Here is a 42031-nt window from a genome sequence, read left to right as displayed (position 1 = left end):
GCCGGTACCGCAGTGACCAAATGCCGTTTTCGGGGTAAAAATAGGTTCAAAAATGAGCATTATTTTTCCCACTTATTCAGAAAAAAAGGCACTATCCAAATCTAAACAGAAAAAGTTCTGTATTTGGTAAATAGTGATAAATTGTGAAAGGAAAAGAATAAGAAAATTAGCACTTAGTGACGAAATATTGCTCAGTGTTGACAATCTCTTTTTTCATTGTTGCGGCTGTAACAGCCATTTCTTTTGATTCTTTTCTCATTCTTTTTTCCTTTCTGCCATCATTGGCTAAGCATTTAACTATATTTCAGTTATATATTGTCCGATTTTCGCTCAGAATCCGATCTTTTATGAAAATTTTTGATAAAATTTCAAATAAATGACATATTAATCCTGTAAGGTGGATGTCCATACAAAGAAATATATTTATAGAATACTTACACATTTAATATGTAATATTTTTAAGAATGGTTATTTAAGAAAGGTTTTTCCAAGAAAGCAGATAACCACAAAGAAACAAGTACCCCGACATTTTTTGACAGAAACAAAAAAATATGACATATTAGTATTGAAAAAAAGAATCCTGTAAAAAAAGGAGGGACAGCAGACAATTTTCACCATTTCCACAAAAGCACACGATTTCTCTTGAATTTCTGAAATGACCTGTATTATAATAGGATAATTAACGGTATATACCACTGCCGGTACCGCAGTGACCAAATGCCGTTTTCGGGGTAAAAATAGGTTCAAAAATGAGCATTATTTTTCCCACTTATTCAGAAAAAAAGTCACTATCCAAATCTAAACAGAAGAAGTTCTGTATTTGGCAAATAGTGACAAATCGTGAAAGGAAAAGAATGAGAAAATTAGCACTTAGTGACGAAATATTACTCAGTGTTGACAAAGCAGCCCGCTACATCGGCGGGGAGGTCAACTCTGTGATGAAAAATTTAGACGGGATAGATGTCCGTGTGGCGTTTTGTTTTCCGGATGTCTACGAGATCGGCATGTCCAACCTTGGTATGATGCTTCTTTATAATATGTTCAATAAACGCCCTGATGTCTGGTGTGAGCGAGTTTATTCCCCATGGCTTGATCTTGATAAGCTTATGAGAGAACAGAATATCCCGTTATTTGCCCTGGAGTCCCAGGATCCTGTCAGGGATTTTGATTTTCTGTGCATCACACTTGGATATGAAATGTGTTATACTAACGTACTCCAGACACTGGATCTTTCCCAGATTCCACTGAAAGCAGCTGACCGTGACGAATCATGTCCTATTGTAATCGGAGGCGGTGCGTGTGCATATAATCCAGAGCCATTAGCAGCCTTTTTTGACCTGTTTTATATTGGCGAAGGAGAAACTGTGTATGATGCGCTTTTTGATGCATACAAGGCCAATAAGGAAGCCGGAGGCAGCAGGGAGGAGTTCCTTCTGAAGGCAGCTCAGATTCCGGGAATTTATGTTCCGGCATTTTATGATGTCACATACAAAGAAGACGGTACAATTGCATCCTTTGCACCAAATCGTCCGGGAGTTCCCGAGAAAGTCCAAAAGCAGCTGATCGTAGATATGGATAAAGGATATTGCCCGATTGAAAAACCGGTTGTTCCTTTTATTAAAGCTACACAGGATCGTGTCACTTTGGAAATTCAGCGTGGATGTATCCGTGGCTGTCGTTTCTGCCAGGCTGGTATGATCTACAGACCTCTCCGTGAACGTGATGTAGAAGAACTGAAGGAATCTGCAAGAGCTATGCTGAAGAATTCCGGTCATGAGGAAATTTCCCTCAGTTCCTTAAGTTCCAGTGATTACACCCATCTGGAAGAGCTGGTAAACTTCCTGATCGACGAATTTAAATCTGCAGGTGTTAATATTTCCCTGCCGTCACTTCGTATTGATGCTTTTGCCCTGGATGTTATGAGCAAGGTTCAGGATATTAAGAAAAGCAGCCTTACTTTTGCCCCGGAAGCTGGTTCCCAGAGACTTCGTGATGTAATTAACAAAGGACTTACCGAAGAAGTGATCCTTCACGGTGCGCATGAGGCATTTGTTGGAGGATGGAACCGTGTGAAGCTTTATTTCATGCTTGGGCTTCCTACTGAAACAGAAAAAGACATGAAGGGAATTGCTCATCTTGCAGAGCGTATTGCAGAAGAATATTACGATACCGTTCCAAAGGAAAAACGCCATGGAAAGGTTCAGATCGTAGTCAGCACATCCTTCTTTGTGCCAAAGCCATTTACCCCATTCCAGTGGGCTCCAATGTATACAGAACAGGATTTTATTGACAAGGCAAAAGTAGTAAAAGAAGAAATCCGTGCACAGCTGAACCAGAAGAGTATTAAATACAACTGGCATGAACCGGATGTAACCACACTGGAAGGCTTCCTTGCAAGAGGTGACCGCCGTGCTTCTGAAGTTATCTTAAAAGCCTATGAAAAAGGTGCCCTTTACGATGCCTGGTCAGAAAGCTTCCGCTACGACATCTGGAAAGAGGCTTTTGCAGAAACAGGAATTGACATTGAATTCTACACACTCCGAGAGAGAAGCACAGATGAAATCCTCCCATGGGATTTCATAGATGCAGGTGTTACCAAGGAGTTTCTGATCCGTGAGTGGAAACAGGCAAAAGGCGAAGTGGTTACACCAAACTGCCGTCAGAAATGTGCAGGCTGCGGAGCAAGACGTTATGAAGGAGGCGTATGTTATGAAGGTAAGAATTAAATTTACGAAAGAAGGGCCTATGAAATTTGTAGGACATCTTGACACCATGCGCTACTTCCAGAAAGCCATCCGCCGCGCAGAGCTTCCAATTGCTTTTTCGGGAGGTTACAGCCCTCATATGATCATGTCCTTTGCTGCCCCTCTTGGAGTTGGCGTTACCAGTACAGGGGAATATTTCGATATGGAGCTTACCGCTACGATTCCTACTGATGAAATCTGTCAACGTCTTAACAGCCAGATGGTAGATGGTATTCATGTTTTAAGTGCCCGCCAGGTGGAAGATGGAAAAGCGAGCAAGGCAATGTCCCTGGTGGCAGCAGCTGATTATCTGGTGGAATTTCGTCCTGGAAAAGCACCGGCAGATGGATGGCAGACAAGAATTACGGAATTTTTAAAGCAGCCTGAGATCCTTGTTACAAAAGAAACCAAAAAAGGCGAAAAACAGGTAGATATCCGACCTTTTATTTACAAAATGAATTTACAGAATGACAACCGCATTTTCTTAAGTCTTGCTTCTGCAAGTGCCAACTATACCAAACCAGATGCTGTAATGGATGCATTTACCAGCTGGCTTGGACAGGAGCTTCCGGAATTTGCCTGCATGATTCATCGTCTGGAAGTATATGCAGATCTTGGAAATGAGAAAAAACATAAATTTGTATCGTTGGAATCCCTTGGCGTGGAAGTTCAATAAACTTAAAACAGGTGAATCAAGTGACGAAATTAATTCTAACAACCATGGAACTTTGCGGTAACAAATGTCATGCCTGTGCAATCGAGGAAGAAGGTCAGATTATGGAGCTTCGCCTGGAGGCAGCCGCCCGACAGTCCATTCTCGGAAATATTTATGTAGGACAGGTGGAAAATATTGCTTCTAATATCCAGGCAGCATTTGTTCTTATTGCACCTGGAGTACGCGGTTATTTTCCTCTTCAGGAAGCAGAGCAGGTTATCTATGCCTCCGGGAAAGCACCTGGCAGTCCCTTGCGTCCGGGTGACCAGATTCTGGTGCAGGTAAGCCGTGATGCCATGAAGGGCAAGCTGCCCGCACTGACTGCAAACTTAAATTTTACCGGTAAGTATCTGGTGCTCACCACAGGAGAAAAAAAGTTCGGACTATCCGGTAAGCTCTCTGGTTCAGAACGCCACACTTTATCCGGCTGGCTGGAAGCAGAGGCTGCACGTCCGGATAAGGAATATGGCCTGATTGTCCGCACCAACGCAGCCCAGGCTGAAAAGGCTGAAATCCTTCAGGAACTTTCTTATCTGAAATCACTGTATGAAAAAGTTGCTGTCAACGGCAAAAGCCGCACCTGTTTCAGCCTTCTCTACGAAACAGAACCGGTTTACCTTACCACTCTCCGTGATATTTACAGCGAAAATCTCACAGACATTGTAACAGATGATCCTGAAATTTTTCAGCAGATCACTTCTTATTTGAAAGAAACAAGTCCGGAGGAAGAAAGCAAAGCCCGTTTTTATCAGGACAAGCTTCTTCCGTTATACAAGCTTTCCCGCATGGAAAACGCGCTGGATGAGGTTCAAAAGGAAAAAATCTGGCTGAACAGCGGCGGGTTTATTGTGATCCAGCAGACAGAAGCCTTTGTCTCCATCGATGTAAACAGCGGGAAATTTACCGGAAAGAAAAAAGCCGAAGAAACCTATCGCAAAATCAATCTGGAAGCAGCTAAGGAAATTTCACGACAACTGCGGCTTCGCAACCTGTCCGGAATTATTCTTATTGATTTTATCAATATGACAAACCCAGATCATAACAACGAGCTTTTTCATGTATTGCAGAAATATCTGAGGAAGGATCCGGTGAAATGTAAAGCCATAGATATTACACCGCTTCACATTCTGGAGATGACACGAAAGAAAGTCAGAAAACCGGTAATAGAGGAGATCAGGCAGATAAAGTCAGGAGATTTTTCGAACACGCTCTAAATAAAACTATAAGAAATTCCTTTTTCGTATTTTCGAAATTATTACAAGCAGCAAACCAGAAACATGGGTTTTTGTTTTTATTTTTTTACAAATTTTTTTACAATTTTTTTTACAAAACCTCTTGACGAAACCAAATCTCCCTGTTATTATAATCGAGTATGCCGCACAAAGAGGTTTAAGAGTCGAGAGACCACCATATTTGGCGAGTAAAGTCTATAGGAGGTGCCACAAATGTACGCAATTATTGCAACAGGTGGTAAACAGTACAAAGTTGCTGAAGGCGACGTAATCAGAGTTGAGAAGCTCGGAGTTGAAGCTGGTGAAACCGTTACTTTTGATTCTGTAATTGCAGTTAGCAATGACGGATTAAAGGTTGGAGAAGACGTTAAGGATGCCAGTGTTACCGCTTCTGTAGTTGAGAACGGAAAGGCTAAAAAAGTCATCGTTTACAAGTACAAGAGAAAAACTGGATATCACAAGAAAAACGGTCACAGACAGCAGTACACCAAAGTTAAAATCGAAAAGATCAACGCTTAATCAGGTGCTGTTATGATCAATATTACAGTTAAGAAGAGAAAAGGCTCTTATCTGGATTTTCTGTCCAAAGGACATGCAGGCTATGCCGAAGAGGGACAGGATATTGTATGTGCTGCCGTATCAGCCTTGATCATTACTACTGTGAATTCTCTTGAGAAATTTACGGAAGAGCAGATTGAAGCGGAAGCGGATGAGGGATATGTATCCATCCATTTTAAAACAAATCCGAATACTGAGCGCGGGAAACTGCTTATGGATTCCCTGATTCTTGGATTAACAGAAATTGAGCATAGTTATAACAATCGATATTTGACAGTAAGAGTCAAGGAGGTGTAACAACAATGATGAAGATGAACCTTCAGTTATTCGCACATAAAAAAGGAGTTGGTTCCACAAAGAACGGTCGTGATTCCGAGTCCAAGAGATTAGGTGCGAAGAGAGCAGACGGACAGTTTGTTAAAGCCGGCAACATCCTTTACAGACAGCGCGGAACTAAGATCCATGCAGGCGAGAACGTAGGATGCGGAAAAGACTATACATTATTTGCACTGACCGATGGTGTTGTAAGATTCACCAGAAAAGGCCGCGATAAGAAACAGGTTTCTATCGTACCAGTAGAGGCAGAGTAATTCGTAGAGCAGGAGGCTTCAAATCTATAAAGGTTTGGAGCCTTTTCTTATAAAGGAGATTTAATGTTCGCAGACAGAGCTACCATATATATCCGTTCCGGTAAGGGCGGCGACGGCCATGTAAGCTTCCGCAGGGAAAAATATGTACCTGACGGCGGTCCGGATGGCGGCGACGGCGGCAAGGGCGGAGACGTCATTTTTGAAGTTGACGAGGGACAGAATACCCTCGGTGATTACCGTCATAAAAGAAAATATAAGGCAGAAGACGGTCAGGAGGGCGGCAAAAAGCGCTGCCACGGTGCCGACGGTGCCGACATTATATTAAAGGTACCGGAAGGTACTGTTATCATGGAGGCTGAATCCCGTAAGGTAATTGCAGACATGTCCGGTGACAATCGTCGTCAGATCGTTCTGCGCGGTGGACGCGGCGGTAAGGGAAATCAGCATTATGCAACCCCTACCATGCAGGTTCCCAAATATGCCCAGCCTGGACAGCCTTTTCAGGAGCTTGAAGTGCTTCTGGAGCTAAAGGTGATCGCAGATGTAGGACTGGTAGGTTTTCCTAATGTTGGTAAATCTACATTTCTCTCACGTGTTACAAATGCGAAACCGAAAATTGCCAACTATCATTTCACAACCTTAAGCCCGAACCTTGGTGTTGTAGATACTGAGAATGGCGGTTTTATCATCGCAGATATCCCTGGACTGATCGAAGGTGCTTCTGAAGGAGTCGGTCTTGGTCATGAGTTCCTTCGCCATATTGAGCGTACCAGAGTTCTGGTGCACATTGTGGATGCAGCTTCCACAGAGGGACGAGATCCTATTGATGATATTTATAAGATTACCAAAGAACTGGAGAAATACAATCCGGAAATTGCAAAGCGTCCTCAGGTAATTGCAGCCAATAAAGTGGACTGTATTTTTGCCGACGGTCAGGAGAATCCTGTAGACAGACTTCGCAAAGAATTTGAACCAAAAGGTATCAAAGTATATCCCATTTCTGCAGTTACCGGACAGGGTGTACGCGAGCTTCTTTTCCATATCAAGGAACTTCTGGACAGTTGTCCGAAGAAAGCAATCGTATTCGAGCAGGAATTCTTCCCAGAAGATATGCTGATCAATGAGAGCCTTCCATTTACCGTACAGGTTGATGAGGAAGATCCCTCTGTATTTATCGTAGAAGGACCACGTATCGAGAAAATGCTTGGTTATACCAATCTGGATTCTGAGAAAGGCTTCGCCTTTTTCCAGCGTTTCCTGAAAGAGGGCGGCATTCTGGATGAACTGGAAAACGCCGGTATTCAGGAGGGTGATACGGTTCGTATGTATGGATTTGAATTTGATTATTATAAATAAATAGCAGCTATTCAGCAGGTATTCAGGAGATAAATTATGACAAGTAAGCAAAGAGCATATTTAAAAAGTCTGGCAATGAAAATGGATGCCATTATCCAGCTTGGCAAGGGCGGTCTTACACCAGAAAACACCAAGGCTGTTGACGAAGCACTTGCAGCGAGAGAGCTGATTAAAATCAGTGTGCTTCAGAACTGTCTGGAGGATCCTAAGGAAATGGCACAGGTTCTTGCAGAGCGCACCCATTCCCAGGTTGTACAGGTGATCGGTAAGAAGATCGTATTATACCGCGAAGGTAAAAAAGAGAAAAAGAAAATTGAACTGCCAAAATAATCGAAAAAAAATCGGGATCATGGGCGGTACCTTTGATCCCATCCATATGGGACATCTGATCCTGGGTGAGCAGAGCTATGAGCAATTCCAGCTGGATAAGGTTCTGTTTATGCCTTCCGGCAACCCGCCTCATAAACGGGACCGTGCTGGCAGAGCCTCTGATAACCAGCGTGTGGATATGGTCCGGCTTGCAATTGAAGATAATCCCCATTTTGAGTTGTCTCTTGCAGAAATGCACGAGACCGGGTATACCTATACCTATCGCACTCTGGAAGAGCTAAAAGAATACAATCCGGACACAGACTATTATTTTATCATTGGTGCAGATTCTCTTTTTGCTTTTGACGAATGGATGGAACCAGAGCGGATCTGTCGGGCCTGTACTCTTGTGGTGGCTGTCCGGGATCATGCGTCCTACGCTGAACTGAATCGGGAAATCCAGCGTCTTTCTGCAAGGTACAACGGAAATTTTGCCCTTTTGGATACTATGAATATTGATGTGTCCAGTCATCAGATCCGTCAGTGGATTTCAGAAGAAAAAAGTCTGAAATATTACGTCCCGGATAAGGTGATTTCTTACATGAAAGAGAATGGAATTTACAGAAAGAAGGAAGTCTGACCATGGCAGATTACGATTTTGCAAAAATTGAAAAAAAACTTTCCAAATACCTGGATGAGGATCGTTTCCAGCACACCATGGGCGTTATGTACACCAGCGCATGTCTGGCTATGGTCCATGGATATGATATCAAAGATGCACAGGTGTCCGGTCTTCTTCACGATTGCGCCAAATGCATTCCCAATAAGAAAAAACTGAAGATGTGCAGCGAACACAATATTCCGGTTTCCGATTTTGAGAGAAGTCACCCGTTTCTTCTCCACTCCCGTCTTGGAGCTTATATTGCTCACGAGAAATATGGGATTGACGATCAGGAGATTCTTTCTGCCATCAATTATCACACAACTGGCAGACGTGAAATGAGTTTTCTTGAAAAGATTATTTATATTGCAGATTATATTGAGCCCATGCGTTATAAAGCAAGCCGTTTACCGGAAATTCGCAAACTTGCGTTTGAAGACCTGGATGAGTGTATGTATGAGATCCTAAAAGATACCCTGGAGTATCTGGAAGAAGATTCTGCCGATGATATTGAGCCAACTTCCAAGGAGGCTTATATTTATTATAAAGAATTGCATAATAAGCGTAATAACGTATCTGATAATTAATACTCCGCATATACTGGCGAATATTTTTACTATTTACAATTAACATTCTACGAGATGCGAGATATTTCGCACGAGCGAAGGCCAGGTACCACCTGACAGAGGATATTATTTCACTTTTAAAGCCTTTTGTTCTCGCAGGAATTTAAAATAATATTAGGTCAGTATAAGCATTATTAAGAAAGGAGCAGATCAGAATGAGTACAGTAAGTACAGAGAAAATGATGGCACAGATTGCCTGCAAGGCAATTGATGATAAAAAGGGACAGGATATTAAGATAATTGATATTCATAATGTTTCTGTAATTGCAGATTATTTCGTAATCGCAAGCGGTACAAACTCCAATCAGGTTCAGGCGATCGTCGATAATGTGGAGGAGCAGCTTGGACGCGCTGGCTTTGAGGCGAAGCAGATTGAGGGAAACCGCAATTCCAGCTGGATTCTCATGGATTACGGCGATGTGATCGTGCATGTGTTTGATGAGGAAAACCGACTTTTCTATGATCTGGAGAGAATCTGGAGAGATGGAAAGGTTCTGGAGATGGATGCGTTTTTAGAGAAATAAAAAAGTCCCCTTTAGTAAACAATTGTCTGGAAACAGCAATTGTTTGCTAAAGGGGAAATTTTTTATGACTATTGGTAAAAACGCATGACACCAAATACTTTACCCAGAATCTGGATTTCTCCTGTAATGATAATGGGATCCATAGTGTCATTCTCTGGCTGAAGGCGGTAGTAGCCCTTCTCCTTATAGAAGGTCTTCACTGTGGCAGAGTCCTCTACCAAGGCAACTACAATGTCGCCGTTATCTGCAGTGGGCTGCTGCTTTACCAGAACCTGATCCCCATCGAAGATTCCTGCATTGATCATGCTGTCGCCTTTTACCTTCAGCATGAAGCTCTGTTCATTGGGCATAAATTCTGCCGGGATGGGGAAGTAGCCATCTACATTCTCTACAGCCAGAATAGGCTGTCCGGCGGCTACGGTACCTACAAGCGGAACATTGACCACTTCACGGCGGACAAGATTGAAATTGTCATCAATGATCTCTATGGCTCTTGGCTTCGTGGCATCGCGGCGGATGTATCCGTTCTTCTCAAGAGCTTCCAGATGGGCATGAACAGATGATGTAGACTTCAGATTTACAGCTTCACAAATCTCACGAACTGCTGGCGGGAATCCGCGGTTCAGAATCTCACTTTTAATATATTCTAAAATTTCCTGCTGTTTTTTGCTGATTTTACCATATGTCATAAGAGTTTTCCTCCGAAATTCATTCAACTTTTTCTTATCATACCATATTTTTCTTAATTAAGCAAACAGATATTCTGAAAATATGTTCGTTTTTTGATATGCAGGCTGTTCACAGCTTCCAGCTTTGTTCACACACTTTTCGTTTTCTTTTCCTTGTGTTCACCGGCAAAAAATGGTACAATTGTTTGGTATGAAAATTCAGAGCCCGACTCAAAAACAAAGGGGGAATCCGCTTGTCCGAGAAGAAATCTAACAAGCCTGGCAAAATGGCAGGACTTTTTGTCCAGTTAAAGAACATATTCGGACTGAATATTGCCACCGTTGCTTTTGGTGTATTGTTATTATATATGATTTTTACTGCATTTTTACTTGTAACCTCCACACACATCGAATCTTACCAGGTTACCACAGGTCCTTTATCACGAAACGAGACCTACACTGGTATTTCTCTTCGGGAAGAGAGTGTTTTTAAGGCAGAATCCTCCGGTTATGTGAATTATTATGCCCGGGAGGGAAGTAAGATCAATGCCAACGGTGCTGTTTACGGATTAAGTTCCGGAAAAATTGCAGAAACCAAGTCTGCATTGACTGCGGACGAACTGGAGAAAATCCGCAGTTCTATGCTCAGCTTTTCCAAGGGATTTTCCGGAAGTAAATTTAACAACACCTACAGTTTTAAGAACCAGCTGGAGGGAAGCATCCTTCAGTATGAGGGAATTTCCACTGACGGGAATGCAGATTCACAAGTAGTGACCATCGGTGGACAGAATATCTGTAAAGCCCAGGAAGACGGCATTATCCTCTATTCTATGGACGGTTATGAGAATAAGACTGTGGAGAACATTACAGCAGCAGATTTTGACCAGACTTCTTACCATGAAACGGATCTGAAGACATCCGAAAAGGTGCAGGCCGGAGATAACATTTATACAAATATTACCAGCGAATTATGGAGCCTGATCATTCCATTAAGCGACAAACAGGCCGCCAAGCTGGAGGGACGTTCCACCATTCGTGTGAAATTTCTCAAGGATGATATGACACAGAGCGGCGATTTTTCCATCATAAAAATCGATGGTAACAAATATGGAAAAATTGACTTCAGCCGCGGTCTGATCCGCTATGCATCTGACCGTTTTCTGGATATTGAGCTGGTTACCAATACAGTAACCGGTCTTAAGATTCCCCTTTCCGCTATTGAATCCAAGGATTTTTACGTAATTCCGGCAGAATATGCCACGACTGATCCTGACAGCGGAAGTGTAGGCTTTAACAAGATTTCCAAAGATTCCAGCGGAAATAACGTAAGAACCTTTATCAATGCTACAATCTACGGTAAAGTTAAAATTGAGTTAGATGATGATTCTGCCGATGAAGCTTACAATTATTACGTGGATAGAAGCGCTTTTAAGGAAGGAGATGCTATTGTAAAAGATGACTCCAACCAGCGCTTTATTGTAGGCGAAACAGATTCTCTGGAAGGCGTTTACTGCATCAATCAAGGGTATGCGGTATTCCGTCAGGTAGATATACTGGATCAGAATGAAGAATATGCCATTATTTCCAGTAATACATCCTACGGACTTTCCCGCTATGACCGCATTGCCAGAGACTCCTCCCAGGTAAAAGAGCAGGATATTCTCTACTAAGTTTAACATATACTATTTTTAAGGAGGCTTATAAATGTTAGCTGAAAATTTACAGCAGGTAAATGCAAATATTGAAAAAGCCTGTGCTGCTGTTTCCCGTGACCCAGGTGAAGTCACATTGGTGGCAGTAAGTAAGACCAAACCGGTCTCCATGCTTCAGGAGGCGTATGATGCCGGTGCGCGTGTTTTTGGAGAAAATAAAGTGCAGGAGATCATGGATAAATATGACCAGCTGCCATCAGATATCCAGTGGCACATGATCGGTCATCTGCAGCGCAATAAAGTAAAATATATTATTGACAAGGTTGCCATGATTCACTCGGTAGATTCCCTTCGCCTTGCCCAGACCATTGAGCAGGAAGCTGCAAAGAAAGATCTTGTTATGCCGATTCTGCTGGAAGTTAATGTAGCAGAGGAAGAAAGCAAATTCGGATTAGCGACGAATGAGGTGCTTCCTCTTCTTGAGAAAATCAGCATATTTTCCCATATAAAAGTGATGGGACTTATGACCATTGCCCCATTTGTGAAAAATCCAGAAGAAAATCGTGAAGTTTTTCGCACATTGAAGAAATTAAGTGTTGACATTAATGCAAAAAACATTAATAATGTTAACATGAGTGTTCTGAGTATGGGTATGACCGGAGATTATCAGGTTGCTGTCCAGGAAGGCTCAACCATGGTACGTGTGGGAACCGGTATTTTTGGTGAACGAAATTATGCCACACGGCAAGAAGATTAAGATTGGAGATTGAAAATGAGCGTTTTTGATAAATTATTAGATTCTATTAAACTGAATGATGACGATTATGATGAAGATAATTATTTAGATGAGGATCTGATGGATGACGAAGAGGGGGATTTCTTTGATGACGATCCCATGGATGACAAGCCTAAGAAGAAATTCTTCGAGAAATTCGGTCGTAAGAAAGAGGATGATTTGGCTGACGCAGATACTTCCTTTGACGAAGAACCTGTACATACAGCAACACCAAAGACTGCTGCCAAGGCTCCTGCGAAACAGCCAGCTGAGAAGCAGCGCCCTGTAGCTTCTTCCAAAATCACTCCGATGAGAAGCAGCCGTCGTGCGAATCAGGCTTCTTCTATGGAGGTTTGTGTGATCAAACCTGCTTCCATGGAGGACACCCGGGAAATTGCAGACACACTTCTTGACAATGCAACTGTAATTCTGAATCTGGAGGGTATTGATGTAGAACTTGCACAGCGTATTATTGATTTTGCATCTGGCGCATGTTATTCCCTGAATGGTTCCCTTCAGAAGATTTCCAGCTACATCTTCGTACTTGGTCCCTCTTCTGTAGATATCACTGGTGATCTTCAGAATATTCTTGGCGGCGCTACACCTTCTGTAAGAGCTGGTTATTGATTTTTATGGATAAGGATGAATTTTTACTTAAGAGAATCCGGGAGCTGGCAAATCTCTCTTACCAGAGAGATATTGTCACCTTTACGGATTTTCTTAACTTAAACGAACAAAATATGCTTGTTTCCCTTAAGCTTCATCAGATAGGCGTAGAGGTAAAGCTTTTCGGAGGCTATGAGCATGCAGAACGGCAGATGGCAGCTTTTTTCCCCGGAGGCCTTGGTTTTTCCTGGGATTATCCTATTGACTGCCTGAAAATAGAGCCCAAGGCTCTTCGTTTTTCTGAGGAGCTTGGACATAGAGATTATCTTGGAGCGCTCCTGAATCTTGGAGTTGACCGCAGTGTAGTTGGTGATATCCTCATCAAGGATAAAGAAGCCTGGTTTTTCTGCCTTCATAAAATGTCTGACTTTTTTATTGAAAATCTTATTCGGGTAAAACATACTACCGTTCTGGTTTCCAGAGTAGAGCAGGCAGAAGAGATTCCGGAACCTGAATTTGAAATGATAAATGGTACCTGCGCTTCTGTAAGGCTGGATGCTCTCATCGGGCTGGCTTTTCAGACGTCCAGAAGCAGCATGGTTTCTTTTATTGAAAGCGGTCTTGTGTTTGTAAACGGCAAACTGATCACCTCCAATGGATATGAGCCAAAAGAAGGCGATATTATTTCCGTTCGCGGCAAAGGACGCTTTATCTATGATGGTGTATCCAGACAGACAAAGAAAGGACGCCTTGGTGTCCGCATTCGAAAATACGTATAAACAATAATACATTTGGAGAGGATTTAACTATGGCAGAAGAAAAATTACTTGTAAAACGTGACGGGGAGTTCTGTTATCCCATTTATTTTGAAAATGACTTTTCTTTTCTTTCACAGGCCTTAACAGATGAAGGTCTTGCCGGGAAAAACATGTGTATTGTTTCAGATTCTACAGTAGCACCTCTCTATGCAGACCAGGTGAAGGCAGAACTTTTGAAAGTAACCGATCATGTATGCCAGTTCACTTTCCCCGCCGGAGAAGCACACAAGAATCTTGATACCGTACAGGATCTTTTCCAGTGCCTTATTGAGAATGGGCTTGACCGCAAAAGTCTGGTGGTTGCTCTTGGAGGCGGAGTAACAGGAGACTTATCCGGCTTCGGTGCTGCAGCCTATCTTCGGGGAATTGATTTTATCCAGATCCCTACCACGCTTCTGGCGCAGGTGGACAGCAGCGTAGGCGGTAAGACTGGCGTTGATTTCAGACAGTTTAAAAATATGGTAGGCGCTTTTCATCAGCCCCGACTGGTTTATATGAACATGGCCACCTTGCAATCCCTCCCTGAGCGCGAATTTGGCTGTGGAATGGGTGAAATTCTAAAGACCGGACTAATTTGCGATAAAGACTTTTTCGACTTTGTATGCGCAAATTACAAGATTATCCGCACTATGGATCCAGAAATACTTGCCGTTATGATCCGAAAATGCTGTGCCATCAAAGCCGGGGTTGTAGAGCGGGATCCCAAGGAACAGGGAGAGCGTGCTCTTCTTAATCTTGGCCACACCATAGGACATGCAGTCGAAAAGCTGATGAACTTTAACCTTCTCCATGGTCAGTGTGTGGGAATCGGACTGGTTGCCGCAGCTGCCATTTCCAGGGAAAGAGGTCTCCTCACAAATGCTGAATACGAGCAGATCTGCCATAGCCTTAAGCTTTACGACCTGCCTTTGTATGTGGAAGGACTTTCTCCCAGAGACATTCTTGCAGCTACCAAAAAGGACAAAAAAATGGAACAGGGACAGATTAAATTTATTCTTATGGATGGTCTTGGAAAGAGTTTTATTGACAAAACAGTTACAGATCAGGAGCTTCTTGTGGGAATTCACGCCATCTGCAGGTAATCTATTATGGAAAATAAAACAGCTTCAAACTACAATGATCTTCCACTAAAAGCACCTAAATTAAAAGCAATTCTGCTTATCCTTTTTCTGGTTCTTCTGGATCAGGGAACAAAGTATTTTGCAATCAGGTATCTGAGAGGAACCTCCGGGATTACTCTTATTGATGATGTGTTAAACCTTCGTTACCTTGAAAACAGAGGCATGGCATTTGGCCTTCTCCAAAATAAGATTCTTTTTCTGGTGCTTACCTGTATTGTGTTTTTTGTGGCTATTATATATCTTTTTATAAAAGCACCTGCAACTGTTTATTACAGACCACTGCTTTATACAGCGGCAATTGTGTTCGCTGGAGCAATGGGGAATTTTATAGACCGTGTTTTCCGTGGATATGTGGTAGATTTTATTTATTTTTCCCTAATTGATTTTCCCACGTTTAATGTAGCAGATATTTACGTGACCTGTGGGATCACAGTGATGGTATTTCTTATGTTTTTCCGTTATACAGAAGAAAATGATTTTGACTTTCTGAAACCGGGGAACAGATCTACCAGGTAAATTGATTTGTCTGATTTTTCATATACCGCGTAATTGAGAGAGGAGTTTTACTGATACATGGAGCAATTGGAATTTACAGCAATCGAAGATGAAGCAGGAGTACGCATAGACCGCTGTCTTTCCGATAAATATGAGGAACTTTCCCGTTCTTATCTTCAGAAGCTTCTGAAAGAACAAGGTGTTACCGTCAATGGGAAAGCAGTAAAAGCAAACTACAAAATACAGGCAGGGGATCTGGTTCAGACAACCCTGCCTGATCTGACTGAACCGGATATTCTTCCGGAAAATATCCCTTTGGACATTTTATACGAAGATGATGATGTACTGGTGATAAATAAGCCCAAAGGAATGGTAGTCCATCCTGCAAACGGCCACACCAGCGGAACTTTGGTAAATGCTATTATGTACCACTGTCAGGGCAATCTGTCCGGTATTAACGGCGTTATGCGCCCTGGAATCGTCCACCGTATTGATAAGGACACTACAGGAGCTCTTCTTGTATGCAAGAATGACACGGCTCACCGTGATCTGGCCAAGCAACTGAAAGCGCATACCATCAAGCGGCGTTACCGGGCTATTGTAGCAGGTAATCTTAAGGAAGATGAAGGTACTGTAGAAGGCCCGATTGGCCGTCACCCAATTGACCGGAAAAAAATGGCGATCAACTACAAAAATGGAAAAGACGCTGTCACCCATTATAAAGTCCTGGAACGTTTCGGGAATGCGACTTATATCGAGTGCCGCCTTGAAACCGGTCGTACCCATCAGATCCGTGTACATATGACCAGCCTTGGACATCCTCTTCTTGGCGACGAAATCTATGGCTCAGGCAAAAATCCCTATCATCTTCAGGGACAGACTCTTCATGCCATGGTTTTGGGCTTTGTTCACCCAAGAACAGGAGAGTATATGGAGTTTTCTGCACCTTTGCCAGAATATTTTCTCAATTTGTTAGAAAAATTAAGAAAATAGTTGTCAGTTTACCCTGATGTAGTGTATAATAATCTTACAAAATTCCTATGAATTGCCAGTCACGAAGTGAACAGTAACAAAGGAATTGCAGAAGGGAGTGGCAGATATGAACAATACAACAAGTTCAATTATTACCATCGGACGTGAATATGGAAGCGCCGGCAGGCAGATTGGTCAGGAAGTAGCCAGATATTTTGGAATCAAGTGTTACGACAAAGAGCTTCTGGAGCATGCTGCAAACGACAGCGGTATTTGCAAGGAATTATTTGAGAATCATGACGAGAGGCCAACTAACAGCTTCCTGTATTCTCTTGTAATGGATACTTATTCTTTTGGATATTCTTCTGCTGGATTTACAGACATGCCTATGAACCACAAGGTTTTCCTGGCACAGTTCGAAGCCATCAAGAAATTAGCTGCTGAAGGTCCCTGTGTTATGGTAGGGCGTTGTGCAGATTATGCTCTTGCAGATAATAAAGACTGCTTCAGTGTTTTTGTTCATGCTGATCTGGACTGGAGGATCAAGCGTATTGCAGGCAAATACAATAAGACACCTAAAGAAGCCAAAGATATGATCACCAAGACAGATAAGAGCCGTGCAAGCTACTATAATTACTACACCAATAAGAAATGGGGTGCAGCAGCGGGCTACAGCTTAAGCGTTGACAGCAGTGTGCTTGGTATCGAAGGTGCTGCCCAGGCGATTATCAATACCATACATATTTTTGATGACCTTAAGAAATAATATACAGAATCATGTGAAAATAAGGAGTTCTCGAAAGAGAGCTCCTTTTGTAATTTGTTGCATCTCAATTCCTGTTTTCGGTTCCTGTTTTCAAACGCCATCGCCACTTTATATTTTTTTAATGAGACATTGAGACAAAACTGTGTTATAATAGATAGCAATCGCTGTTAAATAAATAACAGTACAGACACTTATTGGTTACTGTGCAAACAGCAGACAGTAACACATATTTTGCATTCATGTTTCAGGAGGACGATATTAGAATATGAAATTACGCTGGGACAATCAACATGTTCGCTGGGGAGTAACTTCTTTCCTTGTAATCGCAGCCAGTATGCTCTTTTATTATGGTGTTTTCCATATGAAGACACTGATTACAGGAATTCAGACATTTCTGGGGATTCTCACACCTATTGTTTATGGGGTCGTGATTGCCTTTTTACTGACCCCTGTATTAAATTTCCTGGAGAAAAAAATCATTTATCCGCTTCTTGCCAGGAAGGAAGTATCAGTAGGAAAGAAGGGGCGCAAGGCAATTCGGTGGGCATGCGTAATTTTATGTATGTTTCTCTTCCTTGCTCTTATTTATGCCCTTATTATGATGATTCTGCCAGAACTGATCCGAAGTATTATGGGTCTGATCTACAGTTTTCCAGCCTATGTGAAGGTTATTCAGAAATGGCTGCAGTCTTTCATTGAGAAATGGAATCTGAACAGTGATGCACTGGACACTTTGAATCAGTCCATCACCACAGCGCAGGACTACCTGACTACGAATATCCTTCCGCAGATGCAGGAAATGCTAAAAAATATTTCCGCAGGTGTGTTTGAATTAATTAATTTTCTGAAGAATTTCCTCATCGGAGCTATCGTTTCCCTGTACCTGATGGCAGATAAAGAGGGATTCATTGCCAAGGCAAAAATGCTCACCTACGCAATTTTTAATACCCAGCATGCGAATTTTATCATCCATTCCATGCGTTTTACCAATAGAACCTTTATCGGATTTTTCAGTGGTAAGATTTTGGATTCTGCCATCATTGGCGTATTGTGTTATATTGGTATGAACTTTTTGAATATGCCATATATACTTTTGATCAGTGTGATCATTGGTGTAACCAACGTAATTCCATTTTTTGGACCTTACCTCGGAGCAATCCCAAGTATTTTTCTCATCTTATTGGTGGATCCGCTGCAGGCTATTTATTTTGCAATTTTTATTCTTGTTCTCCAGCAGTTTGACGGCAATATTCTTGGACCGAAGATTCTTGGTGATTCCACAGGACTTTCCAGTTTTCTGGTCATTGTCGCCATCCTTATTGGCGGTGGAATCTTTGGAATCCCAGGTATGATCATTGGCGTTCCTGTTTTTGCAGTGCTTTACGCGGCACTTGGCAGGCTTGTCCATATCAGCCTGATCTATAAGCAGGTTCCAGATGAGGAGCAAAAATACACCAACATTGACTGTCTGGATCCGGAAACACATGAACCCGTTCTTTTCCCGGCAGAAGAGCCGAAGAAGAGAGAGACACCCAGACGCACTGCAATGTTGAAATTTACCCTTACTTTGTTAAAAACGATCCAGAAAATCCTGACTACAATCTGGATCCTTATAAAAAAATATTCCGTGATAATTTATCAAAAAGTCAGACAATTGATAGAAGAGTACAGACAGAAACAAAACAGTAAAAAGGACGGAAATTAACATGCGGCTTTTAATACAACGTGTAAATCATGCAAGCGTAAAAGTAGATGGTGAAGTTATCGGAAATATTGGGAAGGGCTTTCTTGTACTGGTCGGCATAGGTCAGAATGATACCAGGGAAATTGCAGACAAATATATGAAAAAAATGCTAGGACTTCGAATTTTTGAAGATGAAAATGGCAAAACAAACCTTTCCCTGGCAGATGTAAATGGGGAGCTTTTGATGGTTTCGCAATTCACGTTATATGCCAACTGCAAAAAAGGAAACCGGCCAAGCTTTATTGAAGCCGGTGCGCCAGAACAGGCAAATGAACTTTATGAATACATGCTAAAGGAAGCTGCAAAAGTTGTTCCAGTTGTTCAGCATGGTATTTTTGGCGCTGATATGAAAATTTCACTGGAAAACGATGGACCGTTTACAGTGATGTTGGACGAATCGATCATGTAAAATTAACAGCAATTGTAACGAAACCGGCCAAGCTTTATTGAAACCGGTGCGCCAGATGTTCAGAATCGCCTGTAACTGCATAATGAATGCAGTCGAACCATCAATTATATTTTAACATTTAATGAAATTCTGAAAAACGCCGAAAACAGCCAGAAGAAGTGGCTGATTCGGCGTTATACCCCTCATCTAGATCTATACGACAAACCCGAGTTTTTCATATAGATTGGTATCATTATTACTTGCTAAAGGAGAATTTTTCATGGATAAAAAAGTCACCTACCACGAACAGACTGACGTTGAAAATACCTTGCGGCTTCGTGATGTTCTGAAAACCTTGCCGCCATTTTGCAGGGATTTCTTTCGTGCCATTGAACCGCGTACCACAACTAAAACCAGAATTTCCTATGCATATGACATCCGCATTTTCTTTCAGTTTCTTCTGGAACAAAATCCAGCCTTCAGGGACTGGTCTATAGATGCCTTTACTGTGGATGTTCTGGATCAGCTCACAGCCGTTGATCTTGAGGAATATGAAGAATACCTTAAAGTTTACCAGGCCGGGGATAAAACGGAAACCAATGGCGAACGTGGTCTGAAGCGAAAAATGTCCTCATTGCGAAGTTTTTATGCATATTATTTTAAACGTGAAATGATTCACACAAATCCTACCGTCCTTGTAGACGTTCCAAAGATTCATCAGAAAAGCATCATTCGCCTGGAAGCTGATGAAGTTGCCTTGCTGCTGGATTATATTGAGCACGGCGGGGACGACCTTACCGGTCAGAAAAAGGTATATTATGAAAAAACCAAAGACCGTGACCTCGCTCTCGTTACTCTCCTGCTCGGAACAGGTGTTCGTGTTTCTGAATGTGTAGGTCTTGACATAGAAGACGTAGATTTCAAAAATAATGGAATCAAGGTTACTCGAAAAGGTGGAAATGAAATGGTTGTATATTTCGGTCCCGAAGTAGAAAAAGCTCTGAAAAACTACCTGGAAGTACGCAAGAACATTATTCCTGTAGAAGGTCACGAACACGCTCTCTTCTACTCTACCCAGCGCAAACGAATTGGGGTCCAGGCCGTTGAAAACCTGGTTAAAAAATACGCCCGCCAGGTTACCACCACCAAGAAAATCACCCCTCATAAACTCCGCAGTACTTACGGCACCGCCCTCTACCAGGAAACAGGCGATATTTACCTTGTAGCGGACGTTTTAGGCCATAAGGACGTGAATACTACCAAGAAGCATTATGCAGCCTTAGACGATTCCAGACGGCGTCAGGCAGCCACTGCTGTAAAACTGCGTGAAGATTAATATCTACTTCACACATACAATTGTTGTACTCGCCACATTTAATTCACATAATATTATTATTGTAAATCAATCCAGGAACATACCGCAAAACAAGACTTTCTGCAAGATGTGCGTCACAATTTGTGGGAGATTTAGTCCGGATGAAGGCGCCGTAGCGGGTTACGGCAACTGAATTCGGGCAAAATATACCGCAAAGTGGGATGTGCAGATTGTAGGAATGATTTTTCAAACAAGTTCTAAGGCGCACCTCAAAAAAGGACATGACCCACAGTCGAGTCATGTCCTTATGTACCTCTAATTTGGTTTTACTGAATTTATAGCTGCAATATCATATTATCCGAGATTATAATGCTACTGCAATCTTATCCTGTAATGCTTCCGGAATCTCTTCTTTGTCAAGCGAAATACTTACAACTATTGAAATTCCATATTTCTCACCGATCTTGTCCAGCTGATCAAGTGTATCTGTAACATCAGCGTCTTCCAACTTGGAAACCTTAAGGAAGCTGTCCAGATAAATCTGCTCAAGATCGTGATCCTGAGAAATAATACCACAAATGAAACCTACGAACTCATCTGCATTCTTCAATGGATAAGAGGAAACGTCAATAAGACGTACCTTATTGTTAAGCTCATACATATGTTTGGTACTCTTGTCAAGGTAAACAATGCTTCCGTTGGCTTCTTTCACCGCACCGTTTACTCTGTCTAAGAGCACTTTTGTTTTGCCTTTGCCTTTCTTTCCTACGATCAGTTCAACCATGATGTTTTCCTCCTTAGACAATATGATATTAAATTTTTACCAAAAACCTTGTTTAATATGTTTCATATTATAGTATAATTTTTCTAAATTTTCAAGAGTTTTTTTAATATTTCTGTCTATTTTTCTCAATTGTGGCTACGATTCATAAAGCGACTGACTAGTACATCGTTTTCGAAATAACTATGCCTGCATACTCGAATCCACATCCTACGCGATTGGTGTAGTTATTTACGAAACGATTTACTAGAGCGTGTTTGAAAAAGGCTTTCTGCAAGATGTGCGTCACGATTTGTGGGAGATTTTGCCCGGATGAGGGCGCCGTAGCGGGCTACGGCAACCGAATTCGGGCAAAATATACCGCAAAGTGGGGCGTGCAGATTGCGGGAATGATTTTTCAAACAGGCTCTAGTTTATATTCTGCAAAAGGGACGACATCTGCTCATAAAGCTCGTCTTTTGTGGCGGCACCCATTACAATGGAAATGTACGGCTTTCCATAAGCATTCTGGCTCAGCAACGCCAGACAGTTGCCTGCATTGTCCGTAGTACCGGTCTTTCCACCCAGAATAGTCACATTCTTAGGAGGGGTAGCTTCTCCTGTTAGATAATGGTCTGTGGCAAGTAATGTGGTACTTGCACTGCTTCCGTCCGCATGAGTATATTCTACTGTATAAGATCCGGACTGTGTAATTTGAGTAAACTCTGGATAATTCAAAGCTTCCTTTAGCATCAGATAGATATCATAGGGAGTGGTATAATGGTTTTCATCCTGCAGTCCATGAGGATTGGTAAAATGAGTTCCGGTACAGCCAAGTTCCCTGGCATAACTGTTCATCATCTCCACAAACCCATCTGTAGAACCACCCACATGCTCTGCAATAGCCGCTGCTGCGTCATTACCTGAATAAACCAGCAGACAATGAAGAAGCTGATCCATAGTCACCTGGTCACCTGCCCAAAAGCCGCAAACCTGTGAACCCTCCTCCAGATTCAGATTCTCCTGTGTAATGGTTACTACGTCATCCATATTTCCATATTTCAGTGCCAGCATAGCTGTCATGATCTTGGTGATACTTGCCGGGTATACCTTTTGAAGTGCCTGTTTGGAATAAAGCACCTTTCTGTCATCCAGATCCAGAAGAAGTCCTTTCTGTTTTTCCCCAAGGGAAACACCATCCATCGGAACATCTGATACGACCACACACAAATTCTTAGCAAAACCATCAGCTCTCAGGCTGTCTAAGTCTGTAATTCCACCAGAAAACTCTCTGGAAGCTACATATGCATCCTCCAGCTTATCAAAAACAGTTCCATTTCGGAGAACATAAATTGCACCGATCCCAGTACCGCCAAGCACAACCAAAAGCAACAGTAAAAGAACAGTATTTCTGATCCTCTTTCTTCTGGAGCTTCGAAATCTTGCCTGTTTACGTCTTGAGTTCTTCTTTTTTGCGGCTGTCATAAATATTCCTCTTTCTTATCAATTTCTTTTCTCTTAAGTTCTTTATTATAAGTACTGCTCTGCAGACCTACATTCATCACAAGCCCCATACCGATAAACAAGCTGACCAGGGAAGTCAGACCATAACTTACAAAAGGAAGAGGCGTACCAGTATTAGGTGCCAGTCCAGTAGCAACGCAGATATTCAAAAAACTCTGTATAGCTACCACACTGCCAATTCCGCAGCAGATAATCTTCCCGGCCAGATCCTTGGCCCTAAGGCTCATCCTGATACATTCAACTGAAATCAACAGCAATAATACGACCAAAGTTGTACATCCTATAAATCCATACTCCTCTCCGGCAACTGCGAAAATAAAGTCGGTCTGGTTCTCTGCAACAAAGTTTCCGGCATTTACAGAAGAAACCTGGTCATCCCCGGTAAGTTTTTTTCCAACCAGTTCTCCGGAGGCAATCGCCGTCTTCGAGTTATTCTGCTGTTCAATATCCTCCTGGTATTCCTCGTTTTCCGGGTAAAGGAAAGACATAATACGTGTTCTCTGATAATCCTTGATCAAAGTCTGATCCGGCTGCACAACAATAGACAAAAATATGATCAGAAGGGGAACCGCGATCAGGATCGCACCTCCGATGATCTTGTAGCTCAGTCCTGCTATATACAGCAGAATACAGAAAATAATGGTTACCGTAATGGTATTTTTCATATCCGGTTGTGCATAAATAAGAGCCAATGGAACAGCCAGAAGGAGCACTGATTCTGCCAACACCCTGAAAGTATTGATATCATCTTCATGGTCCATAAAAAACTTGGCAAAAAACAGAATAATAATAACTTTGGAAAGCTCGGTAGGCTGAAAACGGAAACCACCGATATCCAGCCATCTGGACGCACCTCCAGCCTCACTTCCGAACAATCGTACACCAATAAGCATAAGCAGATTAAAACCATACATGATCCACTGGAAATTCAATATCCAGGAATAATCCATTAACGATAAGATCACCAGCAACACAAGCCCCATCACAACGCCCAAAAGCTGTTTATTTCGAAGATCTGGCGATGCACTTGCTACCAGCTGCACTCCAAACAGACTGATCGCAGTCAGAAGGATCACTAGTTTAAAATTGTAAAAACGTAGCTTATACTGTTTAATCATAAATTTATCTGTCCTTTTTCGTCAACACAGGGATATACGCCATTAAGACAGGCGGTTCCTGTGATATCTGTATTTTCACTTTAGTTTCCTCTATGGTCACATACTTCTTTACTGTATGTACCAGATCGCTTTTTAACATTTTCATCATCTGTGGAGAGCATTCTATGCGTTCTGAGATAAGAAGAAGTTTCATCCTGTCGCGAGCATATCCTGCTGAACGCCTTCTTTCATTTAAAAAGGTCTTCATGCAAAATCCCTCCATTTCAGAGCATTAGTTGACATAACATTATTACAAACAACCAACATGCTATTTTGCGTAACTAATTATTACCTGAATATCAATGTCTTTTAAACAGTCGTGAAAACATACCTTTCTTCTGTCTGAGTTCTGCAAAGGGAACTTCCTCGCCCATAAGCCGTTTACAAATATTCCGGTATTCCTCCTCTGCCTGAGAATTTTTACCAGAAAGAGGCTCTCCCTGATTGGTTGCTATCACAATCTGCTCGTCATCTAAAAGAGTTCCAATCAGATCTACAGCCAGAATCTCTGTCACATCATCCACAGACATCATATCTCCCCTGGCGATCATGTCCGGACGAAGACGGTTGATGATCAGATGGATATCCCGCAGATCATTTGCTTCCAGAAGACCAATGATACGATCCGCATCGCGAATTGCGGATACCTCCGGGGTCGTCACTACAAGAGCTTTATCTGCACCTGCAATGGCATTCTTAAATCCCTGCTCAATTCCAGCCGGACAGTCCAGCAATATATAATCAAACTCCTCCCGCAGATCATCCGTCAGTTTGATCATCTGTTCCGGTGATACGGCGGTTTTATCCTTAGTTTGCGCAGATGGCAGCAGATAGAGCTCCGGATGCCGCTTGTCTTTGATCAGAGCCTGTTTCAGACGGCAGCTTCCATTCACCACATCTACCAGATTATATACGATCCGGTTCTCCAACCCAAGCACAACATCCAGATTACGAAGACCAATATCCGTATCCACAACCACGGTTTTCTTTCCCATCATAGCCAGACCAGTTCCTATATTGGCAACTGTAGTGGTTTTTCCTACACCGCCTTTTCCGGATGTAATGACAATGACTTCACCCATTTCTTCTGATTCCTCCTAAACAAAATGTTCCAAAATCCTGGTATTTCTCTTATGGATATGCCTGCCGGAACACTCCCGGCAGGCATATCCAGTACTGCTGATCAGACTATGAACAGCAGCAAAATCGTTTTTAGTCATTCGATGTATCACTGGTATCTGTAGAAGCAATACCTGTGAGAATAGAATCTTTATCTGCAAGATTGTACATATATTTAAAAATATCATTAGCAATCAGACATGCATTACCGGAGCTGTATCCATTGGCAATACGGATTGCCACCGCATACTCCGGATCAGAGGCCGGCGCATAACCGATAAACAGACCATGGTTTGGATGGCGAAGATCCAGCTCTGCTGTACCGGTTTTACCTGCCACTTCTACTCCAAGACCATCAAACTGGGAATGAGTCTGGATCACACGACGCATACCATCATGAATCACATCCCAGATATTTGAAGAAATATTTACCACATCCTCGATTTCCGGCTCATACTCCTGAATCACCTCTCCCTTCGGGTCCATTACTTTGTCCAGAAGAGTCAGTTTAAATACATTTCCGGAAGTAGCCATAACAGTAGCATAACGAGCCAGTTCTGATGTAGTAAACAGGTTATTTCCCTGTCCCATATAGGATGGAACTGCTTTGGCATCGGAAACCTTCGGAGTTGCTTCTGAGAGCTCGATTCCAGTCTTCCGATCCAGACCGATCAATGAGGCATATTCCTGAAGCTTATTCAGACTCTGCACCTCGGAGAACTCATTGTCCCCAACTTTTCCCAGCTGAAAACCGATCATGTTAAAGAAATAGTTACAGGACTGCTCGATTGCTGTACGGATATCCAGACTTCCATGACCATTCTTATACCAGCAATTAATAGGCGGATCTACATAGTCAAAAGTTCCGGTACATTCAATATATGTACCTTCGTCAATAATTCCTTCTTCCATTCCTGCAATTGTTGAAAGAAGCTTTAAAGTGGAACCTGGTGCAGTGGTTTGCTGGGTCGCTTTATTGAAGAACGGACTGGACTGGTCAAGTGCCAGTTTTGCATAATAATCTGTATCCATATCATTGGTCAGACGATTATTGTCATATCCGGGATAGGAAACAAGTGCAACTACATCTCCAGTCTTTACATCTACAACCACAGCGGACGCTGAGCATGGCATTAATGCCAGCTGTGCAGGCTCTATCTCCAGAGTGTATATCTTGTTGATCATGAAATCATAAGCTCCCATTGCTCCGGAAGCCAGATTCTCATAATCATCATCATTTTTGTCAAGGACTCCCTGCTCATAAAGCACCAGGCAGATTTCCTGTCCGGAAATTGTATCTTCCTGCAGCATGTATTTGTAAAGGAGCTTGGAAAATCCAGTATCTGTACTGAGATAGTCGATAATATATGCTGTCAGTGCCTGATAAATTTCCTCAGAATCCAGATACTCTCCTTCCGGTGAAAAGCTGCTGATGTCGATCCAGCCCTGGCTTGTGGCATAAGTCAGGTAATCCTTCAGGCTGATGGTTTCATCTGTTGTCCAGGCCTTGTAAGTAGCATCTGATGTATCAATGGCATCTTTGGAAATAATTCCAAGCGTGTCTCTAAGAAGGTCATTACAGATGTAAGACAGATATTCCTGTGTTTCTTCATCTTCATCCTTATAGGCTGGCGGGTTTGAGCCATTCAGCTTCGTGCTTATTGTATCAAAAACTCTCTGCTGCTTTTGTTGAAATTTGGCATATAAATTTTTTTCTATATCAGAGGCATCCTCATTGCTGAATTTGGTGATGTCAATCACACTGTTGGAAATCAGGGCATTGTATACATCATAAATAGGAATACGGATCTGACTGGCATCTGTGACATACGTGTAATCAAAAGTCTTTGCCGCATCAATTTTCGTCAGAAGAACACCAGCCACACGCTGTTTGAGGATCTGATAGATTGCCGATTGCCAGTCAGTATCAATAGTAAGCTGCACATCATCTCCCGCAACCGGCTCTACTTTGGTATCCTCGTCAATTTTCAGAACCTTTCCAAGGTTATCAACAGAAACCGTCTCCTTGCCGTCTGTTCCCTGAAGGGTAAGTTCCATATACTGCTCAATTCCTGCTTTACCTACGATCGCATCATTGGAATAATCCGGATTCTGTTTCCGAAGCTCTGTCAGCTCCTCGGAAGAAGCCTTACCTGTATAGCCAAGGATTGGTGCCATACTTTCATCATCAATATACTGGCGGATGGAATCCTCAACCACATCAATTCCCTGCAGTCCGGTCTTATTCTCCATGATCGCAGCTACCGATTTTTCACTGACATTGGTAGCAATGGTAACCTGCATATATTTCTTAAAGCTGTTGGTATTCAGTTCGTAGCGGATAGTTGCAATATCAAGCATTTCCTGCTTGGTCAAAGTAAGAGGCAGACCATGGGAGGTCAGTTCATCCTCTGTATAAGCACGATCACCGCTAAGAACGATAGAAAATTTCTCGGAACCAGTGAGAAACTCCATCATCTGATCCGCAGTCGCCGTCTTCTGTTCATCTTTCAAATCATCGATCAATGCCTGTCCATAAATATCAGCACGGAAACGGTTCAGGGTAAAGCCCTCAGCAACATCAAAAGCATACTCTCCATTCTTATCTACCACAATATGGAAGGAATGGGTAATATCATCTCCGTTGCTGTGAAGAATCTGAAGCACCTGATAGGCTACACCATTTAATGTAAGATTCTTCTCTCTTGTAGAAGTGTAAGTTCCATTATCCTCCAGTGTCAGAGAATAGGAAAGCACATTAGATGCAAGAATATCACCATTTCTGTCCAGAATATTTCCGCGGGTGCTCTTGAGCACACGCTCTTTGGTTGTCCTGGCCTGGAATTTGCTGATGTAATCCTCTCCCTGAATAATCTGCAGATCAAATAATCTACGCACCAGAACAACTGACATTATCACAAATACCAAGATCAGGACTGTTGTTCGTTTTAAACTGATTTTTTTGTAAATTCGTTTTATTTTAGTACCCAAATTGACTCACTTTCTTTCCTGGTTATGTTCATGTAGTGATAGTTTATGTAACGGAAAATCCGGTATACAATCAAGGTAATAAATACCGTGTAAAACATTTCCGGGATAATGATCCTGTACAGATAAGTCCCAAGTCCCAGTCTGCCTCTTAGGAGGAACTGCAACCCATAAACAGACAGATTATATAAAAGATCTGCAATTGCAGTCAAAAACATAGGAACCTTCACATCATCATCGTAATAAATCCTGTGCGCATATCCACTTAAATAACCAATATACATATAGATCAAAGCATAAAATCCAAATACGGATCCAAAGAACAGATCCACAAAAAGCCCTGAAAAAAATCCTGCCCAAAGGCCGCTTTTGCGCCCGCGCATAAGCCCCATGGATACACAGAAAACCAGCATCAGATTAGGAGTTACAGAGCCAATAGAAATCAGATCCATAACCGTACACTGCAGAAGAAAACATATTACGATCGTAAGAAAATAGACAATCTTACCCTTCATCTGCGCCCTCCTGTCCGTCTGCTGCACTGCCGTCAGTATTGTCGCTACTCTCCTGACTGCTGTCGCCAGAGGTACTGTCAGAACTGCCGCTGTCAGAATTACCTTCCACCTGCGCGGTTCCGTCTACCAGATCCTGCTTATTCACAGTAATAACAAATACATCCTTCAAATGAAGGAAATCCACAGGTGTTACAATGGTTCCTGTCTTAGTCAGGTTATTGCTGTCTACCTGCACTTCGCTTACATAGCCGATAAACAATCCTTCTACAAATTTCTCACTGATATTGGAAGTGACAATACGTTCCCCGACAGTCACCTTGTTCTCCTGATCATAAAGCTGCTCAAAGCGAAGCTTTCCTTCATCAATCAGTTCCAGGTCTCCGTTTACAATACAGTTATCAGAAGTGCTTACTGTCATGGCACTTACACTGCTGCTGTCATCAATAATGGAACGGACAGTAGCCCAGGAGGAACCAACTTCTGTGACAATTCCAACAAGCCCCTTGCCTGCAATCACATTATTATCGACCTTTATCCCATCATCAGAACCTTTGTTGATCATAAAGGTATCGTACCAGTTTCCAGGATCTTTGGAAATGATAGTCGCAGCTACCTTCGGATAGTCCTCATAGGTCTGGTCCAAATTGTAAAGCTCTTTCAGTCTCTGATATTCCCCTTGATCCTGGATCAGTTTGTTATTCTGTGTAGTCAGGCTGTCCAGTTCTGCTTTCAGCTCTTCATTTTCAAAAAGCAGATCCTGTTTGTCCTTGAAGCTGTCCCTGACGGAACGGACCATACTGCCGATCTTTTCAATGCTTTTTTCAAAAGGAACTATGACAATTCCTGCTGTTTCCTGCAAAGGAGCTGTGGAAATTCCTGAAGCAAATGTAGCAACAATACAGCTCAGGCAGAAAAGTGTCATAATCGCCAGCAAATGTTTACTTTTCAGATTTATGCGAAATCGAAATTTTTTCTTAAGGTTTTTCATAAAATGGCACCCCTAAAAATTTATGATTTATAACTGTTCAGTACCTTCACAGTTACTATAATTTTCTTTGTGTGATGGGCTGAGCCCATTTACGAAGTTCTTTGTCGTGGATGATCTTCTCCAGCCCTTTGACAGCTGAAGTTTCGTAAAGATCTGACAGGTTAAAAGAATAGCCTGTATAACTTGCCAGATATGTATCAATATGAGGGATTCTGGTGCTCCCTCCGGTAAGGAAAATGCCTTCTTTCGCAATGTGGTAGGAGATCTGCGGCGGGATACGTTCCAGAAAAACTTTCATCTGGGCACCGATCTCATTGACACAGTTCATGATTCCCGCATTGACTACATAGGCAGAAATAACCTCTTCCCTGGGAAGACCGGAAACACTGTCAATTCCTACAACCTTACGGGCCTGCTTGTGCTGGTCTGCAAGCCGTCCCATTACCAGCTTCAGCCGCTTCCCTGTACGGGTGCCGATCTGAAGATTATAACGCTTGCGTACTTCACTGCACACTGCCTCATTCATCTGACGTCCGCCAATTGGAATCTTCTTATTTATGATAATACGGCCTCCCGTAACAATGGAAAAATTCGTACTCTGGGCACCAATATTTACAATCATGCTTCCTGCATTGTTCTCCAGATCCACACCCATAGCTATGGCATCTGCAATAGGAGCCTCTACCATGTAAACCCTGTTCTTCCGCAGCCAATGTCCATTCGCCACCTGATAATAAGCTCTTTTTTCAATAGCAGTCATGTCCAGAGGAACTGCAAAGTACATGACAGAGCCTATTCCCAGAATTTTATCAATTTTTTTCATCATACTGTAAAGTACAATTTCCTGCAGTTCCAGATTGGCTATCATACCAAAAGCCATCGGCGAACTTACGGAAATATCAGAGGGTGCTTTCTCAAACATTTCATACGCTTCGTTGCCCACGGCTATGATTTTGCGGCCCTTGGCCGCAATCATGTTCTTCTCAATGTAGCTTTTATTTCGAATCATGGAATAGACCTTGACGGAACTGCTTCCAAGGTCTATTCCATATGTTTTTTCAAACAGCATATATCTGTCCCTTCATCATTACTATGCCCTGCAAAAACAAATACCCGCCACTGGTTTACAGACGGCGTCAGCACTTCCGGCGGATCATTCCTCCGGCATCATTCCCTGTTCTTTAAAGCTAATGTATCTCTGGTCACCGATCACAACGTGATCCAGAAGCTTCACCCCAAGAATCTCCCCAGACCGGTAAATACGCTCTGTAATTTTCTTATCACATTCACTGGGCGTAGGATCTCCGCTTGGATGGTTATGAACCAGGATCACACTTACAGCGTGAAACTTCAATGCTTCCATAAAAACCTCCCTTGGAGTGATCAGAGTTGAATTCACGGTTCCCCGGGAAAGCATCTGCTCACCAAGAAAATGGTTTTTTCCATCCAGCAGCATAACGATCAATATTTCCTGCTCTTCGTGCCGGAGACGTTCCATATAGTATTTTGCTATCGTGATGGGTTCGTTAAAAGAAAGTCTTGGTCTGGCAACAGCAGACGCCATCCGCTTGGAAAGCTCCCCGATACATTTCAGCTGGACGGCCTTGACTTTCCCGATTCCGTTCACCTTCATCAGATCCGGAATGGACATATGTAAAAGTCCCAGAAGTCCCGGATAGGAGGTATCTTTCGTAAGACTTAAGATTTGATTGGCGAGTACAAGAGAATTGCAGCCTTGTACACCGCTTCTCAGGATCACTGCCAGAAGCTCGCTGTCGCTGAGCACGGATGGTCCCCACTGCAGACATTTCTCATAAGGACGTGACGACTCCGGCAGTTCTCTGATGGTCTGTTTCATTTCATTCATATCTTTCACCTGCAGTTCTCCAGGACTGACAGGATACTGCTCACGCCATACCTAAAACTTACTTCGCACAGCTTTGCCAATGAACAGTAATGGGACTGTTCTTCATGCCATAATAAGCAGATACTTCTTATTCCCCGAGACACAAAGACATTTTCCCCCGCACTGTGTTTCACAATGCAGACTCATTTTAGCATAAAAAAGGAGAGATGTACACTCTCTCCTAAAAATTTCTGAACTTTTTAGAAACAGCTTCCGCTACTTTTATACCATCCATAGCTGCAGAAGTAATCCCGCCTGCATATCCAGCCCCTTCCCCACAGGGGTAAATCCCCCCATAGTTTGCTTCCAGGGAATCCTTATCACGGACAATACGCACCGGAGATGATGTTCTGCTTTCCACGCCGGACAACACTGCATCAGGACGGTCAAAGCCTTTGATTTTTTTTCCAAAGGCAAGAACACCCTCTTCTATGGAATCACCGATCTCTTTTGGAAAAATACTGCGCACATCCCCTGGAACACAGGCTCCCTTGATGCAAGGTTCTACATCTTTAAGCCTTGTACTCGGCTTATGTTTCTGATAATCTTCAAACAACTGTACCGGAACATTACCATTTCCAGCTTTCCACGCTGCGCGCTCCAGATTGCGCTGGAATGCCACGCCGCCCAGAGGCCCCTCTTCCGGAAAATCAGCCGGAGTTACCGATACGATCAGCGCACTGTTTGCATTGCGGCTGTCCCTGGCCTGATAGCTCATACCATTTACAGCAAGCATCTCCGGTTCTGAAGAAGCGTTTACTACATAACCGCCCGGACACATACAAAAGGAATAAACACCACGGCCATTTTCACATGTGTGGGTAACTTTATAAGCAGCAGCTCCAAGTTTCTCGTTTTCCTCTTCCCCATAAAGAGCCAGATTGATCATGGACTGTGGATGTTCCATACGTACACCTACTGCAAAAGATTTTGGTTCCATATAGATTCCTTTTTTCTCAAACATGAAAAAGGAATCTCTTGCGCTGTGTCCAACTGCCAGCACACATACCTGGGCCGGAATCCTTTTTTCCCCATTTATCTCAATTTCTTTTAACTGACTGTTTTCAAAAAAAAGATCTGTCACTTTGGAACGAAACTGGAATTTGCCGCCCATTTCCTCAATTTCATGGCGAAGAGTCTCCACCACGCCAACCAGCACGTCTGTACCAAGATGTGGTTTCTGCTGATAGATAATTTCCGACGGTGCACCCGCCTGCACGAAACGCTTCAGTACTTCATGATTTCTTCCTGAAGGATCTTTTACCAGAGTATTTAGTTTTCCGTCGGAAAAAGTACCAGCACCCCCTTCACCAAACTGCACATTGGAATCCGGATCCAGTACGCCATTTTTCCAGAAATTCTCGACAGTCTTCTGACGGACATGCGCTTCCTCTCCCCGTTCCAGAACCAGGGGGCGGTAACCTGCCTTCGCCAGATACCAGGCACAAAAAATTCCGGCAGGTCCGCTTCCTACAATGACCGGCGGATATTTCAGTTTCTCTTCACCAGGAGATGGAAATGTATATTCTTTTTTCTGAGTTAACATAATGTTATTATTGTGAACTCTTCGAAAGATCTTGCTTTCCTGGTTTTTATCCTGCAAAAACACATCTACCGTATAAACAAATTTTTTATCCTCTTTATGACGGCAATCCAGTGACTGCTTCACTATTTCGTAAGTGAAGCCTTCATTTTTCAGACGAAGCTCCTTACGGATCTTTTGGCTTAACTCTTCCGGGGTATGATTAATTGAAAGTTTCAGCTGGGTAATTCGAATCATGTTATTCTCCTTTTTCAAACACGCTCTGACATTTTGCTGGCATTCACTCCTGCAACATAACCGCTGGACCAGGCCCACTGCAGATTGTAACCGCCACATTTCCCATCAATGTCCAATAGTTCTCCTGCGAAATATAAGCCTGAATTTCGTGTGGATTCCAAGGTTTGGGCGTTAACCTGTGTAGTATCAACGCCGCCTGAGCACACCTGTGCCTGTTCAAAAGACTGATAACCAGTCACTTTAAGCGGATAGCTGCTGATTGCTTCTTCCAGATCATTTGCTAACAAAAGCACTTTTGCAAGCTTATCCGGGAAAAGTCCGGTCAAAAAGTCTTTTTTTCCTTTATAGGGGCAGTTTTCCTTTCGTATTTTCAGAAAAGCTTTCAACTGTTCCCGGGAAAATTCTGGCAGAAAATTTAAAATCAGAGTCACATTTTTTCCCTGTTTCAGTGCACGGATTCCGTATCGGCTGACCTGAAACACCGGAATTCCAGATACGCCATAATCAGTAAGCTGTAGTTCTCCTGTTTCCTCTGTGACTTTTTTCCCATCCACAAGCAGCGTAATTCTGCCTTCTGTGCGGACACCTGCCCAGCCGGAAAAGCCTGTATTCTTGCATTTCAGGGCAGTTAAAGCCGGGAGAGGCTCTATGAGCCTGTGTCCCAGTGCTGCGGCAAGCTCATAACCGCTGCCATCGGAACCGGAAATTGCAGAAGCTTTGGAACCATTGGAAAGAATAACTGCTTCACCCTCGTATATCCAGCCTTCTACCTGAACCTTCCAGATATCCTGTTCCTTAAAAACACGTTGTACTTTTTGGTTGGTCTTGATCTTTACCCCAAGATTCCGTGCTTCCATACACAATACCTCAGCAACGCTTGCTGCCTGTCCGCTATGCGGATAGAGATAGCCGCCGTTTTTATTCACAGGATAAATTCCAAGCCGGGTAAAAAATTTCACCGTGTCTTCTACCGGAAACTGATTCAGAACTGCCTGTTCAAAGCCTGGATTTTCGCTTCGATATGCATCAGACGGCACCTGGATATTGGTAAAATTACATTTGCCGTTTCCTGTAGCGCAGATCTTTTTGCCTGGTTTTTCATTTTGTTCCAATATGGTTACAGCGGCCCCGTTTTCTGCAGCTGCAATGGCCGCCATCAGCCCGGACGCCCCGCCGCCTGTAACGATAACACGTTTTTTCTCCATATAAACTCCCGTTTTTTACATCTGTTTTAAAGAACTTATGGTAACGGTTCAGCGCCTCCCTGTTACACGCCTGGCATTGCACGAAAATTCATGTTTTTCATGATTTCACGGTAATTTTACCAAATCCTGCTCCACAAGTTTCTGCAAGGACATCATAACACCTAATTTTGCATGCTCCCAGGTAAGTCCTCCCTGGAAATATACGGCATACGGCTCTTTCACAGGTCCATCTGCGGAAAGCTCAATAGAAGAGCCCTGTACAAATGCGCCAGCCGCCATAATGACCTGACTGTCATAACCTGGCATATCCCATGGCTCCGGATCAACATAACTGTCAACCGGGGCAGCAGCCTGAATTCCCTTACAGAATGCGATCAGACGCTCCGGACTTTTTAAAGTCACTGCCTGAATAATATCCTGCCTTGGCTCTGTGGAATTTGGAACCACGTCAAATCCAAGCTTTTCATAAATATTGGCTGCAAAAACAGCGCCCTTTAACGCACCCTTTGTCACCATCGGTGCAAGGAAAAATCCCTGATAGAAGGAACGGTTTACGCCAAGTGAAGCTCCCACCTCAGCACCAAGTCCCGGACAGGTCATACGGTAAGAAGCATTTTCCACGCACTCTTTGGTTCCCGCAATGTAACCGCCAATTGGAGCAAGTCCGCCGCCCGGGTTTTTGATCAGGGAACCAACCACCATATCTGCACCAACATCACTGGGCTCAATCGTGTCAACAAATTCGCCGTAGCAATTGTCTACCATACAGATCACATCAGGCTTAATGCTCTTTACAAATGCAATCAGCTCACCAATCTGCTTTACTGAAAAAGAGGGGCGTGTCATATAGCCTTTGGAGCGCTGAATCTCAACCAGTTTTGTCTTCTCATTGATTGCTTTGCGGATATTTTCATAATCGAAAGTTCCATCCTCAAGAAGATCCACCTGACGATAAGTTACTCCGTATTCTGCCAGGGAGCCCTTGGATGGACGGATACCGATCACCTCTTCAAGAGTATCATATGGCTTTCCGGCTGGTGCCAGCATTTCATCGCCTGGACGCAGGTTTCCAAAAAGAGCAATGGCCAGGGCATGTGTTCCACACGCAATCTGCGGACGCACCAGACATGCTTCTGTGTGGAATGTATCCGCATAAACCTTTTCCAGAGTATCACGGCCGTAATCGTTGTAGCCGTAACCGGAAGAAGAGCCGAAGCACTCCTCGCTGACGCGGTTTTTCTGCATAGCCAGAAGAACTTTCATCTGGTTATATTCTGCAGTTTTGTCAAACTGTTCAAAACGCTCCTTTAAGGATTTTTCTATTTCATGGCAAAAATCGTAAACCTGGGAAGAAATTCCCAGCTGCTCGTATAATTCTTTCATAATAAATTTTCCGTCTGTCTGACGGTATTCCTCCATTTTTTTGTTTTCAAAGCGGGCGATTCCCCCCTGTGGAAAATCTGATTATTGAAATAACTACTCTCCAGTTATTCCTTTTTCATGGCAAACGCTCTGCATATACTCCAGCATTTTATCCTCGTTATACCCGAACTCATCTTTATTCACCCACACTGTTTCCGGCTCTCTGCGGAACCAGGTGAGCTGGCGTTTGGCAAAGTGCCGGGTATCGCGCTTCAAGATCCGCACAGCCTCTTCCAGCGGCATTTCTCCATCCAGATAGGCCAGGATTTCTTTATATCCAAGACCCTGCATGGAAACCATACCTCTGTGATAGCCCATGTCCTTCAGCTTCTGGACTTCTGCCACAAGACCGCTGGTCATCATTTCATCCACCCGCTTATCAATGCGTTTATATAAAAGCTCCCGTGGTGCATTCAGCACAAAGTATGCCAGATTATAGGGGCTGGTTCGTTCCTGCTGCTCCTCATTGTGTGCGGAAATAGGGCTATGGTTCTGATGATAAAATTCCAGTGCGCGGATTACACGCTTCGTGTTGTTTTCGTGGATCACTTCGGCGCTTTTGGGATCCACCTCTGCCAGCATCTGATGAAGATATGCAGGACCTTTTTCCTGGACAATCGCCTCCAGATTGGCCCGGTATCCATCGTCCTGCTCAGCCTGGGTAAAATCAATATCTCTGGTCACCGCCTGAATATAAAAGCCGGTTCCCCCCACCAGAATGGGAATATGTCCCCTGGTGTAAATCTTTTCCATGGCATCCTTTGCCATCTGTTGAAAACGCACAATGTGAAATTCATCCTCTGGCGTCAGCTCATCCACCAGGTAATGGGGAACTCCCTGCATTTCTTCTGGCATGATCTTCGCAGAGCCAATATCCATATATTTATAAACCTGCATGGAATCTGCAGATATGATCTCGCCGCCAATGGCTTTTGCCAGAGAAATAGACAGCCTGGTTTTTCCAACTGCAGTAGGACCGGTAAGGACAATAAGAGGTTTTTTCATAATCTCTCCTGTTTATACAATTCGCTTAAATTTCTTTTCAATTTCTGTCTTTGTCATCGCAATGATAGTGGGACGGCCATGAGGACAATTATATGGATTGTCCAGAGTAAGAAGCTCGTCGATCAGCTTATCTGCCTCCAGAGCAGACATCTGATGATTTCCTTTGACAGCAGATTTGCATGCCATTGTGGCAAGTCTTGCTGTGAAAAGGTCAAAAGCATCCTTTGCACCTTCTCCTCCCAGATTGTCAAGCATTTCCAGAAAGAGTTCTTCTTCATGGAATCCGTACAAATTTGTCGGAACTGCACTGATACAGTATTCCCTTCCACCAAAGGGTTCAATCTCAAAACCGTATTTCCTGAAATATTCTTCGTTGGCTTTTAATTTCGCCTGTTCATCCATGTTCAAGGTCACCACAAGCGGAGGATTCAGATATTGCGATTCAATGGACTGTTCTTTAAAACGTTTTACAAAGCGCTCATAATTTACCTTTTCGTGAGCTGCATGCTGGTCGATAATGTAAAACTGGTTTTCAAATTCCACCAGCCAGTAGGTGTCAAACAACTGGCCAATCAGCTTATGGCGGCTTCGGGATTCTGGTGCCAGAAGTTTCTCCTGAAAAAGCTCAAGCTGCTTTCCCCCAACGGATGGATATTCTGTACCTGGATCACTCTGTCCAGGCTCAGATTTATCTGGTATCTCATAGTTTACGGATACAGCAGTCTCTGCCTGATTATCGGCTTCATTCATTCTTTCAACCGATATGTTATCTTCTGCCGCTTTTTCATCTAAACTTTTATACGCTTTTTCTTCTGCTTTTTTATCCGCTCTTTTATCTGCCTCCGCAGCCTCTTTTAAAGTTCCTGAAAAAAGAGCTTCCTCTTCCTTGCTGAATGGCTTCGCCTGATAAATTGCCTGCTCACGAAGAACACTGCTGGCCTGACAGCCAGAGCTGTTTACAAGGCTTCCAGATGAATTTATTTTTCCAGTTGGAGCTGTTTTTTCAGTTAGAGCTGTTTTTCCAGTTAGAACTGTTTTTTCAGCAGCCTGTGAATAGCAGCTTTCATTATTCCCTGCGCTGCTTCGACCAGCTTTTTCAGCAGCACCTTCACAATGAAGTTCCGTCCTGCGACTTTTCTCAAATGGCTCCGGAACTGCTCCGCGGCTTACTGCTGCCACCTTTGATTCCCGCTCCTCTTTTCCCACTGGAACAACCGGTATCAGTTCTCTGTGAAGAAGCGCATTGTGAACAGCCTCGTAAATGGCATCATACACCTCCGCCCCTCTTGCAAAACGAACCTCCAGTTTCCGGGGATGAACATTTACATCCAGATCATTTCCTGTCATCTGGATCTGCAATGACACAAAAGGAAATTTATGCTGCATGACAAAGCCCTTATATGCATCCTCAATGGCCTTCGTAATAATATTGTTTTTCACAAATCTGCCATTTACATAGTAGTTCTCAAAGCTTCGGTTTCCTCTGGAAACCTCCGGTTTGCCGGCGTATCCCTCAATTTTCATAAAATCATTTTCGTAGGAGACTTCCAGAAGTGCTTTCGCCATATCCCGGCCATATACATTATAAATAACATCCTTCACATTATAATTGCCGGAAGTATGCAGTTTCACCTGTTTGTTCTGAATATATTTAAAAGAAATCTCCGGATGGGAAAGAGCAAGCTGTTCCATCATAGTTCCAATATAATTTGCTTCTGAAGAATCAGATTTCAGGAACTTGCTCCGGGCCGGTGTGTTGTAAAAGAGATTCCGAACCAGGAAAGTAGTTCCATCTGGAGCTCCCATTTCCTCAAGGCTTTGTTCTACGCCACCTTCGATCACGTAACGCACGCCGCTGATAGCAGAAGGAGTTTTTGTGATCAGCTCCACCTGGGAAACTGCGGCAATACTGGATAAAGCCTCACCACGAAATCCCAGTGAGGCTATGTTTTCCAGATCTTCTACTTTTTCAATTTTGCTGGTAGCATGACTTAAGAATGCTGTTGGTACCTGAGACGCTTCGATTCCGCCACCGTTATCTGTAATACGGATCAGCTTCTTTCCTCCGTCTGTGATTTCCACAGTTACAGCTGTAGCACCTGCGTCAATTGCATTCTCTACAAGCTCCTTCACAACAGAAGAAGGGCGTTCCACCACTTCTCCTGCTGCAATTTTATCAATGGTATGTTTATCTAAAACTGCTATTTTTCTCAAGTTTTTCTCTCCATATAAAAGCAGGTTGACCGCTTCGGTTCACAATACGGACATGTCGCCTGCGGTGACAACACCATATATGAAAGTCAACAGTCAGTTACCATCTGTTCTTTATCTTATTCTGAAGATTGTATAACGTATTTAAGGCTTCCATGGGAGTCAGATTTCCAATGTCAATGCCTTTTAATTCTTCAATAATGTCATTGTCCTGTACAGTGTCAAATAATGACATCTGCGCCATATCCATTTCTACCTTCGGCTTCTTCTTCGGTGAAGCCAGATCTTTTACAGCAGCAGTAATGTCTGCATCGCTTAATTCCTCAACCAGCTCTTTTGCACGGTTAATAACAGAATCCGGAACACCTGCCAGCTTGGCGACCTGAATTCCATAGCTCTTATCTGCGCCGCCTTTTACAATCTTGCGGAGAAAAACAATATCGTCACCTTTTTCCTTAACTGCAATGCAGTAGTTGGTAACGCCAGATAGTTTTCCTTCCAGTTCAGTCAGTTCATGATAATGTGTGGCAAATAATGTCTTGGCTCCACAAAGCTTTGTATTACTGATATGTTCAATCACTGCCCAGGCAATGGCAAGACCATCAAAAGTACTGGTTCCACGGCCGATCTCATCCAGGATCAGAAGGCTCTTGGCAGTGGCATTTCTAAGGATATTGGCCACCTCAGTCATTTCCACCATGAAAGTACTCTGTCCGCTGGCAAGGTCATCTGATGCACCTACACGAGTAAAGATTCTGTCTACAATTCCAACCACAGCCTTATCTGCCGGAACAAAGCTTCCGATCTGCGCCATAAGTACGATTAACGCAGTCTGGCGCATGTATGTGGATTTACCTGCCATGTTGGGGCCTGTAATAATGGAAATTCTTTTTTTAGTATTGTCAAGGTATGTATCGTTGGCAATGAACATATCATTATCGATCATCTGCTCTACAACCGGATGACGGCCACCTTTGATATCTATAATTCCGCCTTCATTTACCTTCGGGCGTATATAATGATTGCGCTCAGCAACAAGTGCAAGGGATGCAAACACATCCAGACCTGCAATTGCCTTGGCTGTACGCTGGATTCTTATCACTTCCTGGCCAACTTTATCACGGACATTGGAAAAAAGCTCGTATTCCAAGGCATAAAGTTTATCTTCAGCGCCAAGAATCATATTTTCAAGGTTTTTCAACTCCTCGGTAATATAACGTTCTGCATTTGCAAGAGTCTGTTTACGGATGTAGTTCTCCGGCACCAGTTCTTTAAACGTATTGGTTACCTCAAGGGCATAGCCGAATACACGGTTATATTTGATCTTCAGGGATTTGATTCCGGTACGTTCACGTTCCTTTGTTTCCAGCTCTGTAAGCCATTTTTTTCCATCTGTGCGGGCACTGCGGAATTTATCCACATCTTCGTTAAAGCCTTCACGAATAATGCCTCCATCCTTCTGGGCAAGGGGCGGTTCATCTACAATGGCGTGCTTGATCAGATCTGTAATATCTTCAAGACTGTCCATGTCCTCGTAGATTTCTTTCAGAATCGGTGCCTGAAAGTCCTTGAGAACCTGTTTAATATAAGGAATCATTTCCAGAGAGGACGCAAATGCTACCATATCTCTTGGATTTGCAGACTTAAAGCTGATGCGGCTGACCAGACGCTCCAAGTCATACACTGGATTGAGATATTCCCGGATCTCATCGCGGAGCATCGGTTTCTCATTCAGCTCTTCAAGAGCTTCCAGTCTGCGATTGATCTCTTCTGCATCGATCAGTGGCTGTTCCACAAAGGAGCGAAGAGTACGGGCACCCATGGCTGTTTTAGTCTTATCCAGTACCCAGAGAAGAGAACCTCTTTTCTGCTTTTCACGGAGGGTCTCCACCAACTCCAGATTTCGTCGGCTGGAGCTGTCAATCAGCATATAACGCTCTGCCGTATAAGGACGGATGGTAGTCATCTGAGAAAGTGCAGTCTTCTGCGTTTCCTTAAGATACAAAAACAGCGCTCCGGCAGCTATAATTCCACTGTCATAATCGCTGATTCCAAGGCCTTCCAGATTGGTTACGTGAAAATGTTCCCTTAATTCTTTTCTGCAGGTATCATCATCGAAATACCAGGCATCCAGGGAAAAAATACAAATTCCAAGACGTTCTTTCAAATCGTCTGTGTCAACCCCACTCATAAAAAAGGAATCATTACATATGATTTCAGCCGGACTGAATTTGTTGATCTCATCAACCAGTTTCTGGCTATTTGGTACTTCTGTAAGGAAACAGTCACCTGTGGTAATATCCGCTATTGCACAACCAAAGCGGTCTGCTATGGAGACAATTGACATCAGATAATTGTTCTTTGACTCATCCAAAGAAGTTGCATCTAAAGTAGTTCCGGGAGTAACCACACGGATAACAGCACGCTTTACAAGTCCTTTTGCTTTTTTCGGATCCTCTACCTGTTCGCAGATTGCAACTTTATGTCCCCGTTCAATAAGACGGTTAATATAGGTATCAGCTGCATGAAAGGGAATTCCACACATAGGAGCACGTTCTTCCAGACCGCAGTCTTTACCGGTGAGCGTCAGTTCCAGCTCCTTGGATACCAGAAGTGCATCATCAAAAAACATCTCGTAGAAATCCCCGAGACGATAAAATAAGATGCAGTCTTTGTATTCTTCTTTTGTTTTGCAGTATTCCTGCATCATGGGCGACAGTTTCATGGTTTGCGCTGAATCCCTTAATTTATGCGGGTTTGAAGCACCTGAAATAGTAGTTTGACCCCCATTTGACCCCCGGTTAGTATTTTGTATG

39 protein-coding genes and 4 pseudogenes are annotated in these 42031 nt (G+C 43.1%); 24 read left to right on the top strand and 19 right to left on the bottom strand.

Going from position 1 to position 42031, the window contains the following annotated elements; genetic code table 11:
* Positions 1-854 precede the first annotated feature (854 nt).
* From I4V84_RS17755 to rsfS, 11 genes are all read left to right on the top strand, one after another.
* Positions 855-2726 (top strand): TIGR03960 family B12-binding radical SAM protein, encoded by a 1872-nt coding sequence (locus I4V84_RS17755; protein WP_148463024.1) that lies wholly within the window; start codon positions 855-857, stop codon positions 2724-2726.
* Complete coding sequence (locus I4V84_RS17750; protein ID WP_118580164.1) at positions 2710-3420, top strand: TIGR03936 family radical SAM-associated protein; 711 nt, start codon at positions 2710-2712, stop codon at positions 3418-3420. Before I4V84_RS17755 ends, I4V84_RS17750 begins: the two co-directional genes overlap by 17 nt.
* Before the next feature lie 20 nt (positions 3421-3440).
* Positions 3441-4673 carry a ribonuclease E/G gene (locus I4V84_RS17745; protein ID WP_226854537.1) on the top strand — a complete coding sequence of 411 codons (1233 nt, stop codon included), beginning with the start codon at positions 3441-3443 and terminating at the stop codon, positions 4671-4673.
* A gap of 231 nt (positions 4674-4904) precedes the next feature.
* Positions 4905-5210 carry a 50S ribosomal protein L21 gene (gene rplU, locus I4V84_RS17740; RefSeq protein ID WP_118580170.1) on the top strand — a complete coding sequence of 102 codons (306 nt, stop codon included), beginning with the start codon at positions 4905-4907 and terminating at the stop codon, positions 5208-5210.
* A gap of 12 nt (positions 5211-5222) precedes the next feature.
* Positions 5223-5546 carry a ribosomal-processing cysteine protease Prp gene (locus tag I4V84_RS17735; RefSeq protein WP_118580173.1) on the top strand — a complete coding sequence of 108 codons (324 nt, stop codon included), beginning with the start codon at positions 5223-5225 and terminating at the stop codon, positions 5544-5546.
* Positions 5547-5551: 5 nt separating this feature from the next.
* Positions 5552-5839 carry a 50S ribosomal protein L27 gene (gene rpmA / locus I4V84_RS17730; RefSeq protein ID WP_015542711.1) on the top strand — a complete coding sequence of 96 codons (288 nt, stop codon included), beginning with the start codon at positions 5552-5554 and terminating at the stop codon, positions 5837-5839.
* 63 nt (positions 5840-5902) lie between these two features.
* Positions 5903-7195: a GTPase ObgE gene (obgE, locus tag I4V84_RS17725; protein ID WP_195993067.1), complete on the top strand. Its 1293-nt coding sequence runs from the start codon at positions 5903-5905 to the stop codon at positions 7193-7195.
* 36 nt (positions 7196-7231) lie between these two features.
* Complete coding sequence (yhbY, locus tag I4V84_RS17720) at positions 7232-7525, top strand: ribosome assembly RNA-binding protein YhbY (RefSeq protein ID WP_118580179.1); 294 nt, start codon at positions 7232-7234, stop codon at positions 7523-7525.
* On the top strand, positions 7509-8144 hold the full coding sequence (gene nadD, locus I4V84_RS17715; RefSeq protein WP_226815140.1) for a nicotinate-nucleotide adenylyltransferase: 636 nt from the start codon (positions 7509-7511) through the stop codon (positions 8142-8144). Before yhbY ends, nadD begins: the two co-directional genes overlap by 17 nt.
* A gap of 2 nt (positions 8145-8146) precedes the next feature.
* A complete protein-coding gene (gene yqeK / locus I4V84_RS17710) occupies positions 8147-8752 on the top strand; it encodes a bis(5'-nucleosyl)-tetraphosphatase (symmetrical) YqeK (protein ID WP_195993066.1) in 606 nt (201 codons plus the stop codon).
* Positions 8753-8946: 194 nt separating this feature from the next.
* Positions 8947-9315, top strand: coding sequence for a ribosome silencing factor (rsfS, locus tag I4V84_RS17705; RefSeq protein WP_118580185.1), 369 nt, complete (start codon positions 8947-8949; stop codon positions 9313-9315).
* A 68-nt stretch (positions 9316-9383) separates the two neighbouring features.
* Here rsfS and lexA read toward each other — a convergent pair whose 3' ends face one another.
* Positions 9384-10004: a transcriptional repressor LexA gene (lexA, locus tag I4V84_RS17700; RefSeq protein WP_148463022.1), complete on the bottom strand. Its 621-nt coding sequence runs from the start codon at positions 10002-10004 to the stop codon at positions 9384-9386.
* 233 nt (positions 10005-10237) lie between these two features.
* On the opposite strand from lexA, the gene I4V84_RS17695 reads away from it, so the two are divergent.
* The 11 genes from I4V84_RS17695 (at position 10238) to I4V84_RS17645 (ending at position 20656) form a co-directional block, all read left to right on the top strand.
* Positions 10238-11653, top strand: a complete 1416-nt coding sequence (locus I4V84_RS17695; protein WP_243110373.1) for an HlyD family efflux transporter periplasmic adaptor subunit — start codon at positions 10238-10240, stop codon at positions 11651-11653.
* Positions 11654-11687: 34 nt separating this feature from the next.
* On the top strand, positions 11688-12392 hold the full coding sequence (locus I4V84_RS17690) for a YggS family pyridoxal phosphate-dependent enzyme (protein ID WP_118580188.1): 705 nt from the start codon (positions 11688-11690) through the stop codon (positions 12390-12392).
* A 15-nt stretch (positions 12393-12407) separates the two neighbouring features.
* Positions 12408-13037: a cell division protein SepF gene (locus I4V84_RS17685; RefSeq protein ID WP_118580191.1), complete on the top strand. Its 630-nt coding sequence runs from the start codon at positions 12408-12410 to the stop codon at positions 13035-13037.
* A gap of 5 nt (positions 13038-13042) precedes the next feature.
* A complete protein-coding gene (locus I4V84_RS17680; RefSeq protein WP_118580331.1) occupies positions 13043-13795 on the top strand; it encodes a YlmH/Sll1252 family protein in 753 nt (250 codons plus the stop codon).
* A 29-nt stretch (positions 13796-13824) separates the two neighbouring features.
* Positions 13825-14916 (top strand): 3-dehydroquinate synthase, encoded by a 1092-nt coding sequence (gene aroB, locus I4V84_RS17675; protein ID WP_195993065.1) that lies wholly within the window; start codon positions 13825-13827, stop codon positions 14914-14916.
* Positions 14917-14922: 6 nt separating this feature from the next.
* Positions 14923-15471 carry a signal peptidase II gene (lspA, locus tag I4V84_RS17670; RefSeq protein WP_195993064.1) on the top strand — a complete coding sequence of 183 codons (549 nt, stop codon included), beginning with the start codon at positions 14923-14925 and terminating at the stop codon, positions 15469-15471.
* A gap of 57 nt (positions 15472-15528) precedes the next feature.
* The gene (locus I4V84_RS17665; RefSeq protein ID WP_195408934.1) at positions 15529-16443 is read left to right on the top strand and encodes an RluA family pseudouridine synthase; all 915 of its coding nucleotides are present in this window, start codon (positions 15529-15531) and stop codon (positions 16441-16443) included.
* 106 nt (positions 16444-16549) lie between these two features.
* Complete coding sequence (locus I4V84_RS17660) at positions 16550-17188, top strand: cytidylate kinase-like family protein (protein ID WP_118580203.1); 639 nt, start codon at positions 16550-16552, stop codon at positions 17186-17188.
* Between the two features lie 265 nt (positions 17189-17453).
* Positions 17454-18893: an AI-2E family transporter gene (locus I4V84_RS17655; RefSeq protein ID WP_118580206.1), complete on the top strand. Its 1440-nt coding sequence runs from the start codon at positions 17454-17456 to the stop codon at positions 18891-18893.
* A gap of 1 nt (position 18894) precedes the next feature.
* Positions 18895-19341 carry a D-aminoacyl-tRNA deacylase gene (gene dtd / locus I4V84_RS17650; protein ID WP_148463019.1) on the top strand — a complete coding sequence of 149 codons (447 nt, stop codon included), beginning with the start codon at positions 18895-18897 and terminating at the stop codon, positions 19339-19341.
* Between the two features lie 259 nt (positions 19342-19600).
* Complete coding sequence (locus I4V84_RS17645) at positions 19601-20656, top strand: tyrosine-type recombinase/integrase (protein WP_118580212.1); 1056 nt, start codon at positions 19601-19603, stop codon at positions 20654-20656.
* Positions 20657-20699: 43 nt separating this feature from the next.
* Here I4V84_RS17645 and I4V84_RS20920 read toward each other — a convergent pair.
* Positions 20700-20825, bottom strand: a pseudogene (locus I4V84_RS20920) (DUF6783 domain-containing protein); the annotation flags it as partial.
* On the opposite strand from I4V84_RS20920, the pseudogene I4V84_RS20915 reads away from it, so the two are divergent.
* Positions 20775-20954 (top strand): annotated as a pseudogene (locus tag I4V84_RS20915) (DUF6783 domain-containing protein). The pseudogenes I4V84_RS20920 and I4V84_RS20915 overlap by 51 nt on opposite strands.
* 45 nt (positions 20955-20999) lie before the next feature.
* Here I4V84_RS20915 and I4V84_RS17640 read toward each other — a convergent pair.
* On the bottom strand, positions 21000-21419 hold the full coding sequence (locus tag I4V84_RS17640) for a twitching motility protein PilT (RefSeq protein ID WP_118580215.1): 420 nt from the start codon (positions 21417-21419) through the stop codon (positions 21000-21002).
* A 224-nt stretch (positions 21420-21643) separates the two neighbouring features.
* A pseudogene (locus I4V84_RS20910) lies at positions 21644-21757 on the bottom strand (DUF6783 domain-containing protein); the annotation flags it as partial.
* On the opposite strand from I4V84_RS20910, the pseudogene I4V84_RS20905 reads away from it, so the two are divergent.
* A pseudogene (locus tag I4V84_RS20905) lies at positions 21734-21784 on the top strand (DUF6783 domain-containing protein); the annotation flags it as partial. The pseudogenes I4V84_RS20910 and I4V84_RS20905 sit on opposite strands and share 24 nt — an antisense overlap.
* 40 nt (positions 21785-21824) lie before the next feature.
* Here I4V84_RS20905 and I4V84_RS17635 read toward each other — a convergent pair.
* The 15 genes from I4V84_RS17635 to mutS all read right to left on the bottom strand — a co-directional run bounded on the left by I4V84_RS17635 (position 21825) and on the right by mutS (position 41940).
* A complete protein-coding gene (locus I4V84_RS17635; RefSeq protein WP_195993063.1) occupies positions 21825-22880 on the bottom strand; it encodes a D-alanyl-D-alanine carboxypeptidase family protein in 1056 nt (351 codons plus the stop codon).
* On the bottom strand, positions 22877-24037 hold the full coding sequence (locus I4V84_RS17630) for an FtsW/RodA/SpoVE family cell cycle protein (protein ID WP_148463016.1): 1161 nt from the start codon (positions 24035-24037) through the stop codon (positions 22877-22879). The genes I4V84_RS17635 and I4V84_RS17630 overlap by 4 nt, the downstream gene beginning before the upstream one ends.
* A gap of 4 nt (positions 24038-24041) precedes the next feature.
* Positions 24042-24284 (bottom strand): cell division topological specificity factor MinE, encoded by a 243-nt coding sequence (gene minE, locus I4V84_RS17625; protein WP_118580224.1) that lies wholly within the window; start codon positions 24282-24284, stop codon positions 24042-24044.
* A gap of 91 nt (positions 24285-24375) precedes the next feature.
* Positions 24376-25158: a septum site-determining protein MinD gene (gene minD / locus I4V84_RS17620; protein ID WP_118580227.1), complete on the bottom strand. Its 783-nt coding sequence runs from the start codon at positions 25156-25158 to the stop codon at positions 24376-24378.
* Between the two features lie 130 nt (positions 25159-25288).
* Positions 25289-28114 carry a penicillin-binding transpeptidase domain-containing protein gene (locus I4V84_RS17615; RefSeq protein ID WP_319017153.1) on the bottom strand — a complete coding sequence of 942 codons (2826 nt, stop codon included), beginning with the start codon at positions 28112-28114 and terminating at the stop codon, positions 25289-25291.
* Positions 28115-28170: 56 nt separating this feature from the next.
* Complete coding sequence (gene mreD, locus I4V84_RS17610) at positions 28171-28698, bottom strand: rod shape-determining protein MreD (RefSeq protein ID WP_173717119.1); 528 nt, start codon at positions 28696-28698, stop codon at positions 28171-28173.
* On the bottom strand, positions 28688-29686 hold the full coding sequence (gene mreC / locus I4V84_RS17605) for a rod shape-determining protein MreC (protein WP_173769977.1): 999 nt from the start codon (positions 29684-29686) through the stop codon (positions 28688-28690). The genes mreD and mreC overlap by 11 nt, the downstream gene beginning before the upstream one ends.
* Before the next feature lie 55 nt (positions 29687-29741).
* Positions 29742-30755, bottom strand: a complete 1014-nt coding sequence (locus I4V84_RS17600) for a rod shape-determining protein (protein ID WP_118580233.1) — start codon at positions 30753-30755, stop codon at positions 29742-29744.
* An 84-nt stretch (positions 30756-30839) separates the two neighbouring features.
* A complete protein-coding gene (gene radC / locus I4V84_RS17595) occupies positions 30840-31553 on the bottom strand; it encodes a DNA repair protein RadC (protein ID WP_330382811.1) in 714 nt (237 codons plus the stop codon).
* A 220-nt stretch (positions 31554-31773) separates the two neighbouring features.
* Positions 31774-33372 (bottom strand): FAD-dependent protein, encoded by a 1599-nt coding sequence (locus I4V84_RS17590; protein ID WP_195993062.1) that lies wholly within the window; start codon positions 33370-33372, stop codon positions 31774-31776.
* 14 nt (positions 33373-33386) lie between these two features.
* On the bottom strand, positions 33387-34577 hold the full coding sequence (locus I4V84_RS17585) for an NAD(P)/FAD-dependent oxidoreductase (protein ID WP_173769979.1): 1191 nt from the start codon (positions 34575-34577) through the stop codon (positions 33387-33389).
* A gap of 105 nt (positions 34578-34682) precedes the next feature.
* Entirely contained in the window at positions 34683-35960 is a 1278-nt protein-coding gene (locus tag I4V84_RS17580; protein ID WP_173769980.1) for a methionine gamma-lyase family protein, read from the bottom strand.
* A 93-nt stretch (positions 35961-36053) separates the two neighbouring features.
* Positions 36054-37004 carry a tRNA (adenosine(37)-N6)-dimethylallyltransferase MiaA gene (gene miaA, locus I4V84_RS17575; protein ID WP_195993061.1) on the bottom strand — a complete coding sequence of 317 codons (951 nt, stop codon included), beginning with the start codon at positions 37002-37004 and terminating at the stop codon, positions 36054-36056.
* Between the two features lie 12 nt (positions 37005-37016).
* On the bottom strand, positions 37017-39218 hold the full coding sequence (mutL, locus tag I4V84_RS17570) for a DNA mismatch repair endonuclease MutL (RefSeq protein ID WP_195993060.1): 2202 nt from the start codon (positions 39216-39218) through the stop codon (positions 37017-37019).
* Positions 39219-39315: 97 nt separating this feature from the next.
* The gene (mutS, locus tag I4V84_RS17565) at positions 39316-41940 is read right to left on the bottom strand and encodes a DNA mismatch repair protein MutS (RefSeq protein WP_226815137.1); all 2625 of its coding nucleotides are present in this window, start codon (positions 41938-41940) and stop codon (positions 39316-39318) included.
* Between the last annotated feature and the right edge of the window lie 91 nt (positions 41941-42031).

It is taken from the genome of Ruminococcus sp. 1001713B170207_170306_F1 (assembly GCF_015668065.1).
GTDB lineage: Bacteria > Bacillota > Clostridia > Lachnospirales > Lachnospiraceae > Blautia_A > Blautia_A faecis.
This window is presented reverse-complemented; position numbering and strand designations above follow the sequence as displayed.

Bases quoted from the DNA above. Each gene is read 5' to 3' on its own strand.
- I4V84_RS17590 (WP_195993062.1), bottom strand. From the start codon at position 33,372: ATGATTCGAATTACCCAGCTGAAACTTTCAATTAATCATACCCCGGAA.
- I4V84_RS17635 (WP_195993063.1), bottom strand. From the start codon at position 22,880: ATGACAGCCGCAAAAAAGAAGAACTCAAGACGTAAACAGGCAAGATTT.
- lexA (WP_148463022.1), bottom strand. From the start codon at position 10,004: ATGACATATGGTAAAATCAGCAAAAAACAGCAGGAAATTTTAGAATAT.
- I4V84_RS17640 (WP_118580215.1), bottom strand. From the start codon at position 21,419: ATGGTTGAACTGATCGTAGGAAAGAAAGGCAAAGGCAAAACAAAAGTG.
- radC (WP_330382811.1), bottom strand. From the start codon at position 31,553: ATGAATGAAATGAAACAGACCATCAGAGAACTGCCGGAGTCGTCACGT.
- I4V84_RS17735 (WP_118580173.1), top strand. From the start codon at position 5,223: ATGATCAATATTACAGTTAAGAAGAGAAAAGGCTCTTATCTGGATTTT.
- I4V84_RS17585 (WP_173769979.1), bottom strand. From the start codon at position 34,577: ATGGAGAAAAAACGTGTTATCGTTACAGGCGGCGGGGCGTCCGGGCTG.
- I4V84_RS17660 (WP_118580203.1), top strand. From the start codon at position 16,550: ATGAACAATACAACAAGTTCAATTATTACCATCGGACGTGAATATGGA.
- rsfS (WP_118580185.1), top strand. From the start codon at position 8,947: ATGAGTACAGTAAGTACAGAGAAAATGATGGCACAGATTGCCTGCAAG.
- mreC (WP_173769977.1), bottom strand. From the start codon at position 29,686: ATGAAAAACCTTAAGAAAAAATTTCGATTTCGCATAAATCTGAAAAGT.
- I4V84_RS17645 (WP_118580212.1), top strand. From the start codon at position 19,601: ATGGATAAAAAAGTCACCTACCACGAACAGACTGACGTTGAAAATACC.
- rpmA (WP_015542711.1), top strand. From the start codon at position 5,552: ATGATGAAGATGAACCTTCAGTTATTCGCACATAAAAAAGGAGTTGGT.
- yqeK (WP_195993066.1), top strand. From the start codon at position 8,147: ATGGCAGATTACGATTTTGCAAAAATTGAAAAAAAACTTTCCAAATAC.
- I4V84_RS17685 (WP_118580191.1), top strand. From the start codon at position 12,408: ATGAGCGTTTTTGATAAATTATTAGATTCTATTAAACTGAATGATGAC.
- obgE (WP_195993067.1), top strand. From the start codon at position 5,903: ATGTTCGCAGACAGAGCTACCATATATATCCGTTCCGGTAAGGGCGGC.
- minD (WP_118580227.1), bottom strand. From the start codon at position 25,158: ATGGGTGAAGTCATTGTCATTACATCCGGAAAAGGCGGTGTAGGAAAA.
- I4V84_RS17580 (WP_173769980.1), bottom strand. From the start codon at position 35,960: ATGAAAGAATTATACGAGCAGCTGGGAATTTCTTCCCAGGTTTACGAT.
- I4V84_RS17755 (WP_148463024.1), top strand. From the start codon at position 855: ATGAGAAAATTAGCACTTAGTGACGAAATATTACTCAGTGTTGACAAA.
- I4V84_RS17680 (WP_118580331.1), top strand. From the start codon at position 13,043: ATGGATAAGGATGAATTTTTACTTAAGAGAATCCGGGAGCTGGCAAAT.
- I4V84_RS17750 (WP_118580164.1), top strand. From the start codon at position 2,710: ATGAAGGTAAGAATTAAATTTACGAAAGAAGGGCCTATGAAATTTGTA.
- I4V84_RS17655 (WP_118580206.1), top strand. From the start codon at position 17,454: ATGAAATTACGCTGGGACAATCAACATGTTCGCTGGGGAGTAACTTCT.
- rplU (WP_118580170.1), top strand. From the start codon at position 4,905: ATGTACGCAATTATTGCAACAGGTGGTAAACAGTACAAAGTTGCTGAA.
- mreD (WP_173717119.1), bottom strand. From the start codon at position 28,698: ATGAAGGGTAAGATTGTCTATTTTCTTACGATCGTAATATGTTTTCTT.
- lspA (WP_195993064.1), top strand. From the start codon at position 14,923: ATGGAAAATAAAACAGCTTCAAACTACAATGATCTTCCACTAAAAGCA.
- minE (WP_118580224.1), bottom strand. From the start codon at position 24,284: ATGAAGACCTTTTTAAATGAAAGAAGGCGTTCAGCAGGATATGCTCGC.
- aroB (WP_195993065.1), top strand. From the start codon at position 13,825: ATGGCAGAAGAAAAATTACTTGTAAAACGTGACGGGGAGTTCTGTTAT.
- mutS (WP_226815137.1), bottom strand. From the start codon at position 41,940: ATGAAACTGTCGCCCATGATGCAGGAATACTGCAAAACAAAAGAAGAA.
- I4V84_RS17690 (WP_118580188.1), top strand. From the start codon at position 11,688: ATGTTAGCTGAAAATTTACAGCAGGTAAATGCAAATATTGAAAAAGCC.
- I4V84_RS17630 (WP_148463016.1), bottom strand. From the start codon at position 24,037: ATGATTAAACAGTATAAGCTACGTTTTTACAATTTTAAACTAGTGATC.
- yhbY (WP_118580179.1), top strand. From the start codon at position 7,232: ATGACAAGTAAGCAAAGAGCATATTTAAAAAGTCTGGCAATGAAAATG.
- dtd (WP_148463019.1), top strand. From the start codon at position 18,895: ATGCGGCTTTTAATACAACGTGTAAATCATGCAAGCGTAAAAGTAGAT.
- miaA (WP_195993061.1), bottom strand. From the start codon at position 37,004: ATGAAAAAACCTCTTATTGTCCTTACCGGTCCTACTGCAGTTGGAAAA.
- I4V84_RS17665 (WP_195408934.1), top strand. From the start codon at position 15,529: ATGGAGCAATTGGAATTTACAGCAATCGAAGATGAAGCAGGAGTACGC.
- I4V84_RS17600 (WP_118580233.1), bottom strand. From the start codon at position 30,755: ATGCTGTTTGAAAAAACATATGGAATAGACCTTGGAAGCAGTTCCGTC.